This window comes from Aeromicrobium sp. (assembly GCF_047607065.1).
Taxonomy (GTDB): Bacteria; Actinomycetota; Actinomycetes; order Propionibacteriales; family Nocardioidaceae; genus Aeromicrobium.
On the sequence record NZ_JASGDU010000057.1, the window covers coordinates 1 to 57671 of the forward strand.

Here is a 57671-nt window from a genome sequence, read left to right on the forward strand (position 1 = left end):
CCGAATCGTTCGTCCGCGCGCTGATCGACCGGATGCTGGAGAACGACGGACTCGTCCAACAGGCCCGCGTGAACTCGGTGAAGCAGTTCGCCGAGAGCCCCGACTTCGACGAAGCCGTGGTCGACGCCGTCGCCGACAACCAGAACGCCCACAAACTGATAGCCGACTACTTCTGGTCCGACGCCCCCGGCCGCCCCACCCTGATCCTCGCCCTCGCCAAGGCCTTCCACGAACTCGCCACCGAGATTGATGTCGCAGGGCAGTCAGGGCCGGATGGCGTTGCTATCGGGGCAGCGCAGTAGTCTGAGGAAGCCAGTCGGACTCCACACGTGGAGTCGGGGAACCCGGTGCACATCCGGGACTGACGCCCAACGGCGTGGGCGGCGGGCGAGACAAGCCTTAGCGCAGCCACTGGGAAGGTGCCTCGTACCGGATGACCCCGAGTCCGAAGACCCACTGGTCCTCGCGGCAGCCGCCGCCAGTCACCATGAATCCCGCGCACGGATTCACGACCTCGAAGGCCTCGCAGTGACAGTCATCCGTGATCGGCAGGACCGGTGCCCCGGTGCTCTGCGGCCCTGGCCTGCGGGCGACGGGATGCTGGTGCGGCTCCGGCTCATCGGCGGGCGCGTCCAGGTGTCCCGCCTACGTCGCCTGATCGAGGTTGCGGAGCGATTCGGCGACGGGAGGGTTCATGTCACCTCGCGAGCCAATCTCCAGGTCCGGGGGTTTCCAGGTCGTGACGGCCTGCTCGACGAGGCGGCGCTGAGCGCCCTGGAGCACACCGGCCTGCTGCCGACCCGGACGCACGAACTGGTACGCAACGTGATGCTGTCCCCGCAAAGCGGCCTTGCCGGCGGGAAGGCGGACCTTCGAGACGTTGCGGACGAACTGGACCGACTGCTGTGCGCCGACCCTGCGCTGGGGACGCTGCCGGGCCGCTTTCTGTTCGTGCTCGACGACGGTCGCGGCGACGTGGCCCACCGTTCCTGTGACCTCGGCCTGGTCGCCCTCGACGAGCAGATCGGCCAGCTGCGAATCGGCGAAGGCTGGGGCGAGACAGTCCCGCTCGGCGCGGCCGCTGGCCGGCTGGCGGACCTCGCCTCGGCCTTCCTGCGAGCCAGAGGCGCAGGCGACAGCGCGGCGTGGCATGTCAACGAACTGGCCGAACCGCTAGCCGAGCCGCTCGACGCCGACCCCCGCATTCCGCCGCGCGCCGAGCCGTTGCCGTTCGGCGAGGTGCCGGGGGGGCGTCACGTCGCCACACCGGAGGCGGGAATCGACCGAGACGTCGTGGCATCGTTGGCGGCAGGGTCGAACGAACTCATCATCACGCCCTGGCGCGGCGTGCTTATCCCGAAAGCAGGAAGTCATGCCTGAGTTGAGTCGCCCGCCCCGGCGTTACGAGTACGTCGACCGCGGCCCTGCGATCTATGTCGACTCCTTTGCCACCATCCGCCGCGAGGCCGATCTCGCGGGCTTGCCGGCCGGTGCGGAGAAACTCGCCGTGCGCATGATTCACGGCAGCGGTCAAGTGGATCTCGCCGCCGACCTCAGTGTGCATCCGCAACTCGTCTCGGCCTCCCGTGAGGCCTTGGAAGCGGGCGCTCCGATCCTCTGCGACGCCACGATGGTGGCCACCGGGGTGACTCGCAGCCGGCTGCCCAAGGACAACGACGTCCTCTGTTTCCTCAACGACGCCCGTGTCCCCGCACTTGCGGAGGCATGGGCGACCACCCGCACGGCAGCGGCCGTCTCGCTCTGGGAACCTCACCTGGACGGTGCCGTCGTCGCCATCGGCAATGCGCCCACCGCACTGTTCCACCTGCTCGAGATGATCCTCGACGGCTCGCCGAGGCCGGCGGCGATCATCGGCTGTCCCGTGGGATTCATCGGAGCCGCCGAGTCCAAGCAAGCGCTCGTCGACTTCCACGCCGACCACGGCATCGACATCCCCTACGTCGCGGTGCGCGGACGCCGGGGCGGTTCGGCGATGACCTCCTCGGCCCTCAACGCGCTGGCTCAGGAACAAGAGTGACCGGGCGTTTCACCGTGGTCGGAGTGGGGCCGGGCGACCCCGAACTCCTCACGATCAAGGCCGCGCGAGTCATCGGCGAGGCAGCGGTAGTCGCCTACCACGCCGGGGTGAAGAAGCAGTCGCACGCGCGCCGTATCGCCGCCGAGTTCGTGCCCGCGAACGCTGTCGAAGAAGAACTTCGCTACCCGGTCACCACCGGAACCACCGACCATCCGGGCGGCTACGTCGGCGCGCTGGCCGAGTTCTACGAATCCTGCGCCCGACGGCTCTCGATGCATCTCGAAGCGGGTCGGCATGTCGTTCTGCTCGCGGAGGGCGACCCGCTTTTCTACGGCTCCTCGATGTACCTTCACGACCGGTTCAAGGATACGTACACGACGACGGTGATTCCGGGCGTACCGGCCTTCTCCGCCGCCACGGCCGCCATCTCCACGCCGCTCGTCCGCCAGAACGACGTCCTTACCGTCCTGCCCGGAACCTTGCCGGAACCCGAGATGGCCCGGCGACTGGCCGACACCGACGGTGCCGTCATTATGAAGCTCGGTCGCACCTTCGCGGCCGTTCGCTCGGCGTTGGAGCAGGCCGGTCGCCTCGACGGCGCGTGGTACGTCGAACGGGCTTCCCAGCAGGACGAGCGATGGTTGCCGGTGCGCGACGTTGATCCGGCCTCGGTGCCGTATTTCTCGCTCATCGTCGTCCCGGGCGACTCCGCGCATCGCCCGACGGCGACCCGATTGCGCTCCGGCGTCGAGCCGGTCGAGGTTCGTCCGGCGAGGCCCTCAGCGGAGTTGCTGGTGGTCGGTCTCGGGCCAGGGCCGCAGGACTGGCTCACGCCCGAGGTCGCGGGCGCGCTGGCCCAGGTGGAGCACGTGGTCGGCTATGCCCCCTACGTCGCGAGGGTTCCCCAGCGCGCCGGGCTGACCCGCCACGCCTCGGGTAACACCGTCGAGATCGACCGTGCCCGGCACGCGCTTCATCTGGCCGCATCAGGCGAGCGGGTGGCCGTCGTGTCCGGCGGCGATGCGGGCGTGTTCGGCATGGCTGCCGCTGTCTTCGAGGCCGCAGAAGACCCGTCCTTCGCCGACGTGACGATCCGGGTCCTGCCGGGGGTCAGTGCGGTCCAGGCTGTTGCCGCGCGCGCGGGCGCCCCCATCGGTGCCGACTTCGCCGTCCTGTCTCTCTCGGACCGGCTCAAGCCGTGGGAGGTGGTCGAGCGACGCCTGAAGGCCGTGGCCACCGCCGATCTCGTTCTGGCGATCTACAACCCCGCCTCCCGGTCACGAACCGAGCAGGTGGCGGTGGCCCGGCGGGTGCTGCTGGAGCACCGCAAACCCGACACCGTGGTGATCGTCGGCCGCGACATCGGGCGTGCCGAGGAGTCGCTCACGGTGACGACGCTGGGCGATCTCGACCCGTCGGCCATCGACATGAAGTGCCTCCTCATCGTCGGCGCATCCTCGACCAGGGTGAGCCGAGCCGGAGTGTGGACGCCTCGGTTCGTGGACGAGGCAGACCGTGAGGAACAGCCCGGATGACCGTTCACTTCGTCGGCGCGGGGCCGGGAGCGGCGGACCTGCTCACCGTGCGCGCCACGCGACTGCTGGCCGGTGCCGACGTGGTGCTGTACCCCGGCACCTATCTCGACCCGGAGGTGCTCTCGCACGTCAGCCGGTCTGCGGAGTTGGTCGACACCCAGCATCTCGACCTCGACGCGATCACCGCACGCCTCATCGACGCTCATCGCGCAGGCAAAGAGGTCGTACGTCTAGCCTCCGGTGATCTGTCCGTCTACTCGGCCCTTGCCGAGCAGACGCGCCGTCTGGACGCGGCCGACGTGCCGTGGGACGTGACCCCCGGCGTTCCTGCCTACGCGGCCGCTGCGGCGATTGTCGGCCGGGAACTCACCGTCCCGCTGATAAGCCAGTCCGTCGTCTTGACCCGCACCCAGGCGCGCTCGACGGCGATGCCCGAGACCGAATCGCTGGCCGCCTTTGCCGCCACCAGATCGACACTGGTCCTGCACCTCGCGATCACCAGGATCCGCGACCTGATGGCCCAGATCGCGCCCTACTACGGCACCGACTGCCCGGTGGTGGTCGTCTATCGAGCGAGTCAACCGGACGAACAGGTGCTGCGCGGCACGCTAGGGAGCATCGCCGATGCCGTAGAAAGCGCGGACCTCAGGCAAGCCGCAGTGATTCTCGTCGGCCGTGCTTTGGACCCGACGACGGGCGGCGAGTCGTACCTGTACGACACGGGCCGAGATCGTTCCGTCAAGCGTCGCGGGTAAAGGCCCACTGGGTCACGGTTCGTGAGGGCTTCCACCCGGTATACGAGCCGATGGGCGCGGCGCTCTCGACGGCGATTCGCGTCAACTCTCCACCGTGCTCGCTGTGGAGGTCGGCGAGAAGCCGTTCGGTCTCGAACGTGACACCGTGGACGACCAAGCGGCCTGCCATCGGGAGCGCTTCCAGGCAGCGATCCATGACGCCCGGAGCGGTCGCCCCGCCGCCGACGAAGATCGCCGACGGCGGCGGGAGGTCGCGGAGGGCTTCAGGGGCGGCACCCGTCACCACGCGCAGCCCAGGCACCCCCAGCGTCGCGGCATTGCGGACGATGCGCGCGGCGCGCTCGGGGTCGGCCTCGACGGCCGTGGCCGAACAGGTCGGGTGCGCTCGCATCCACTCGATGCCGATCGACCCCGCGCCCGCGCCGACATCCCAGAGATGCTCGCCGGGGGCGGGAGCCAGCCGCGCCAGCGCCGAGGCCCGAAGATCGCGTTTGGTGAGTTGGCCGTCGTGCTCGTAGGCGCTGTCGGGCAGGCCGGCCACCCAGCCGCCGAGGCGCGGCCCCGCCAGTTCGGCGGCGATGATGTTGAGGCGCGGAACGGTATGCGACCACGCTGCGGCGGTGCCTTCGATACGCGCCATGTCGTCGGTGCCGAGATTGCCCAACACGTACAGGCGACTCGCGCCGTACCCGGCCTGTGTGAGCAGGTCGGCCACCTGCTGCGGGGTGTTCTCATCGGATGACAGCAACAGCACACGCCGGCCGGGGGCGAGTTCCCGGAGAACCAGTGCAGGACTTCGGCCTACCAGGCTCACCACGGCACAGGACTCGGCCGACCAGCCCAGCTCGGCACGGGCCAGCGCGAGTGATGAGATCGCGGGGATGATGTCGACGTTCTCGGTCCCCAGCAACTCGACGAGAGTCGAGCCGATCCCCGACACGAGCGGGTCACCGGAAGCGAGCGCTACGACCGAGACGTCACCCAGGTCGGTCAGCAGGCCCGGCAGCCGCTCGCGTAGCGGCGTCGGCCACACGACGCGGCGCTGTCCGGCCGCCTCGGGGAGCGAATCGAGGTGGCGCCGGCCGCCCAACACCGCGTCCGCCCCTATGACGAGGTGGCGCAGATGTGCGGGAAGGTCCTGCCAGCCGCGCGCCGTCACACCCAGCACTGTGACGCGAGGAGGCGAGACGACGGGGCGATTCTGGTCCGGCACGAGTGCTCACGCTATCGTGAGCGGCAGGCACGAGGTGCCTCGGAGGCCCAGGCATCGGAACCGGTGAGGCAGGCCGACGAGGAGAATCTGGGAAGCCGGTGAGACCCCGGCACAGGCCCGCTGCGGTGAATCCGGCCCCCGACTGGGGGACCTGACAAGTCCGAAGACCGGCCTCATGTCTTGACCCTGACCCGTGGCCTCGTGCCACTTCGCGCATGAGCGGGAGCCTCAGATGCCGGTGCAGTACCCCTTTTCAGCCGTCCTCGGATGCGACACCACGGCATCCGGCGGTGCGGGACTGGACGACATGGGGCTTGCCCTCATCTTGACGACCATCGTGCCGGAGATCGGCGGCGTCCTCATCCGTGGCGAGAAGGGGACGGCCAAGTCCACGACCGTGCGGGCGCTGGCGGACGTCCTGCCGCCCATCGAGGTGTATGCAGCCGACCGCTTCTCCATCGACCCGGCCGATCCGTCGACGTCCTCGCCCGATGGTCCCTTCGACGCCGATGCCGAGACCCTCCGCAGGCCCGTCCGCCTGGTCGAGTTGCCCGTCGGGGCGACGGAGGACCGGGTTCTCGGCTCTCTGCACCTGGAGCGGGCGCTTGCCGAAGGAAAGGTCGAGTACGAGCCTGGCCTGCTGGCCAGGGCGCATCGCGGAATCCTCTACGTCGATGAGGTCAACCTGCTCCACGACCACCTCGTCGACCTCCTTTTGGATGCGTCCGCGATGGGACGGGCCACCATCGAGCGTGACGGCGTCTCGGTGGAGCACGCGGCGCGCTTCGTGCTGATCGGCACGATGAACCCCGAGGAAGGCGAGTTGCGGCCGCAGCTTCTCGACCGATTCGGCTTGACGGTGGAGGTTGCCGCCCCCCGCGACCCCGCGCTGCGGGCCGAGGTGGTGCGCCGCCGGATCGCCTACGACGAGAACCCCACGGCGTTCGTCGCCAAGTACCTCGCGGCCGACCGGGCTCTCACCGAGCGGATCGAGTCGGCACGGCAGCAGCTCGCCGAGGTCAGGCTCACCGGGCCTGCCTTGCTCAAGATCGCCGAGGTCTGCGCTGCTTTCGAGGTGGACGGGCTGCGGGCCGACATCGTGACGGCCCGCGCCGCCGTCGCCCATGCGGCCTGGAATGAGCGGGACGAGGTCACCAAGGCCGACATCCGCCGCGCCGCGCTGCTGGCGCTTCCGCACCGTCGGCGGCGCAACCCCTTCGACGCTCCCGGCCTCGACGAGGCGTTGCTCGATCAGATCCTCGGCGACGAGGAGTTGCCGCCCGAACCGCCGGAGGGGAATCCTGACGAACCCACCGGCCCCTCGGCGCAAGGATCAGACCTCGACGGCGGGGACCAGCCCTCCGAGCCGACCGACAGCGAGGCCGGAGAGTTGCCCGGCAACGACGCGCCGCCAACCCCGGAGGGAGCCGACTCGCCTGCATCCCAGGGAGCCGAGTCGGTGGTCTCTGCGGGGACGCCGTTTCGGCCCAAACTGCTCAGCGTGCGAGGGATCGGCGAAGGCGCAGCAGGGCGACGCAGCCGCGCCATCGCCACCAGCGGCCGTCGCGTCGGCGCGGTCCCCGGAGACTCCGGATCGCTGCACCTGGTCGAGACCCTGAAGGCCGCCGCGGCAAAGCAGCCGGCACGAGGCCGCCGCAGGCCAGGTGAGCGGGTCGACGTCCGAGGCGAAGACCTGCGCATCGCCCAGCGGGAGGGACGCGAGGCCAATCTGGTCCTCTTCTGCGTCGACGCCTCCGGCTCGATGGCCGCGCGCAAGCGCATGATGCAGGTCAAGACGGCGGTGCTCTCACTCCTGATGGACGCCTATCGCCGGCGCGACAAGGTCGGACTGATCGCCTTCCGAGGCCACGGTGCCGAGCTGGTGCTTCCGCCCACGCACAGCGTCGAGATCGCGGCCGCGCGACTGGACGCGATGCCTGCGGGCGGCCGGACCCCACTGGCCGAGGGCCTCCTCGAAGCGACCCGTGTGCTCCAGCGTGAACGCCTCCGCGACCCTCGCCTGCGCCCCCTGCTCGTGGTCGTCACCGACGGCCGAGCCACCGGCGGGCCGGATGCCGTCGCTCGCTCCCGCACCGCTGCTGACCACCTGGCCGCGCTCGGCGTCACCACCGTCGTCGTCGACGGAGAGAGCGGGCCTCTTCGCCTCGGCCTGGCCCGCACGCTGGCTACTCATCTGATGGCCGAGCACCTGCCCGTCGATCAGGTCGATGCCGAGGCTCTCACCGGATCGGTACGACGACACACTCAGAACCTGAACGGAGCCGCCTGATGCCCCAAGGACAGCCTGCCGTCATCCCCAACGACGGCCTGACGACCAGGCAGCGTCGCAACCGGCCGCTGCTCGTGGTCCATACCGGCGAGGGTAAGGGCAAGTCGACGGCCGCCTTCGGTCTCGCGCTTCGCGGCTGGAACCAAGGATGGAAGATCGGTGTGTTCCAGTTCGTGAAGTCGGCCAAGTGGCGGGTCGGCGAGCAGACCGTCTTGGAACGGCTCGGCCAGCTCCACCGCGAGACGGGGGAGGGTGGCCCGGTCGAGTGGCATAAGATGGGTTCGGGCTGGTCCTGGAGTCGCAAGCAGGGCGACGCCGCAGACCACGAGGGGGCGGCGCGCGAAGGCTGGGAAGAGATCAAGCGGCGACTGGCCGATGAGACCTACGATCTTCTCGTCCTCGACGAGTTCACCTATGTGATCGCGTGGGGGTGGGTCGATATCGACGATGTTGTCAGTACGCTCGCCAGCCGCCCCGGCTACCAGCATGTCGTGATTACCGGCCGCAACGCCGATCCCCGGCTCATCGAGATCGCCGATCTGGTCACCGAGATGACCAAGGTCAAGCATCCGATGGATGCCGGCCAGAAGGGCCAGAAAGGCATCGAGTGGTGAGCCAGTGGTAGCCCTCCCGCGAGTGCTCATCGCGGCCCCGTCCACCGGACAGGGCAAGACCACGATTGCCACGGGGCTGATGTCGGCCCTTCGCCTGGCGGGTCACGAGGTGAGCGGTCACAAGGTCGGACCCGACTACATCGACCCCGGCTATCACGCCCTGGCCACCGGTCGGCCCGGACGCAACCTGGACCCTCACCTGGTCGGCGAGGACCGCATCGTCCCGCTGCTCCTGCACGGGGCGCGGGGCGGCGATGTCGCTGTCATCGAAGGGGTGATGGGACTCTACGACGGCCGATTGGGTACCGGCGGCTTCGCCTCGACGGCGCACCTGGCGACGGTGACGCGAACGCCGGTGGTGCTCGTGCTCGACGTCTCCCGGATGTCACGGACGGCGGCGGCCATCGCTGCGGGCATGGTGTCCTTCGACGAGAGCCTGGACATCGCCGGGGTGGTCCTCAACCGTACGGGTTCGGCCCGCAACGACGCCGAGATCGTGGCCGCGATGGAGAAGGCGGGCCTGCCTGTTCTGGGTCTGCTGCCGCGCGACGACGACCTTGCCACGCCCTCTCGGCACCTCGGGCTGGTGCCTGCGGCAGAACGCGACGGATCGGTCGCCATGCTCCGCCGGCTCGGTGAACAGATCACCAAACATCTCGATCTGAAGGCCATTCTCGACATCGCGCACAGCGCACCGGCGCTGGACGGCCCCGCCTGGAACCCCGCCGACGAGGTTCGGGCGTCAAGCCCAGGCCGCCCTGTCGTCGCTGTGGCCGGTGGTCGAGCCTTCACCTTCCGCTATGCCGAGACTGAGGAGTTGCTCCGTGCGGCCGGCTGCGAGGTGGTCGACTTCGACCCCTTGGCGGACTCTTGCCTGCCTGAAGGCACCCGAGGTATTTACCTCGGTGGCGGCTTCCCCGAGGTCTACGCATCCGAACTGGCAGCCAATCGAGCGCTGATCGACGACCTTCGCGCTGCGCTCGATGCGGGCATTCCTACGGTGGCCGAGTGCGCGGGCCTGCTGTACCTGGCGCAGTCCCTGGACGGCGCGCCGATGGTCGGGGCGGTGGCCGCTGCTGCCGCGATGAGCGAGCGCCTCACGCTGCGCTATCCGGTCGCCACGGCAGCCGGTGACTCGCTCCTCACCCGCGCGGGCGAGGAGGTCACCGGCCACGAGTTCCACCGAACCCAGACCGTGCCGGCCTGCGGAGACAACGGCGCTTGGCTCATCGACGGCGTTGCGACCGGCTTCGCCAGCCCGACCTGGCACGCCTCCTATCTTCACGTCCACTGGGCTGGATATCCCCATCTCGCGCAGCGCTTCGCGGACGCCGTCCACCAGGCGCCCGCCCACCGAAGCGGGCCGCTCGTCGGTGACCTCGGTCACCTGGTTGCCCGGCCCGCCGGCCCCGTCGGTGACCCGTTGCGGCATCACGGTGACGCCGAGACGGGTGAGGGCCTGCTCGACTTCGCCGTCAACGTCTACGACGGTCCGCGTCCGGTATGGCTCGACATGGCGCTCCAGAACTCGCTGTCCGACTCTGGTGCCTACCCCGACGCCTCCGTCGCGGCCGCTGCCATTGCGCAACGGCACGGCCGGAAGACCGAAGACGTCCTGCCCACCGCCGGTGCCGCCGAAGCCTTCGCGCTCATGGCACGACTACGGCCCTGGCGTAAGCCCGTGGTGATCCATCCTCAGTTCACCGAACCCCACGCGGCGCTGGAGCACGCCGGCCACACGGTCACCTCCGTCCTGTGCGAGCCGGAGAACGGATTCGCGCTCGATCCGGACGCCGTTCCCGATGACGCGGACCTCGTCATCATCGGCAACCCGACCAACCCGACGGGGGTGCTCCACCAGGCCTCGGCCATCGTGAAGCTCCGGCGCGAGGGACGACTCCTCGTCGTCGACGAAGCCTTCATGGACGCCGTGCCTGGCGAGACCGAAACGCTCGTAGGGAAACGACTCCGCGACCTCGTGGTGCTCCGTAGCCTGACGAAGCACTGGTCCATCCCCGGCATTCGGGCCGGCTATGCCGTCGGACACCCCTCGGTCGTGCAGCGCATGGCCGCGCAGCAGACGCCCTGGTCGGTCTCCACGCCAGCCATTGCGGCCGTCATCGCCTGCTGTACACAGGACGCCGCCCTCGAATCACGGGAGCGGGCCGCCACGCTGGCCAGGTGGCGCGGGTTCCTCGAAGCAGGCCTGCGCGGACGAGGCTACGAGGTGGTCCCGTCGTCGGCCTCGTTCGTCCTCGCTCGGCTGGGCACGGGTGCCCATGCCGCGTTGCGCGAGCACGGCGTTGCCGTGCGCCGTGCCGACACCTTCCCCGGCCTCGACGACACCTGGGTCCGCATCGCGGCCAGACCGCCGGAAAAGACCGCCCAACTCTTCGCCATAATCGACCGTGTGCGGGCGCTGACGCTCGCCCACTGACAGGAGTTTTTCGTGCCACGAGTTTCAGAGCCGTCTGCTACCGCCCGTGAACAGGCCGCCCAGCGTCTCGCGGCGCTCGCGACCCCGCCGAATGCCCTCGGCCGGCTGGGCGAGTTGGGCGTGTGGCTCGCGGCGTGCCAAGGTCAGGTTCCCCCTCGCCCCATCGAGAACATTCGACTCGTCATCTTCGCCGGTGACCACGGTGTCGCGGCCCACGGCGTCTCTGCCTTCCCTCCGGCCATCACCGGGGCGATGGTCCGAACCTTCCTCGCGGGCAAGGCCGGTGTCAGCGCGCTGGCAGCGGCGCACGGGGTCAGCGTTCGAGTGCTCGACATCGGCGTCGATGAGGACTTCGCCGACCTCCCTGAGGACGTCCGAGCCGCGCTGACTGCCGTCAAGATTAGGCGGGGAAGCGGTGCGATCCACCGTGAGGATGCGCTGACCCGAGACGAGGCCCACGCGGCCATCGAGGCCGGAGCAGGCATCGCCCGCCAAGAGATCGAGGCTGGGGCGCAACTGCTCATCAGCGGCGATATGGGCATCGGCAACACCACCCCTGCGGCTGCCCTGGTGGCCGCAGGTCTCGGCCTGCCCGCGAGCGAGGTCGCCGGGCGAGGGACCGGTATCACCGACGAGACGCTGAGCCACAAGATCGACGTGATTCAGGCGGCCCTCGACCGGGCGGGGAGCCGGCGTGAGGACCCGATTGAGACGCTGGCCGCGTTGGGTAGCGCGGACCTCGCGGCAACAACCGGCTACCTGCTGGCGGCCGCCCAAGACGGCGTGCCCGTCCTCCTCGACGGGTTGATGAGCGTGGCCTGCGCGCTCACCGCTGATCGAATCGAGCCGGGTGCGGCCGCCTGGTTCGCCGCCGGCCATCGTTCCACCGAACCCGCGCAGTCCCTCGCCTTGTCGAAGCTCGGCCTGGAGCCGCTCCTCGACCTGTCGCTGCGGCTCGGGGAGGGTTCCGGTGCTGTCGCTGCGGTCCCGGTGGTGCGTAGCGCCATCGCCGTGTTGCGCGATGTGGCACTCCTCGAAGAGCTGGAAATCTGAGCTCCTCGCCGCGATGTTGACCGATGCCTGGCGGCTGGCCGTGGGCACGCTGACGACCGTGCCCGTGGCCGCTCCCGCCGTCGTTGACCGGCGGCGGGCGGGGGCCGCGATGCTGCTGGCCCCGCTCGCGGTGGTGCCGCTGGGGGCGGCGGTCGCCACTGTGGCGATGGCGGGTCATGTACTGGGTCTGTCGGCCCTCGTTACGGCGGTGCTCTGTGTCGCCTGCCTGGCTCTGGGCACTCGCGTCCTTCACCTCGACGGACTGGCCGATGTGACCGATGGACTGACGGCTTCCTACGACAAGGAGCGATCACTTGCGGTGATGAAGTCGGGGAGTTCTGGACCCGCAGGCGTCGTGGCCGTCGTCGTCGTTCTCGCGCTTCAAGTGTCAGCGTTGGCGTCGATCTTCGGCCTGCTCATCTGGTGGCGCGCGGCGATTCTCGCTGGCGTAGCGGTGTGCGCCTCGCGCGGCGTGCTGGTGATCTGCTGCGCCCGGCGCGTTCAGCCGGCCCGTCAAGATGGTTTGGGTTCGGCCTTTACCCAAAGTGTTGCGCCGGGGGCTGCGATGGCCTTGTGGGTGCTCATCACGGCGCTGCTCGCCGCCGTCGGCGGGTGGGCCGGAGCCGATGGGCGACTGGGCTTGGCTGCGGCGGTGGCGGCCGTGCTGGTGACGGTCGTCGTCGTGCGCCACGCCACCGGCCGTTTCGGGGGCGTCACGGGGGACGTTTTCGGTGCCTGTATCGAACTCGCGTTGGCGTCGATCCTCATCGTCTTATCGAGTGGGGTTTTCGCATGAGGGCGGTCCTGTGATGACGAGCCGGGCCGCAGGAATCCTGCTCGGGTATGCGGTTGATCGCCTGCTCGGGGACCCGGCCCGCTTTCACCCCGTGGCCGGATTCGGGCAGGGGAGCCAGCGGATCGAAAACCTGATCTACCGTGACTCTCGGCTCAGGGGCGTGGCGCATACGGCCGGACTCGTCGGTGCCGTCTTCGTCGTCGGCCTTGCTGCCGAGCGATCCGCCCCGAGGGGCGTCGCTCGTACCCTCCTGACCGCCACGGCGACCTGGATCGTCTTGGGGGGGAGAACACTCGAACGCGAAGCCCTCGCCGTGCATCGCTACCTCGACGCAGGGGACCTTCCGCGCGCCAGAACGCAGGTCAAGCGTTTGGTGGGCCGCGATACCGACTCATTGGACGCTTCCGAAATATCGCGCGCCGTCGTGGAATCGGTGGCCGAGAACACCTCGGACGCCGTGGTTGCTCCTTTCGTCTGGGGGGCGCTTCTGGGAGTTCCGGGCTTGCTGGGATACCGGGCCGCCAACACTCTGGATGCGATGGTGGGGCATCACAACGCACGGTACGAAAACTTCGGTTGGGCATCGGCTCGATTCGACGACCTGCTCAACCTTCCCGGCGCGCGATTGGCAGCGTTGCTCACGTTGGTCTCGGCACCGCGCGCTGCCGGGGGCGGGTGGCGGGTCTGGCGGCGCGACGCGCGCCTGCATCCGAGTCCGAATGCAGGAGTTATCGAAGCCGCATTCGCAGGTGTGATGGGAGTCCGCCTCGGTGGGACGAACCGCTACTACGGCGACCGTATCGAGCACCGGGCTGTCATGGGCGACGGCAGGGCGGCACAGCCGGCCGACATCCCTGTTGCCACCGCCCTGGCGCGGCGAGTGGGCATCGGTGCCGCAGCGTGTGCCGCCGCCATCGCGGTAGGCCTGGCTCGGGGTCCAATACCGGGGTAGGCAAGAACCCGGTCCCTGAGGTGCGTAGGCCGCTTGCGGCCGGAGCCTCGAAGGGCGAAGCCTGCGGCGTGGGTCATTTCGAGGCTACGCTCGTTCCTCGCTCCGCACCTCAATGACTGGTTCCGCATCTCTGCACCATCCCTCAGCGCGGCTGAAGGATGCACTCGCCGCAGTAGTCGGCACCGGGCACGCGGTAATAGAGGCAGCACGAGTTGCGGACGAACTCCACGTCAACCGGCGAGATGAGGGTGCCCGCGCCCGCCAAGGGGCCGTCCAACAGGGCCATCGCCAGGTCGAGAGCGTCTCGGGCGAACCCGGGCCGAGCGCGACCGATCAGGCGAGCGGCGCTGAAGACCGCAGAGGTGATGTTGCCGGTGAGCACGTGGAGGGAAAGCGAATACCGCCTCGACAGGACCTCGGCCAGAGGGAGAACGACCTCGTGCAACCCTGCCTCGGGCGAAGGCTCGGTTTCCGGGCCGGTCAGGGCAAGCGGCCAGGGTCCGGTGTTGACCGGTTGCCAGAGAGTCGAGTCCCAGTCCAATGCGGGCAGCCGGTATCCGAGAGCCGCCGCCCCCATGAGAGGCGACAAGAGGCGAGCGAACAGCGCGAATGACATGGTGGAGGCGGCAATCCGCCGCTCGACCGGAGCACCCGCACGTTCGCTCAAGAATCGGACGGCATAGTCGACGCGGTCGTCGAGGACCGGGGTATCCCGCAATTCACGCAGTGGGCACCATGTGCCCGCTCTCATCGCGTCGGAAAGAGCGAAGAACGGCCCGAGCGTTGAGAGCCGCTCTGTCGTTTCAGTCATCGGTGCCTCGTAGAGAAGGCCCGCCGACCGGGCCGCAGCACACCATACGCCTGTTCGAGCATGACGACATTCCCACAGCCTGTTGCAGTGGAGGCACTCGCACCCGCATCACCGCCAGGCGTGGCACTTCGGGGGCGTGGAGTCCGCTAGAGTCGGGGCAAGCAGGTATAAGGAAGCCGGTGAGAGTCCGGCGCAGTCGCGCTACTGTGACACCCCTTCGCGCGAGCGGCTGGTGGTGGAGCCAGACCCGAATGCCTGTTCAAACCCATCAACCGGGGGCGCACGCACCCCCGAAGGAGGACATATGTCGCAGTCTGCTGAGTTGCCGGTTTCCGGCGACGTTTCCCTTCCCACCATCCCGGTCCGCGAGTTCGCTCCGTGGACGCTGTTCTTCAGCCTGCTCGCGGTGCTGGTGATCTTCTTCGTGAGCGCCGACCAGGGTGCCATCTCGATCCCGTCGGGCAACGCGATCCACGAGTGGGTCCACGACGGTCGTCACCTTCTCGGCTACCCCTGCCACTGAGAGGGGCGACGACATGAATGCACGAGCATTTCTCATTCGTGGCCTGATCGCGGGCCTTCTCGCGGGCCTGGCCGCCTTCTTCGTCGGTTACACGGTCGGGGAGCCGCATGTCGACACGGCCATCGCCCTGGAGGAGGCCGGCGCTGCCGCCGAGGACACCGTGGCCGAAGACGGACACACTCATTCACATGCGGACGAGGAGGCGGGCACCGAGGTCTCCCGCACCAACCAGGCGACCTGGGGCCTGCTGACCGGCACGGTCACCGTCGGCCTTGCCCTAGGCGGTCTCATCGCGCTCATCGCCGCCGCGACGCTAGGACGCATCGGCCGCCTGCTTCCGGGCCAGTCGACGGCGTTGGTCACCGTGATCGGCTTCGTCTCGTTCGCGCTGGTGCCCTTCCTGAAGTACCCGGCCACGCCGCCTGCGGTCGGCAGCGGCGAGACCATCGGTGCGCGGACGGCCCTCTACTTCGGCTTCGTCCTGGTCTCGGTCATCGCTGCGGTTGCCGCGAGTTACGGTGCGCTCAAACTCCGCGAGCGGTTCGGCACCTATGTCGGTGTGGTCGCCGGTATCGCGGGTTACCTGCTGGTGGTCGGGGTCGCCGCGCAGATCTTCGAGACGGTCAATGAGGTCGGTGACTTCCCGGCCGACACGCTGTGGTTCTTCCGTCGGGCCTCGCTGTTCACCATTGCGACCCTGTGGGGGGTCATCGGTGTGGTGCTGACCGGCCTCATCGGGCGTCTCTATGCCGCCGAGACGACCGAGGCCGAGCGTCGGCAGTTGGCGGCCGCCCTCTGAGGTGCGAGGCCGCTCGCGGCCGAGCCTCGAAGGGTGACGCCCGCCTTGATAGATCCCTTCGAGGCTCGCAAGCTCGCACCTCAGGGACCGGATCCTCCTATCTGCGGAATCTCTACATCAGCGGATCCTGAGGATTCAGAGCACGAGCACGCGGCCTGCGACGACCAGATGGACCTCGTCGCAGGCCGCTGCTATCTGCTGATTGACTGAGCCGAGAAGGTCGCGAAACAGGCGTCCGGAGCGGTGGCTCGGCACCACGCCCAGTCCCACTTCATTCGTCACCCACACAACGTCGTCGCGGGCCGAGAGCGCCTCGGTCACGTCGTCGAGCAGCCTGCCGATCACGGAGACCGTCTCGCTGCCGGGGGAGTCCCACAGCGCGTTTTCGTCCAGCACGGCCGTCAGCCAGGTACCGAGACAGTCGACGATGACCGGTGCGGGCACCGCCAGAGCGCGCGGCAGATCATGGGTCTCCAGCGTGGTCCAGGAAGCCGGCCGCCGGGACCGGTGCGCCTCGATCCGCGCGGTCCACTCAGGATCGGACTCGTCTTCGACGGCCGGGCCGGGCGCGACGTAGGTGACCGCTCGATCTGCCGGCAGGAGGGATTCGGCGTGGCGCGACTTGCCCGAGCGGACCCCGCCGGTCACGAGAATGCGCATGACTGCTCCTTGACCCAGCCGAGGGCCGCCTCGACCGTGTTCACGACCCGGACGGCGTCCGGTGCCGCAGGACGCCGGATCACGACGACCGGGACGTCCAGCGATGCTGCCGCTTCCATCTTCGGCCAGGTGTACGTGCCGCCTGAATCCTTGGTGACGAGCACGTCGCTTCGGTGTTCTCGCATCAGGAGTGTCTCGCCGGCAAGGGTGTAGGGACCCCGGCTGGTGACCAACTCCCACGTCTCGGGCATGGCCAGTTCGGGAGCCTGGACGACCCGGGCGAGCACAGCGTGACGCCGGAGGGACGGAAGGAATCGGGCGAGTTCTTGCCGCCCGACGGTCAGGAACGGCCGGTTCCCGAGTCGGCCGGCGAGGGCCGCTGCTTCCTCATGCGAGTCGGCGTAGTGCCAGGTCTCGTCCGGCTCCCAGCCGGGCCGTTCCAGCCGGAGCAGCGGCACCCCCGTGGCGGCGCATGCCGCCACGGCGTTGGCGCTCATGCCCAGCGCGAAGGGATGCGTGGCATCCACGACGGCGTCATAGCCGGCCAACGCAGAACGCAGGCCGGTCACCCCTCCGAACCCGCCGATACGGACCTTGCCGACGGGAAGGCGCGGCTCGGCGACGCGCCCCGCGAGCGAACTCGTCACGTCGACCCGGCCCGCGACGAGATGTGCGGCAAGGTCGCGGGCCTCGCTGGTTCCGCCGAGCAGCAGCAGCCTCATAACGTGCCTCCCGGCGGAACGACAGGCAGGCCGGACGGTGCGCCCTCACGGGCCAAGGTGAGCAAGGCATCGACGTCGAGGTGAGCCTCGACGAGGTCGCCCAGCAGGTCGAGCCGTCGCTCCCGAGCCGCCTCGAACGAGACCGACGACGCCGCGAGTCCCAGAGTCTCGGCGAGGAACGCCCGGCGCAGGGCGTCGCCCTCCAGGCTGCCGTGCCACATGGTCCCGAAGACGTTGCCGTGCCGTGCGCCGCCGAGGAACGGCTCATCTGCGCCGAGTGTGATACGACCGTGGTGGATCTCGTAGCCGCAGGCAGGTACCCCGAGGGCTTCGCCGGTGGGAAGGTCGAGACGCTTGTCAGTCAGGAAGTCGGTGCGGATGTCGAGCAGACCGAGGCCCCGAACTTCGGCACCGGGGCTGCCTTCGATGCCGAGCGGGTCGCAGATCAGGCGTCCGAGCATCTGGAAGCCGCCGCAGATACCGAGCACGGGACGACCGCTGGCGGCATGGGCCACGATGGCGGTGTCCAGGCCGCGTGAGCGGAGCCATGCGAGGTCGGAGATAGTCGAGCGGGTCCCGGGGAGCACGATCAGATCGGCGTCGGCGAGGTCACGGGGGTTAGCAGCGAAGACGACATCCAGACTGGACTCCACACCGAGCGCGTCGACGTCGGTGAAGTTGCTGATCCGAGGGAGCCGGACGACGGCTACCTTGTGACCCGTCGCCGACGCGGCACGCCGGCCTTCAAGGTCGAGGGCATCTTCGGAGTCGAGCCACAGGTGCGGGTCCCAGGGAAGGGTGCCGAAGACCCGTCGGCCGGTGAGTTGCTCCAACGACTCGATCCCGGGGGCCAGCAATGCGGCGTCGCCCCGGAACTTGTTGACGACGAAGCCGGCGACGAGCGCCTGATCGGACGCATCGAGCAGCGCCACCGTGCCGTACATCGCCGCGAAAACACCGCCACGGTCGATGTCGCCGACAACCACGGTGGGGAGTCCGGCATGTCTGGCCAGGCCCATGTTCACGTAATCGCCGGAGCGCAAGTTGATCTCGGCGGGGCTGCCGGCCCCCTCGGCGACGATGACCTCGAAGCGGGCGGCAAGATCGTCGTAGGCCGCGTGCGCGGCCACAGCGAGATGCCGCCGACCGTGCTCCCAGTCCGAGGACGAGACCTCACCGCCGGGCTGGCCCATGAGCATGACATGGCTGCGCCGGTCACCTCCCGGCTTGAGCAGCACCGGGTTCATCGCCGGCTCGGGGGTGACTCGCGCGGCGAGCGCCTGCACCCACTGAGCGCGGCCGATCTCCGCGGTGCTCCCGTCCGCCCCGGCGCACACCATCGAGTTATTGGACATGTTCTGTGCCTTGTAGGGCGCGACCGGTATGCCACGGCGCGCTAGAGCACGGCATAGCCCTGTCGTCACGACGCTCTTGCCGGCGTCGGAGGTGGTGCCGGCGATGAGCAGGCCGCTCATCGCTCACTCCGGGCGGCAGGCGCTCTCAGCAGATAGACGTCCATCACCCACCCGGCTTCGGCCTTGGCCTGGGCGCGGGCGCGGCGCAGTTCGGGCCACACGTCGCCGACCTGTCCGGCGACCAGCCGCTCCGAGGCGGTCCCGAGATTGGCTCCCCACCAGATCGACCAGTCGTCGAGTCCGGTGAGATCGAGGTTACCGGTGAGCATGACGCACAGGTTCCTCTGTCCCGCAGCAATGTCCTCTCGAAGGCGGCGGGCCGTGGTGATGTGGACCGGATCGCCAACCGGGTGCAACACGATCCGGTGGCGTGCGGCCAGCATGTGCGGCGCGCTGATGCCGGGGAACACGTCAAACTCCGCTGACAGGCGTGCAGCGAGTTGTTCGACGATGCGGATCGTGGAGTCGTAGAGGGCGGGGTCGCCCCAGACTAAGAACGCCGCCGTGCCGCCACGGTCGCGCAGTACGGTCTCGTAGGCGGCGACTCTGGCCGTATGCCAGTCGGTCACGACCTTTCCGTAGTCCGCCGGGTTGTCGCGGTCGCGTTCCGGGTCCGGCACCGCGATCATCTCGATGCCGTGGGTGGCGGCAATCTCCCGTCGCACGGCCAGAAGCCCGTCGCTGCCGGCCTTCTCGGCCGCAATGACATAGTCGCTCGACCGGAGCGCGTCCGCGACTTCAGGCGTGACGTGCTGTGGCCCCATACCGATGCCGAGGACGCGAATCTTCACGCTTCGATGCCGTCCTCCAGGTCGCCCTCGACATCGAGATAGACCTGCTGCAATGCCGCGAGGACTTCGCTGTCGGGTTCGGCCCACAGGCCGCGTTCGGCCGCCTCGTGCAACCGTTCGACGATGCCGCGCAACGCCCACGGGTTCGAGGAGCGCAAGAACTGCTGGTTGACCTCGTCCAGGACGTACTCCTGCGCGAGCTTCTCGTACATCCAATCGTGGACCACGCCCGCAGTGGCATCGAAGCCGTAGAGGTAGTCGACGGTGGCGGCCAGCTCGAAGGCGCCCTTGTAGCCGTGCTTTTGCATGGCAGCGATCCAGCGCGGGTTCACCACCCGAGCGCGGAAGACCCGCGCCGTCTCCTCGGTCAGGGTGCGTGTGCGGACGGCATCGGGCGAGGTCGAGTCGCCGACGTACGCCTTCGGGTCGGTGCCGGTCAGCGCACGGACGGTGGCCACCATGCCGCCGTGATACTGGAAGTAGTCGTCGGAGTCGGCGATGTCGTGCTCAGCCGAGTCCACGTTCTTCGCCGCGACCTTGATGCGCCGGTAGTTGGCCCGCATGTCGTCGGCGGCCGGAGCGCCGTCGAGGTCGCGTCCGTAGGCGAAACCTCCCCACGCGGTGTAGACCTCGGCGAGATCGTTGTCGTCTCGCCAAGTCCCCGATTCGATCACTTGAAGGATGCCCGCCCCGTAAGAGCCGGGCTTGGAGCCGAAGATGCGAGTGCGAGCGCGTCGCGCGTCGCCGTGTTCGGCCAGATCGGCCTGATAGTTGGCCCGCACGTAGTTGTTCTCGCTCGGCTCGTCGAGTTCGGCCACCATCTTCACGGCGTCATCGAGCATGGCGACCACGTGCGGGAAGGCGTCTCGGAAGAAACCGGAGATGCGCACCGTGACGTCGATGCGCGGGCGCCCGAGTTCGTCGAGGGGGATCACCTTCAGCGTGCTGACCCTGCGTGACTGCTCATCCCATTCAGGGCGCACGCCCAGGAGCGCGAGGACCTCGGCGACGTCGTCGCCGCTGGTGCGCATCGCGCTCGTGCCCCACACCGACAGCCCGACCGAGGTCGGGTAGTCCCCGGTCTCGTCGAGGTACTTCTGAATCAGCGAGTCGGCCATCGCCTGCCCGGTCTGCCAGGCCAGTCGTGACGGCACCGCGCGAGGATCGACCGTGTAGAAGTTGCGTCCGGTCGGCAGCACGTTCACCAGGCCGCGCAGCGGCGAGCCGGACGGGCCGGCCGGAACGAAACCCCCGTCCAAAGCATGCAACACCGCGTCGAGTTCGTCGGTGGTGCGGGCCAGGCGCGGCACGACCTGCTCGGCGGCGAAGGTGAGCACCTGCCGGACCTCGGGCGAGTCGTGCAGGTCCGGGATCGCGGAGATATCCCAGTCGGATGCCTCCAGGCGTTCGACCAGTTCCCTGGCCTGGGTCTCGATCTCGTCGGTCGCCTTGAGGTCCGCGCCGCCGGTGAGGCCGAGGGATGCGCGCAGGCCGGGAACCGCGTTACCGACTCCACCCCATACCTGCGCCGCCCGCAGGATCGACAGCACGAGATTCACCCGCGCCTCACCCGTGGGGGCAGCGCCGAGGATGTGTAGACCGTCACGGATCTGCGCATCCTTGATCTCGCACAGCCAGCCGTCGACGTGCAGCAGGAAGTCGTCGAACTCCTCGTCCTCCGGGCGCTCTTCGAGGCCCAGATCGCGATGCAACTGAGCGGCGTGCATGAGCTGCCAGATCTCGCCACGGATGGCAGGCAGCTTGGCCGGGTCCATCGCCGCGATCTTGTCGTACTCCTCCAGGAGTCCTTCCAGGCGTGCGATGTCGCCGTAGGACTCCGCGCGGGCCATCGGTGGCACGAGGTGATCGACGATGGTGGCATGCGCGCGGCGTTTAGCCTGGGCACCCTCGCCGGGGTCGTTGACCAGGAACGGATAGATCAGTGGCAAGTCGGCGATGGCGGCATCCGGCCCGCAGGAGGCCGAGAGGGCGGCGGTCTTTCCCGGAAGCCACTCCATCGAGCCGTGCTTGCCCAGGTGGACGACCGCGTCGGCCCCGAAGCCTCCCTCGGACCGAGCGGCTCCCAGCCAGCGGTAGGCACCGATGTAGTGGTGGGACGGCGGCAGGTCGGGGTCGTGGTAGATCGCGACCGGGTTCTCGCCGAATCCGCGCGGCGGCTGGATCAAGATGACCACGTTGCCTGCCTGCAAGGTGGCGAGCACCATCTCGCCGTCGTCGTTGACGAAGAGCGAGCCCGGCGACTCGCCCCACGCCCCGACCATGCTCTCGCGCAGATCGCCGGGCAGGTCCGCCGTCCAGGCGTCGTAGTCGGCCTTGGAGATGCGTACGTGCGCATCGGTGAGTTGCGCCGACGTCAGCCACTCCTCATCCTGGCCGCCTGCGGCGATGAGTGCGTGAATCAGGGCATCGCCGGCGGCGGTGTCGTCGTCGAGGTCGAGGAGGGGAAGCACCGGGTTGTCCGTGCCCAGGTCGTAGCCCGCCTCCCGGAGCCGGCGGAGAAGCCGAATCGCGGAGACCGGGGTGTCAAGGCCCACCGCGTTCCCGATGCGAGCGTGCTTCGTCGGGTAGGCCGACAGCACGAGCGCCAGACGCTTGTCCTCGTTGGAAATGTGGCGCAGGCGGGCATGGGAAACCGCGATCTTGGCCACTCGAGCGGCCCGCTCGGGATCGGCCACATAGGACGGCAGGCCCTGCTCGTCAATCTCCTTGAACGAGAACGGTGCGGTCGTGATGCGGCCGTCGAACTCGGGAATGGCGATCTGACTGGCATAGTCGAGCGGGCTGACACCCTCGTCTGACGACTCCCAATCGGCGCGGCTGTTGGTCAGGCTGAGTCCCTGGAGCACCGGGATGTCGAGGGCAGCCATGCGTTCGACATCCCATGCCTCGTCATCCCCGCCCGCGCTGGCAGTAGCCGGGACGGAGCCGCCGGCGGCGAGAACCGTGACGACGAGGGCGTCGAGCGTCCCTAGCGCGTCGTAGAGGTCATCGGGTGCCGAGCGGAGAGACCCGGTGTAGATCGGAACACCGACAGCCTGGCCGGTGGCATCGATGGCATCGGCGAGGGCATGGGCGAAGGCGTTGTTCCCGCTGGCCTCGTGCGCGCGGTAGTAGAGGATGCCCACCTGGGGGAGTGAGGTATCGGGCGCAGCGGGGCGGGCGGAGTAGCCCCAGGCCGGAATCTGGACCGGAGGCGCGAAGCCCTCGCCGGTGAGCAGGACGGTGTCGGAGAGGAAGGCGTGCAGTTGGGCGAGATTGGCCGGCCCGCCCTCGGCCAGGTATCGGTGCGCCTCGGCGGCGACACCGATGGGCACGGTCGACAACTCCATCAGTTCGGCATGGGGTTGTTGCTCACCGCCCAGGATCACCAGCGGCGTCCCGGCGCTTCGGATGGCGTCCACTCCGGACCACAAATCGTGGGGAGAGCCGAGGAGACGCACCACGACGAGATCGGCACCGGACACGGCGGCAGCGAGGTCGGCGTCGCTGCCGCGGCTCGGGTTCGCCCAGGTATAGGCAGCGCCGCTGGAGCGGGCCGACAGTAGATCGGTGTCGGATGTGGACAGGAGCGCGATGCGCACGGGCGTCTCGGCCATTGCCGGGTTCCTCCTCCGGGGTTCTCGCCCCGTTGTTCGGTCGGATAGGCCGTGAGCAGTGTCTGGCTGGCCTGATCGAGGAGGCTTCACAGTGGCGGAACCGCCCCGGACTTTCACCGGGTTCCTGGCTCACGGGCTTGTCCGAGCCTACGGGACAATGCCTGTCGTGGGACATCCGGTGTATCTCGTTCGGCACGGCCAGTCGGAGTGGAATCTCCTTCGCCTGACGCAGGGGCAGGCGAGCCATCCCCGGCTCACCGAGGTCGGGAGAAGGCAGGCGGTAGCGGCTGGCGAGTTGATCGCCAGCGACCTTCGGGGACGTGGGACGGGTGTGTCGCGCATCATCACCAGCGACCTCGCGCGCGCCGTCGAGAGCGCCGAGATTCTCTCGGCTCGTTTCGACGCCCCGGTCGCCCAGGACCCCCGGTTGCGCGAGCAGCACCTGGGTGAACTCGAAGGGCGTAGTTACGAGGAGACCTGGGCCGTCGCCGAACAGATCGACTGGACCGATCCGGCTGTCCCGGTCGCTGGCGGGGAGTCGCTCATGGAGGTCTACGACCGGATGGCCGAGGTGCTCGGAGAACTCGACGGTTCCGAGGTGACCATTCTGGTGTCGCATGGGGACTCGATCAGGGCGGCCGTCGCGCACCTGAGCGGCGTCAAGCCGCACGAGTCCGACTGGGTCGATGTGCCCAATGGGGCGGTGGCCCGGATCACCGAGACGATCACCTGGCTGGGACCGACCTCGCCGTTGTCGAGGAACGAGCGAGCCGCTCCCTGAGGTGCGTAGGCCGCCTGCGGCCCGCTAGGGATCCGCTGATTCATAAGGTCGGTGCCGCTCATTGAGGAGCGTAGCGAGGAACGAGCGGAGCCTCGAAATGAGCTGCGGTGTGAGTCCCTTCGAGGCTCGGCCGCAGGCGGCCTCGCACCTCAGGGACCGGATTCCGCCTATCTGCGGAACCTGCTACCTGTTCGTCGAGGCTCGTCGCCCGGTGCTCTCCCAGGGGAGTCGCGCCGGTGCGGGCAGCGTGGCGTTGATGCGGTCGATGAGCCGTGCGAAGCCGTCGAGCGTGGTCTCGGAGAGTTCGTCGACGAAGCGCGGGTTGCGCAGCAGCACCTGGGCGGGCTTGAAGTGGTCGAAACGCCCGTGCGCGGCAGTCAGCCTCTCGACGATACGGTCGCCGGGGCCGAGCACCAGCGGCGTGTAACTCATGCGGTGGGCCTCGTTGAACAGGCGCAGGTAGTCCTCGACGGAGAACAGATCCTCGATGTCGCCCGTCGGCAGGCGGGTCAGATCGGCGACGTGGATCAGGCGCTCTCGGCTCAGGCCGCCGGTGGCCAGCGCCTCCTCCAGTCGGTCGATCCTGGCAGTGCCGGAGTCGACGACCACGGTGACGTCGGCCTCGTGCCCCATGAGGTTGAGGAACGCCGCGATGCCGGCCGCGCCGCCGCCGGCGGGCAGCACCCGCCAGCGCGGATCGAGCGCGCTGTGCCCGAGGTCGGCGAGCCGGCGTCCGATGACGTCGAGGTAAACCAGGTCGGAGGGGCCTTCCACGAGCAGGTTGGTGGCCGACTCGAACAGGTGCCGGACCGCGTCGTATCCGAGGGCGGCGCGCACCGGGGCGACGCTGCCGGCCTGCGCCGTCAGCACGTCGCGCGCGGCGACGGCCCCGACCTCCGGGCCGCCGTCTTCGACGATGCGGACGCGATGCAGCCGGTCGGTCTCGACCATGAACGGCGAATGGGTCGTGTAGATGACCTGCACCGCGTGCGAGAGGCGGTCGTTGATGAAGCGTAGGAAGTCGCCCTGCGCGCGCCCGTGCAGTCGCAGGCCCGGCTCGTCGAGGAGCACCACGATGTTGTCGTGGCGCGTCTCGAACTCGGTGAAGGCCGCCAGGAAGGAAAAGAACCAGCGAAAGCCCGACGAGCGCTGGTCGAAGTTCGTGGTGAATGCGTGGCGCGGGTCCTCCACACGGATGTCGACATAGGTCTCGACGGTCTCGGCGCCGTGGCTGCCGGTGGGCGTCGCCAGACGCCGGTCGATGTCGAACTGCACCCGCAGGTCGGGGTTCTGCTGCCAGTAGGCGAACACCTGCCGTGTCAGGTCGTGCCCGACGGCCTCCAACTCGGCCCGCCGCTCCTCGTAGTCGTCGGCGGTGAGCGCCTCGGGGGTGGTACCGGCGAGCGCCAGCAGCGCCCGGGCGGTCTGCTGGGGGGAGGAACCGGTCTCCTCGGAGGTCGCCGCCAACTCCTCGATGTCGATGCGTCCCTGCAGCAGGGCGTAGTCGGCGAAGTAGAAGAACCGGGGCAAGCGGGGGCGTAGGAGCGAGATCTGCGCGCGCCCGGTGGTCGTTCCGGGCAACTCTGCCAGAACCTCGCGGATGCGCTCGATCTCCTCGCCCAGTTCGGCGTCGGCACCGGCGGCCAGCCGGGAGCACACCGGCTCGATGCCGTCGAGGTCGCCGACGGCATCGAAGTGATGTGCCGTCTCGGCCCGGACGTCGGCCTTGACCAGGACGTTGGTGATGGCGGCGCGCTTGTCCTTGTCGAGGGTCCACAGCGCTTCGCCGTCGTACTTGCGGGTGACCGTGACGGTGTCGGATCGCAGCGTGCCCTCGCCCAGGGCACCGGCGATCACGGCCTGGTCGTCGTCATCGAGACCGAAGACGGCCTCGATGGCCACGGTGCTCTCCAGGTTGCCGGCGCGCCGGTCGGCGACGAGCTTCCACCGCGGGTAGTCGCGCTGGAGGTCGAAGGTCATGCCGTCGACCGGGTTCAGCCGGTGCAGGGCTTGCAGGAGGCTGGTCTTGCCGGACTCGTTCATGCCCACCAGGCAGGTGACCAACTCGTCGACGGCGATGGGACCGCTGTCGACGATGTTTCGGAAGTTGGTGACACGAAACTCGGTCAACTGCATGATGACTCTTCCCTCGGGGCGGCGGAACCGAGGTCAGTTTAGGCGTTCGGACCCCTCAGATCGCGGCCAAACGCCGCGCCACCGGCAAGTCCGTCGGACCAGGCGGTAGGGTGCCCGGTCATCGAGACTCGCCCTTCGAGGTGTGCTGCGCTCGCACCTCAAGGAACGGATTCCGTCTATCCGCGCAACTTCTTACTCGCGTTCGGCGCTGTGTTGGTAGGCGTCGAGGAAGATGTGGGCGACGTGGTCGTCGGCGATGCGATAGAGGATCTGCCGGCCCTGGCGCTCGCCGTCGACCAACCCAGCGTGACGCAGCCGCCCGAGGTGTTGCGAGATGAGCGGTTGCGTCGCGCCGAGCAGGTTGACGAGTTCGGCGACGGTGTGGTCGCGCACGGTGAGCCGGTGGATGATCGCAGCACGCAGGGGTGAGGCGAGCGCGCCGAAGACCTCGCTCACCGGCCCGTACTGGCGGTCGATCACCCCGCGCGCGGCGGAGGGGGCGGGCGGCTGCTCGGCGGAGGAGGTCACCGCCCCATTGTGACGCCTCGGCTCGGCGTCAGTGCTCGTCGTAGTGGTCACCGTGTGCCGCGTGCCGGTGATCGCCGTGCACGTAGTCTACGTGGTCGCCGTGCGAGACGGCCTCGTGGCCGCAGTCGGGGCCGTGCTGGTGGGGATGCTCGGTGTGGACGTCGTGCGTGGCGGTGGTCATGGGTGCTCCTTCGAGTCGGTCGGCAAGATATAAATACATTAGCATGTCTTTATATCTTGCCGACCCGTCGCGCGGGGGTTCGACCCGCGCGATTTTCTAGGAATGGCTCTCGATATCGTTTTCCCGTGGAGCGACTGCCAGACGTGTTCGCGGACCGGATCGCGGTATCGCTCGGCGACGGACACGGGCGCCGAGCGGTGCTGATCTGCGCCGGCGGTGCTGATCTGTCGGCCGTCGCCGCAGCCTTGTCGCGGCAGGCGTGGGCGGTCGGTGTGTGCTGCCTCGACCCGGAGGCGGTCGAGCGCGGACAGGCCGCAACCGAGGCGGCCGGCCTGGTCGTCGACTGGCGAGCGGGTGCTGCGGAGGCGTTGCCGTGGCAGGATGGCCGGTGTGCCGCAGTGGTCTGCTGCGGTGTCAATCCCGCCGAGGCACCGGTCCGCTCGGAGATCGAGCGCATCCTGAAAGCCGGCGGCGTCGTCCTCGCCGAACCGGGCAGCGAGGTCGGGTAAGAAATTCCGCAGCCTTTGAGGCTCGACCACTTGCGGCCTACGCACCTCAGCCAGCGGACCTATTGGGCCGCTTGCCTCAGGCGGTGGTGATGGCGCGGGCGATCAGGGCGACAGCCTTCTCGGACTCCGGGAGTAGTTGCGCTCAGCGGTGGGCGGTGAGACGCCACGACGCGGCAGCCTCGCGCTGACGCCAGTAGTCGGCGAACCGGCCGCCGGCGGCCTGCAGCTCGGCGAAGGTGCCCCGTTCCACGATGCGCCCCGCCTCGAGGAAGCAGATCTCGTCGGCACCGGCGATGGTCGACAACCGGTGCGCGACCACGACAGTCGCCCGGTCGGCCGCGCCCTGGCCGAGGGCCGCGACCAGGGCGGTCTCGGTCTGCGCGTCGACCGCGCTGGTCGCCTCGTCGAGCAGCAGCAGCGGTGCCCGCTTCAGCAGCGCCCGCGCAACGCTGACCCGCTGGCGTTCGCCGCCGGAGAGCAGTCGCCCGCCCTCGCCGATCCGGGTTTTCCAGCCGTGCGGCAGGCGCGCGACAACCTCGTCGAGCTGCGCGGACGTCGCCGCCTCGGCGATTTCGGCATCGGTCGCGTCGCGGCGGGCCATGCGCAGGTTCTCACGGAGAGTGTCGTCAACCAGGTACACCTGCTGGAAGACTGCGGACACGCGCTCCATGAGCGCCGGCAGCGGCACCTCGCGCACGTCGCGTCCGTCGATGCGCACCGTCCCGGTGCGGGGGTCGGCGAACCTCGCCGCCAGCGCCAGCACGGTGCTCTTACCCGATCCGGACGGGCCGACGATGGCCAGCGTGCGTCCGCGCGCGACCGACAGGTCGATGCCGGTCAGGACGTCCGGACCCTGCGGGTAGGCGAAGGTCACGTTCTCCAACTGAAGGACGGCATCGCCGGCGGCCGGACTCTCCTCGGTCGGCGGCAGCGCCGGCAGGTCCAGCACCCGCTCGACACGTTCGAGGCCGCCTCGGGCCGATTCCACGGCCGGCGCGAGATCGGTGATCGTGAAGAACGGTTCCAGGAATCTCAGGGCCACCACGACCAGGGCCACCACCTCGGCGCTGCTCAGGTCGCCGCGGTCGGCCAGGACGACGGCCACGACCGCCACGCCGGCCAGAGCCAGCTGGGAGACGACCGAGAACAGGATCGTGCCCGGAACGGTCGCCACGACCAGCCTCAGCGAGGCGCTGCGGAAGGTGTCGAGGGCGCGAGCCAGTGCGGTGTCGCTGCCCGTGGCCTGACGGCTGGCGCGCAGCACGCGCTGGGCCTGGGCGAAGGCGACGATCTGCTCGCCGACGTCCTCCGATGCGACGCCGAAGGCGTCGTCGGCGTGCCGGACCAGGCGCCCGGAGACTGCGACAGACAGCGCCAGCAGTCCGGCGGCGACGAGGGCCGCGAGCGCCAGCCACGGGTTGATGAACAGCAGCCCGAAGCCGATGAGGACCGTGGACCACAGGCCCGCGCTGACCGGTGCCAGCACGTAGACGAACGCCGAGCACAGCTCGTAGCCGGCGTTCGACATGGCGCGCTGCGCGGCGTTCGAGACCGCAGGCGTGATGTGGGTCAGCGGGGCGGCCTCCAGGCGGGCGAGCACGTACTCCTCGACCGTCCCGCGCAGGTGGAAGCCGACCGCGAAACTGTCGCGGGCGAAGCGCTGGTCAACCCACCAACTCGCCAGGACCGAGGCTGCGAGGGCCGCCAGCCAGCCGAAGCCGTCGGCCGGGTCAGGCCCGAAGAACGCCGTCGCGGTCGGGAACAGCAGCATGACGACCGCCGCACGGACGATGGCGCTCGCGGCCCGCGAGATGAGGAAGTTGCGGCGCAGGGCCGGGTCGTCGACGAAAGCGAGAATGGCGTTGATCATGCCGTGACCTCCGAGGTGGCGGTGGCGGCGCTGAAGGCCTGCCACAGGTCGGCGTAGGGGCCGGGGCGAGAGGTGAGGTCGGCGTGCGTGCCGTCGGCGACGATGCGGCCCTCGTCGAGCACGATGATGCGGTCGACGTCGGTGATCGTGTTGAGGCGGTGGGCGATGACCAGCACGGTGCGCCCGCCGGTGAGGCTGGCGATGGCCTGCTGGATGGCGCCTTCGGATTCGGGGTCGGCCGATGCGGTGGCCTCGTCGAGCACGAGCACGGGCGGGTCGGTCAGCAGGGTCCGCGCGATGGCGAGGCGTTGCAACTCGCCGCCGGACAGCCAGGTCTCCTCGCCGAGGATCGCGTCATAGCCGCGCGGCTCGCGGGCGATGCGCTCGTGCAACTGGGCCGCGCGGGCGGCCTGTTCGACCTCGGCGCGCGTGGCCTCGGGCCGGCCGAGGGCGATGTTGTCGTGGACGCTCGCGCGCAGCGCCGTCGGATGCTGGAAGACGAACCCCACTCGCGCGTACAACTCCGGCTGCGGCAGCGCTCGCACGTCGGTCCCGCCGATGGTGACTCGGCCGGAGTCGACGTCCTGGAAGCGGGCCAGAAGCGTCGCCAGGGTCGACTTGCCCGCACCGCTGCGGCCCACGAGCGCCGTGACCGTGCCCGGTTCGAGGGTCAGGTTGATGTCGCGGACGACCGGATGCCCCGGCCGGTAGCCGAAGGTGACGTTCTCGAAGCAGACCGTGGTGTCGGCCGTCGCGGGGGCGCCGGCTGCCCCGGCGGGGGATTCGTCCAGTTCCGGCTCGGCGAGCACCAGGCCGATGCGTCCGGCGGCGTCCATGCTCTCCTTGAGCGCCGCCGCGCCGTAGGCGACCGCGAGGAGCTGGGCACCGAAGGTGACGCCGACCAGGAGGAAGGCGACCAGATCGTGCGGGGACATCCACCCCAGGGCCACGAAGGAGCCGCCGACGCCCATGATGAGCAGCAGCGAGGTCGTCGGCCGGGTCACGAGGTCGAGGGTCGTCTTGATGCCGACCAGCGGCCCCTGCCAGTTGTGCAGGAAGGTGGCCCGGTCGTCGAGCGAGCGGTGCAGCCGTCCGTCGGGGCCGAGGTCGTAGACCCGCGCGACCTCCGCGCCGTCGAGGAAGGCGATGGTCTCCTGGGCGATCTCGTCGCGGTGCCGCTCGAAGGTCTCGCGGCCGTCGCCTGCCATCGCGAACATGCGCAGGCCGATCACGTAGTAGACGATCAGCGGGATCAGCAGGACCGCCGCGAGGCCGGCGTGGACGACGAACAGGTAGACGAGCACCGTCAGCGGGGTGACGATGGCGGCCACGATGTCGAGGACAGCGTGGGTGACGTAGTAGTGCATGCCGGCGGCGTCGTCTTGGACGGCCGTGCGGACCTGGCCGGAGTTACGGGCGTCGAACCAGCCGAGCGGGAGCCGGCCGAGGTGATCGACCATGCGTCGCCGGACGCTGTGGCCGAAGCGGGCGTCGACCACGTGCAGCCAGACGATCAGCAGCAGCGCCAGCGTGCTGCCGGTGCCCATGAGTCCGAGCGCCCACCAGGCGAGGCCGGCGATGTCGTCGCGGCCGTCGAGCATGCGGCGGCACAGTTCGACGAGCACGACGTACGGGGCGAGGGTCAGCAGGCTGACGATGACCTGGATCGCCGCGGCGACGCGCAGGGTCGAGCGCAGCGGGGACATCAGTTCGCGGCGTGCCGCGGCGGCCCAGCCGGCGCGGGCGGCGGTCGCCTCGACGGGGATGATCGCGGGCTGTTCCGGGGAGGTAGCCGGTGCCGGTTGATCCTCGCCGCGGCTCTTGCCCATCTGCTTGCCGAGCGCCCAATAGGTCGCGGCTTTCATCGCCGAACTGGGGAAGCCCAGCTCCTTGAGGTGGGTGCGCACGGCTCGGACGGCGGTCTTCTCGCCGGCGACCCAGGCGTACCAGCCGGGCCAGCCGGCGACGGCAACGGGCGTGGCGTCGGCTCCGGTGCGGGTGGTGACGAGCGCGTTGCGCAGGGCCTGGGAGTCGGGGGTGCGGGGCACCCAGGTCACCCGGATGTCGGCGCGGTCGGTGACCGGGAGGGTGAGGTCCTCGTCGTGGGATTGTTCGAGGATGATCTCGACGGGCGCGTCGTGCGGCAGGCTCGCGGCGATGGCGCGGATCGCAGGCAGGGAGGCCGGGTCGCCGATGAGCAGGTAGCCGGCGGGCTTCGGGGTCGGCGGGCTGAAGGACTGGATGCCGAAGCGGGTGCCCTGCACGGTGGAGCCGACTTCGGCGGCCTGCGCCCACGCCGAGGCCGGTCCGGCCGGTTCGTGCAGCACGAACTCCAGCGTCATCTCCTCGGTTTCGGGGTCCGGGTCGACGATGGTGTAGCCGCGCTGGTGCTCGCGGTCGGGGTCGGTGGCGTCGGGCACCCACAGGCGCACGAAGGAGCCGGGGCCGAGGTCGATCTGCTGGTCGGTCGATCCGAGCGCGGCGAAGAATCCGGGCACCCGGACGCGCATGCGGCGGTAGTGCGGGGTCAGGTCGTCGATGGCGAGAACCTCGAAGGTCCACTCGCCGACGCCGGAGGCTCGCATCAGCGCGCCGTTGAAACCGCGACTCACTCAGGTCTCCTCGCTGTCGTTCCGGAGGCCTCGTCTGGCTAAGGCCAGCCTCACTATAGTCCTCCGGCCTTGACTGGGCGCTAACTATGACAGATGTCTCAGTTGGTGCTCGCAGGAGTCGACGAACCGGGTCATTGAGACGCGAGCGCAGCACACCTCGAAATAACCCGCCCGCCGCGGTCTTCGCCCTTCGAGGCTCGGCCGCAGGCGGCCTCACACCTCAGGACCCGGCTCGAGCTACCTGCGGACGTTCAGAACGGGGGCCAGGGGACGGCGGGGAGGTGGCCGAGGGGCGCGGGGAAGACCGGATCGGCCAGCAGCCGGTCACAGCGCTCGGCCAGCGCGGCGATCTCTGCGGCAGTGAGCAGAGCCTCGAGCCGGCCGGCCAGCGGGCCGTCGAGCGCATCGCGCACCCGTGCCGCCCCCGCGACCTCCTCTGCCGACAACGGCTTGCCGACCCACCCCCACAGCACGGTGCGCAGTTTGGGATCGACGTGGAACGTCAGGCCGTGGTCGATGCCGTAGCGATGCCCGCCCGGCATCTCCAACACGTGACCGCCCTTGCGGTCGGCATTGTTGACCACCAGGTCGAACACCGCGATCCGGCACAGCGCCGCCGACTCCTCATGGACGAGACTGACCACCCGGTCGGCCGCATCCAGCCCGTCGAACACGTGATGCCAGCCGTCGGGCACGGCCCCGCCCGGCACCACGGTCACCGCCTCCTGGTCCGGGTCCGGCTCGCACCACACCTGCACCATGCCCGGGCCGGCCGGGCCGTCGCGCAGCCAGGTCGGCGGGACGAGGTCCCAGCTGGTCGCCTCCGAGACGAGATACGCGGCGACCTCCCGGCCGGCGAGCGTTCCGTCGGGAAAATCCCACAGCGGCCGCTCCCCGGACACGGGCTTGTAAACCACCTCGACCGCGTCCTCGCCGTTACCGATACGGCCCGCGAGGGTGGCGTTCGACGCGGAGCGGATGCGCGCGGTCAGGTGCAGGTCGCCGCTCGCGGGCGGGCCGCTCATCGGAAGGTTTCGGGACGCTCGCAGCCGTGATCACCGGCCATCGGCTCGCCGCAGCGCGAACACGCAGGCCGCCCGGCCGCGACCATGTCCCGGGCACGCTTAGCGAAGGCACGGGCGCCGCCCACGGGGAGCCGCACGCGCAACACAGCCTCGGGGGTCACGTCGATGTCGTCCAAGGAGCCGGTGAACTCCTCGGCGTCGATCTCGACGATGGCGTAGGCCTCGATGACGATCTGCGCGGTGGCCGGGTCCCAGCCCAGGCTCATCGTGCCGGCGCGGAACAGGTCGTCGACCGGCTCGTCCAAGGGGTCGGCGTCGTCGAGTTCGCCGGGAGTCCCCACGGGGATGCTGTACCGGTTGCCGTTCTCGGCCATCAGCGAGTCGAGCACCTCGTCGATCCGCTCGGCCAGCGCCGCCGCCTGCTGTTTCTCCAGCGAGACGCTGAGCAGGTCGCGTCCGGCACGTACCTGAAGGAAGAAGGTCCGGCGGCCCGGCACGCCCACGGTGCCGACGACGAACCGGTCGGGCCAGTCGAAGTCGTACACCGTCGTCGCCATGTCGCCCAGACTAGGAGCCTGCCGATTGAGAACGTGCGCGGATAGGCGGAACTCGGTCATTGAGGTGCGCCCTTCGAGGCCGCTCGTTCCTCGCGGCACCTCAGGACCCGGCTCCGCTCGTTCCTCGCTCCGCGCCTCAATGAGCGGCATGAGCCTATTTACCAGCGCTTTGCCAGGATCCTGCCGCCTCGGCCGGACCGGAACCGCCGCCGACCGGGGCGTCGGCGCTCTGGGGCGTGCGAGCGAGCCAGGCCAGGTCGCCGGCATGAGTGTTGGTTCCGAGGATGCGCGGCTGGCTTCGCCCATAGCGGATGATGGTCGCCGAGGCCGGATCGACGTGGATGCGCTGGAACAGGTCCAGGTGCAGACCATAGGCGTCGGCGAGCACCGACTTGATGATGTCGCCATGACTGACCGCCACCCAGACCGCCTCCGGACCGTGCTCGGCGGTGATCGCGGCGTCACGCGAGCGGATCGCGGCGACGGCGCGCGCCTGCATCGCCGGCATCGACTCACCGCCGGGAAAGGCCACCGCCGACGGCTGGCGCTGCACGGTCTTCCACAAATCCTCGGCGAGGAGTTCGCTCAGGGGGCGGCCCTGCCACTGGCCGTAGTCGCATTCGGTGATCGCGTCGTCCACGATCACCGGCAGGTCGGCCCGCTGCCGTTCCAGGACGGCATCGGCGGTCTCACGGCAGCGTTCCAGCGGACTCGTCACCAGGGCCGCGAGAGGCAGCGGCGAGATCCGCTCGGACAGGGCGACGGCCTGGCTCCGGCCGGTGTCGTCGAGGTGGACGCCAGGGGAGCGCCCGGGGAGGAGTCCGCTGGCGTTGGCGGTAGTCCGGCCGTGGCGGACGAGGATCACGGTGGCCATGCCCCGAGGGTAGGCCGTCGCTCCGACGGAGGCTGAGGGGATCGTGGTCGTCCGGCCACCGCGATCCCTCAGATTGTGCCGAGCGGCTCAGGCCTCGACCGGCCGGATACGCGAGGCGGCCTCGGCGGCGCGGACGCGGGCCTCGTCGGTCGTGTCGCCGCCGGCCACCGCGACACCCATGCGTCGCCGGGCGAAGCTCTCCGGCTTGCCGAACAGGCGCAGGTCGCTCTCCGGCACGGCCAGCGCCGCAGCAACGCCCTCGAAGGCGATGCCGACCGCCGGGGTGCCGCCGTAGATGACCGCCGAGGCACCGGGCCGGCGCTGCGAGGTGTCGACCGGCAGCCCGAGGATCGCCCGCGCGTGCAGCTCGAACTCGCTCTGCCGCTGCGTGGCGAGGGTCACGAGTCCGGTGTCATGGGGGCGCGGGCTGACCTCCGAGAAGATCACCTTGTCGCCGCGCACGAACAGCTCCACGCCGAAGACGCCGCAGCCGCCCAGGGCCGACGTAATCCGTTCGGCCGCCTCCCGGGCACCGGTCAACGCCGCCTCGCTCATCGCCTGCGGCTGCCACGACTCGACGTAGTCGCCGTCGACCTGCCGGTGGCCGATCGGCTCGCAGAAGAACGTCTCGACCTCGCCGGAGGCCCCAACCGCGCGCACCGTCAGCTGGGTGATCTCGTAGTCGAAGTCGACGAAGCCCTCGACGATCACTCGCCCGGCATCGACCCGGCTGCCGGTCGCCGCGTACTCCCAGGCCGCAGCCACCTCTTCGGCCGAGTGCACCAGGCTCTGCCCTTTGCCCGACGACGATATGACCGGCTTGACGACGCACGGGAAGCCCACCTCTGCGGCACCCGCAGCAAGTTCTTCCGCCGACCCGGCGAAGCGATACGGCGACGTCGCCAGCCCTAGCTCCTCGGCCGCCAGCCGGCGGATGCCCTCGCGGTTCATCGTCAGCGAGGTCGCCCGCGCTGTGGGGATCACCGTGGCCAGGCCGTCGGCCTCGATCCCGAGCAGCGCGTCGGTCGCGATGGCCTCGATTTCCGGCACCACGAGATCGGGGCGCTCGGCCTCGACCACGGCGCGCACCGCCGCCGGGTCGGTCATGTCGATAACGCGGCCGCGATGGGCGACCTGCATGGCCGGAGCATCGGCGTACCGGTCGACCGCGATGGTCTCGACACCGAACCGCTGCAGCGCGATGACCACCTCCTTGCCGAGTTCGCCGGCACCGAGCAGCAGAACGCGGGCGGACGACGGACTCAAGGGCGTGCCGATTCTCACGCGGCCCATGATGACAGGGAACGACCCGGATACGGTGACGGTGTGAGTCAGCCGCGCATCGAGGTCGTCGCCGCGCTCGTGGTCGAGCCGGCCGGCCGCACCCTGCTGGTGCGCAAACGTGGGACCAGCTACCTGATGAACCCCGGCGGCAAGCCGGAGGCCGGCGAGCGCCGAACCGAGGCCCTCGCGCGTGAACTGCACGAAGAGATCGGGCTGCGGGTGCCCGAAGACGCCATGATGCTGTTGGGCACGATCCACACCCAGGCGGCCAACGAGCCGGGGCACGCGCTGATCGCGCACTGCTACCGGATCGACGTGCCGACCGCCGAGCACCGCATCGCTGCGGAGATCGTCGAGTCGGTCTGGGTCGATCCGGCCTCGCCCGGCCCGCTGCCCCTGGCACCGCTGGCCGCCGACCACCTGCTGCCGCTGCTCGCCGGTCAGGCCGGCTGACGGGAGGACCCATGACCACCACGCTGTATCAGGTCACGCGGGACGTGTTCTGCGTCCAGGGGACTGCAGTGAACTGGATCCTCGTGCGCGAAGGCCGCGACCTGACGCTCATCGACGCCGGATACCCCGGCGACACCGACGCGCTGGAGGCCTCAGTGCGTTCGCTCGGGCATCGCGTCGAGGACATCCGCGCGGTGCTCGTCACCCATGCCCACGTCGACCACATCGGCGCGCTCGGACGGCTCCACGAGCGCTACGGCATCGCGGCGCTCATGCACCCAGACGAGTTGCCCAACGCGCTCGGCCAGACGCACGAGAGCGCCACGCCGGCCGATGTCGCCCGGCGTGCCTGGCGCCCGTCGGTGCTGCGCTGGTCGCTGGCGATCACCCGTGCCGGTGCCACCGGACATCCGGTCGTACCGCACGCCCGTGCCTACCCGGACTCCGGCGCGCTCGACCTGCCGGGCCGCCCGCAGCCCCTGCACGTGGCCGGTCACACCTCGGGCAGCTCGGTCTATGTGCTGGATTCAGCCGGGGTGGTGGTCACCGGCGATGCGCTGGTCACCGGCCACCCGATCTCGGCGATCACCGGGCCGCAGCTGCTTCCGGATTTTTTCACCCTCGATCCCGGCCGGGCCGATGCGGCGCTCGACGTACTCGCCGGGGTCGAGGCCGACGTCCTCGTGCCCGGGCACGGCACCCCCTGGCGGGGTGAGATGGCCACGGCCGTCGAGCATGCTCGCCGTACCGCCCCGCGACGGCTGCGCTGAGCGCGTGAGGGATACGTCCGGGCGGCTGACAGACTGAGCCGGTGAGCGAATCAACCGGAGCCGCATCCCCTCGTGACTGGGCACCGCACGTCGCGGAGGCCCGGCCCTGGCGCCAGAGAACCCCCCAAGGCCCCAAGGCCGACCGGGAGTTGCGTGAGATCGTGGTGCGCCGTCCGCCGCGCATCACCTCTCTGGACTTCCCCGTCGACCGCCCTTTGCGCGTCACCATGAACAACGCCCTGGCTAATCTGGCTCAGCTGGACCAGACCCACGGCCGTAAGCTCGGGGCGCTCGATCAGTTGTTGTTGCGCACCGAATCGGTGTCGTCATCGAAGATCGAGAACATCGAGGCGAGTTTCGCCGACTACGAGCGGGCGTTGCATGGGATGCGCGCGAACGCTTCGGCACGTTCGATGGCCGCCTCGACACAGGCGCTGGCCGGGGTCATCGCCGACGCCGGCGAGTGCGGCCAGGTCCGACTGGAGGCGATGCTGCGCGCGCACTACCTGTTGTTTCGCCATCACCCGACGATGCACGAGAAGGCAGGCCACCTGCGGACCGTGCAGAACTGGATCGGTGGCAGCGACTATTCGCCGCGCGGCGCGTTGTTCGTGCCGCCACCGCCCGACACGGTTCCGGGGTACCTGGAGGACCTGTTCGCTTACGCGAACCGTGATGACGTGCCGGTGCTCGTGCAGGCGGCGGTAATGCACGCCCAGTTCGAGTCGATCCACCCTTTCACCGACGGCAACGGCCGCATCGGCCGTACCTTGATCCACGCGGTGCTGCGCCGCCGCCGGGCGACCCGCTACCTGTCAGTGCCGATTGCGTCCGGATTAGTGGCGCGCCGCGACCGCTACTTCGACGCGCTCGGGGAGTACCGCGAGGGGCGAGCACGCCCGCTGGTCGGTCTGATGACGCATGCGACGCTCATCGCCAGCCACGAGTCGCGGCGCACCGCCACGCGCCTGCACGAGGTCACCGTCGAATGGGAGGACCTGCTCGGCGGTCCGGTCCCCGGCAGCGCCGAGTACCGGCTGGCGCGGCTGCTGGTGTCCGAGCCGATCCTCACGGTCGATCTCGCGGCCCAGCGCACGGGGTACAGCGGTGTGCAACTCAAACTGGCGATGGAGCGATTGGAGGCGGCCGGGGTGCTCACGCGCAGCGGTCGTCGGGTACGTGAGCGGACGTGGTCGGCACAGGCGATCCTCGACGAACTCCAGGATCTGACGGTCCGCATCGAGACCGTCAGCCGCAGCGCGTAAGCGGTTGCGGGGATAGGCGGAACCCGGTCATTGAGGTGCGAGCTTGCGAGCCTCGAAATGACCCACCACCGCAAGCTTCGAGGCTCGCTCGTTCCTCGCTCGCACCTCAGCCAGCGGGACCTACTGGCGCATCCTCTAAGCGGCTGTGGAACCTCGACGACCGGGTCAGCAGGTCAACACGACGAGGCAGGTGTTCTTCGTCGGCTTCGGCGTCGGGCTGGGCGCGGGGGTAGCCGTCTCCGGCTTCGTGGTCGGCGCGGAGGTCGGGGTGACCTCGTCGCGGGAGGAATCCGACGAGGCCGCCGAGCTGTCGCCGCTCTGAGCGCTGCCGGGGTCCTGCGTCGCGGTCGCGTCCGGAGCGGGGGTGGGACTCGATCCGGTGGCGTCAGCATTCAGGCCGTCGGGTCCGGCGTCGGTAGTGCCGTCGCCGACGGAGATCGTCGGCGTGGCGTCGCGTCCTGCCCGGTCGTCGTGGGAGCCGCCGACCGCGTCGGAGGAGAACGCGAAGGTCACGGCGACGGCAGTGGCGACCGTCGCTACGACGGTGACCGCGATGATCCGGGAGAGCCGTGTCGTAAGGAGCATGACGGTGAAGAACCTCGGGAGATCGGGGGTGCTCCCTCCACCGTAGGGGCACCGGACGTGCCTGCGCAGGCTTTTGGCCGCAAGGTGACCCATCCCACGCCGAGGCCGACCAGGTGCGCGATCTGCCCTCTCGATAAGGCAGGATGCGGCGCATGTCCACCGGAGCATCGTCCACGGCCCAGACTGACGTCATCGTGGTGGGAGCAGGCCTGGCCGGCCTCGTCGCCACCGCCGAACTGGTCGAGGCGGGCCGCCGCGTCATCGTCGTCGATCAAGAAGGCGAGCAGGGGATCGGCGGCCAGGCGTACTGGTCATTCGGCGGCCTGTTCTTCGTCGATTCCCCGCAGCAGCGGCGCATGGGCATCAAGGACTCCGTCGAACTGGCCTGGCAGGACTGGCAGGGCAGCGCCCAGTTCGACCGCGACGACGATCTGTGGCCGCGCCGCTGGGCCGAGGCGTACGTGAACTTCGCTGCGGCCGAGAAGCAGGCATGGCTGCGCGAGAAGGGCCACCGGGTCTTCCCCGTGGTCGGCTGGGCCGAGCGCGGCGGCGCACTTGCAGGCGGGCACGGCAACTCGGTGCCGCGCTTCCACATCACCTGGGGAACCGGCCCGGGCATCGTCGAACCGTTCGAGAAGATCGTCCTCGCCGGGGTGGAACAGGGGCTGGTGCGTCTCGCGTTCCGTCATCGCGTCGATGAGTTGGTGGTCGAGTCCGGTGCGGTCACCGGAGTCCGCGGCGCGGTACTGGAGCCGACCGACGCGCCCCGGGCCGCGCCGACCTCGCGTGAGGCCGTCGGCGACTTCGCGTTCTCGGCACAGGCGGTGGTGGTGACGACCGGCGGCATCGGCGGCAATCACGACCTCGTGCGGGCCAACTGGCCCGAGCGGCTGGGCACCCCGCCGGCGCACATGATCTCCGGCGTGCCCGCGCACGTCGACGGGCGCATGCTCGGCATCGCCGAGGACGCCGGTGCGCGGCACATCAACCGTGACCGCATGTGGCATTACGTCGAGGGCATCACGAACTTCGATCCGATCTGGCCCAAGCACGGCATTCGCGTCCTGCCGGGGCCGTCGTCGTTGTGGTTCGACGGTGCGGGCAACCGGCTGCCGGTGCCGGCGCTGCCGGGCTTCGACACCCTCGGCACGCTCAAGATCCTGCGCGAGAGCGGCCACGACCACTCGTGGTTCGTGCTCACGCAGTCGATCATCGAGAAGGAGTTTGCGCTGTCGGGGCAGGAGCAGAACCCCGACCTGACGAACAAGAGCATCCGCGAGCTGCTGCGTCAGCGCCTTGCGAAGGGGGCGACCGAGCCGGTGGAGGCGTTCAAGCGCCAGGGGGAGGACTTCGTCGTCGCCGACACGCTGGAGGAGCTGGTCGCGGGCATGAACCGGGTGGCCGGTTCGGACCTGATCGATGCAGGCCATCTGCGCCGCCAGATCGAGGAGCGTGACCGCCAGCTCGACAACGCCTTCGCCAAGGACCTGCAGGTCGTGGCGATGCGGCAGGCGCGCGCGTACCGGGGCGACAAGCTGGTGCGGGTGGCCTCGCCGCACAAGATCCTCGATCCGGCCAAGGGGCCGCTCATCGCGGTGCGCCTGCATGTGCTGACCCGCAAGTCGCTCGGCGGGTTGGAGACGAACCTCGATTCTCAGGTGCTGCATTCCGGGGGCGAGCCGTTCGAGGGGCTGTACGCGGCCGGTGAGGTCGCCGGATTCGGCGGCGGCGGTGTCCACGGCTACAACTCACTGGAGGGCACGTTCCTCGGCGGCTGCCTGTTCTCCGGCCGCGCCGCCGGCCGCGCCCTCGCTGCCCAGCTGGGGTGAGGGGAGTAAGGGGGAGCGGACGACACGCCTCCCGAAACCGCCCCAGCGGCCACGCACAGAGGCTGCGGAGAAGCAGTCGGAGCCATGTCCGGTCCCTTGCTGGCGGCCGTCGCCGCTGACCACCGCCCGCTCAGGCACGAAAATGGCCCGTCGATCGGCGGCTGCCCCGGCGCTCTCGCCCCGGTGCCCGGCCAGCGCGCTTCTCAGTCGAGACGATCTGCAGCCCCGCGGGCGGCTTCGAGTAAAGCGAGTTCCCGTTCATTCCGTTCCTCGCTTGCTCATCCTCCCGACATACGCGGGTGTCCGGAGTGGAGAGACGAAGGAGTGTGGGCCTCGAACCAGCAGTTGCCTCTACCCTGGGAGGGATACCTTGTGAAGAAGGAGCGTGAGCAATGGGGTTCTTGCAGCCCACCTCGCCGGATGTGGACGCCGAGGCGTTCCTGAGCCGGCCGTTCCTGGAACGGATCAAGGTCCTCGCGCTGTTCTGGGCCGACCACGGTTTCGGCTCGCCGGTGGCGTTCCACCTCATCTACATCACGAAGGTCGTGGTGCTGTACTGCCTCGGCGGGCTGCTGGTGGTGTCGTGGACCAGCGACGTGGGCGGCTTGGGGGAGTTCACCTCGTGGTGGGACCAGGCGGTCGTCTACCAGAAGCTCGTGCTGTGGACCGTGCTGCTGGAGGCCATCGGCATTGCCGGCACGTGGGGTCCGCTGGCCGGTCACTTCAAGCCCATGACCGGCGGCGCGCGCTACTGGCTGCGCCCCGGGACGATCCGCATGGCACCGTGGGCGTCGAAGGTTCCCGGAACCGGCGGTGACACGCGCACCCCGTTCGACGTGGCGCTCTACGCGCTCTTCCTGGCCAGCCTCGTCGCGGCCCTGGTGATGCCGACCGGTGCCGACGGACTCGTGCGCACCCCGTGGTGGGTCGTCGTGGCGGTGCTGCTGGTGCTGCTCGGCCTGCGCGACAAGGTGATCTTCCTGGCCTCACGCGGTGAGCAGTACCTGCCCGCGATGATCTTCTCCGCGACGCTCACGGGCGCCGACCTCATCATCGCCTACAAGTTGCTCATCGTGACGGTGTGGATCGGCGCGGGCGTCTCGAAGTTCGGTCACCACTTCGTCAACGTGGTGCCGCCGATGCTGTCCAACGCGCCGACGACCCCCGCACGCTGGATCAAGCGCCTGCACTACCGCGACGTGGAGAACGAGGATCTGCTGCCGTCGAAGTTCTCCTGGTTCATGGCCCATGTCGGCGGCACGACGGTCGAGCTGGCGATCCCGCTGGTGCTGTTGTTCGCCACGAACCGCGAGGTGGCCGTCGTCGCGGCCTGCTTCATGGCCTTCTTCCACCTGTTCATCCTCACGGCCTTCCCGCTGGCGGTGCCGCTGGAGTGGAACGTGCTGTTCGGGTTCCTCGCGGTGTTCCTGTTCGTCGGCTATCCGAACGGGGAGGGGTACGGCGTCTTCGACTTCTCCGAGCCGTTCCTCCTGCCGCTGATCGTCGCCGGTCTGGTGTTCTTCCCGGTGCTGGGCAATCTGCGGCCCGATCTGGTGTCGTTCCTGCCGTCGATGCGTCAGTATGCAGGCAACTGGGCCTCCGCGACGTGGGTGCTCAAACCCGGCATCGAGCAGCGCTTCGACGAGATCGTCAAGCCCGCCGCCAATCAGATCGACCAGTTGCAGGCCTTCGGCTTCGATGCGCTCGAATCGGAGATGACGCTGCAGAAGACGCTGGCGTGGCGGGCCATGCACAGTCAGGGGCGCGGCCTGTACTCGCTGCTGCTGCGCCACGTGGACGACGTCGACGCCCGAACCATCCGCGAGGCGGAGTTCATGTGCAATCTCTTCCTCGGCTGGAACTTCGGCTGCGGGCACCTGCACGACGAGCGGCTGATCGCCGCGCTGCAGCGGCGGCTGCACCTGGAACCGGGGGACTTCCAGGTGATGTGGGTCGAGTCGCAGGCCATCGGTTCGCCGGTACAGCACTACCGAGTCATCGATGCGGCCCTCGGCGTGGTCGAGCGCGGCCACTGGTACGTCGCCGAGGCTGTCGCCGAGCAGCCGTGGCTCCCGAACGGGCCGATCAGCCTGCACGTCGACTGGACTCTCGACGGCTATGTGCCGGCCGGTGGAACATCGGAGCGTCCCGCAGTCTCCTAGGGCCGTGAACAACAGGATCAAGGCAGGGGTAGCCGCCGTCGCCCTCGTGGTCGCGGCCGGTTGCGGGGGCGGCACCGAGGGCGGCAGCACACTGCCGCGCAAGATCGATCCCGACTCGGCGCGGCACATCGAGAAGGTCATCGATCCGCTGCCGGGCGTCGTCTCGGTCGAGGCCGAGCGGACTGCCTACGACTCCGACTACTACGGCGTGGAGGCCACGGTGATCGTCGAAGACGACATCGAGGTCCCCGACCTGGAGGCGGTCCTGGAGGTCTTCGACGAGGCCAACAACCTGATCGACGAAGCCGCTGGCTTCAACGGCGAGGTCCGCTTCGAGCGTGATGAAGACGAGGACATCACCGCAGCCTCGCACATCCTGTCCGACGAGAGCCCGCTGTCTCCTGCGGAGCGCGCCAGCGCCTTCCTGACCGCCACGAGCGAGTTCCCCGAGGCCAAGGTCGTGTTCATGGGGCCGATGCTGGATCTGGGTCAGGTGCCCGCAGACGGACGACGGGTCTCCGAGATCGCCGCGTGGATCATGGCCGACGACGACCTCGGGCTGTTCCCCAGCATCGCGCTCAGTGTCAGCGACAGCGTCGAGGGCACCGGCCAGGCGAGGATCTGGGTCGACGGAGACGCCGACGACTTCGACTGGGGGCGGTGGCAGCAGTTCGTCGACACCGTCGCGTTGATCCCGGCCCAGGCGGCCCCCACCTTTTCATACATCCTGGTTCGTGACGACCGGATCGGTGCCATCGACCTCGGCCTCGGCGGTGACCTGCCGGAGGACGTGGTCCCGGACTTCACCACATGGCAACCGGTCCTCGAACCGTCGTTGCAGGCGATTTTTGCCATCGGCGCTGCCCAGGGTGACGATGACGGCTGGGGCCTGGATGTCAGCGGCGGCGACTCCTTCGTGGGCGTGTGGGTCAAGGGCGGGAGCGCGGAGGCCGACGGCTACGCCGACGACATGTGGAGCCAGTGGGCCGCTGACGTCGTCAACGCCGCGTAGCGCCGTAGCCGAGGCTGCCCCGTCGCCTGTGGTGGTGGGCCAATGACCGGATTCGATCTCGTGGCGTGCGCTCTACAGTCGGTGCATGCTCACTGCCGTCGTGGCCGGATTGCTGACCGGCCTGTCGCTGATCGTCGCCATCGGGGCGCAGAACGCCTTCGTCCTGCGTCAAGGGTTACGACGTGAGCGCGTCGGCGTTGTCGTGGCGATCTGTGCGGCCTCGGATGCATTGTTGATCGCCTTCGGCGTCGCCGGCCTGGGCGGATTGTTGTCGGCGGCACCCTGGCTGTCGACGGCCGCGCGATGGGCGGGGGCAGTGTTCCTGCTCGGCTACGCGGCGCTGGCCCTGTGGCGGGCGGCAGTCGGGGGAGCCGAGGGGTTGAACGGGGGAGCGGCCGGCGGGCGCGGTGGCCTCGGGGCGGTGGCCGGCACGACGCTGGCGCTGACCTGGCTCAATCCGCATGTCTATCTCGACACGGTCTTCCTCGTCGGCTCCATCGCCGCGACGCATGGCGAGGCGCGCTGGTGGTTCGCGGCCGGGGCCATGTCCGCAAGCGTCATGTGGTTCGGCGCACTGGGCTTCGGGGCGGGCCGCCTCGGCCGGTGGTTGCGGTCGTCGCGTGCCTGGCGCCTGCTCGATGCGGTGATCGCCCTGGCGATGATCGTCATCGCCGTCACCCTCCTCATCGAGTGAATCGAGACCTCGACAGCGTAGAGGTTCCGGGCATAGGCGGAACCCGGTCCCTGAGGTGCGAGGGCGCTCAGCGCCCGAGCCTCGAAGGGCGCACCTCAGCCAGCGGCCAAGGCAGGAGAGGTCGAACCGTTCTGAAACTCGGTGCCGCCCCGACCCGCCCGTAGATTGACATAATGTGCATTATCGGATGTCTGGCGAGGGGAGGCGGGAGCGCCTGGAGTCTCTGCGGATAGGCGCTGGCTGAGGTGCGTAGGTCGCTTGCGGCGGTAGGTCATTTCGAGGCTCGCAAGCTCGCACCTCAATGACCGGGTCCCTATCCGCGCACGTGCCTAGTCTTCGCTGATCTCGGGGTGTTCGAGAGCGGCCAGCCACACCGTCAGCAGCCGTTCGAGTTCGATGCGTTCTCGGGGCTTCAACGCCGCGACGAGTCGATGTTCGTGTGTCACGTGGGCGGTGAAGACCTCGTCGACGACCGAATGACCGGCCTGCGTCAGCCCGATGACCTGATCGCGCCGCGCGTCAGTCGGCCCCGACCACGCAACGAGTCCGGCCTCGACGAGCCGGTCGAGCAGCCGGCTCATCACGCCCATCGAGACCTGGGTGTGCCGGGCCAGCTCGCCGGGAGCCAGTTCGTAGGGATCGCCGGCGCGCCGCAGCGTCGCAAGGACGTCGAACTCGCCGTCATCGAGGCCGTGATGGACCTGCTCGGCGGAGAACTCGTCGCGGAGCCGGTCGGAGAGCAGACGCAGGCGCCCGATGATCCCGTGTGGTCCGACGTCGAGGTCGGGTCGCTCGATGCGCCATTGCGCGATGGCGCGTGCTACCCGGTCGTCCACGGAGGACAACCGTATCTTCCCTGGAAAATCAGCGCTATGCTGCCCCGAGGAACACCCGCAGTGCCGAGACGAAAGCCGCCGGCTGCTCGGAGTGGACCCAGTGCCCCGCGCCCTTGATCGTCACCTCGCACGTGCGCGGGAAAAGCCGGCGCATCTCGGGTTCGTGCTCCGGCCGGATGTAGTCCGAACGCTCCCCGGCGACCCAGAGGACCGGATGGTCGAACGGCGGCTCGGACAGGTCGGGGAAACCGCCGATCACCGGAAGATCGCGGCGCAGCAGGTCGAGGTGAGCCTGCCAGGCGTAGCCGTGATCGCCCGCAGCCCGCAGGTTCTGCAGCAGGAACAGCCGCACCGCCGGGTCCGGGATGGATTCGCGCAGCCGTTCGTCGGCATCACCACGGCGCCGGAGGGTGGTCAGGTCCAGCGAGGCCAACGCGCCCAAAAGCTGCTCGAACTGCCCCGATCCCTCGCTGAAGGCCGGAGCGATGTCGACGATCACCAGCCGGTCGATCAGCTCCGGATGGCGCAGGGCGAGGACCATCGCCACTTTGCCGCCCATCGAGTGTCCGACGAGATGCACCGGACCGCTCACGGCGAACCCGTCGCGTAGGAAGGCCGCGACGGCATCGGCCATCCGGACGTAGTCGACGCCGTCGGTCCACGCCGAGCGGCCGTGGTCGGGCAGGTCGACCAGCAGTGAGCCGAACTCCGGTTGCAGGGCCTTGGCGATCTGGGTGAAGTTCTTCCCCTGCCCGAACAGGCCGTGCAAGAAGACGACCCGCCGGTCGCCGTCCCCAACCTCGGCAGCGTGGATCGCCGGCGGCGCTTCACTCATCGTCGAATCCCGCAGGGCGCGGGCCGGTGTAGTCCGGGCCGTAGGCGCCGGGCGCGGGACGCCGGGTTTTGGCGAGCGCCCGTTGACCGGGGGCCATGCGCCGGGCCGTGACGAGATAGGCGGTGTGCGAACCGGCTCCGTGTGCCGGGCGGACGGCCAAGCCCTCGGCGTGCCAGTCCCGCTCCAGCGTCTCCCAGGCGCGCGGCTCGGTGAACTCGCCGTGCTCGCGCAGCGTCTCGACGAACCGGGACAGCTGCGTCGTCGTGGCGACGTAACCGCAGATAATGCCGCCGGCGACGAGCCGTTCGGCGGCCAGCGGCACACATGTCCACGGATCGACCATGTCGAGGATCAGCCGGTCGATCTCGGCCTCGGCGACGACCTCGCGCACGTCTCCGACCGTGAGCGTCCAGGCCGGATGCTCCCCCACGATCTGGGTGACGTTCTTGCGCGCGATCTCGGCGAAGTCCTCGCGGATCTCGTAGGAGCCGACATGACCCTGCGGCCCGACCGCGCGCAGCAGCCACGACGTCAGGCTGCCCGATCCGGCACCGGCTTCGACCACGCGGGCACCGGGAAAGATGTCGGCCCATGCGAGGATCTGCGCGGCATCCTTGGGGTAGATGATCGCCGCGCCGCGCGGCATCGAGACGACGTACTCGCTCAACAACGGACGGAACACCTGGTACTCGCCGCCGAGGGACGCCTCGACGACGATGCCCTCGGGACGGTCGAGGATGTCGTCGTGGCGGATCTGGCCCTTCTTGGTCGAGAACTCCTTGCCGCGCACGAGCTGGATGTTGTGCTTGCGGCCCTTCGCGTCGCTCAGGCGCACCCACTCCCCCTCGGCGAAGGGGCCGCGATGGCTCCAGATGGCGGCGGACGGGGATGTCGTCATCGTCGGACTCCGGTTCGATAGGCGCGGTTGACAGTACGAGTGCGCAGGCTACCGACCACCTCGCCGGTCTCGTCGTCGACGACCGCGTAGACGTCGGCGGGCGCATGGGTCATGGCGCGCAGCAGGTCGCCGCCGTGCAGCGACAACGGCAGCCGCGGGCAGTCAGCCTCGGGTACGGAAGAATCGACGAGACGGCTCACCCGCAGGTTCTCGATGCGCCGGGCGCGATGGGCGAGGCGCAGCGACTGCGAGGAGCCGCGCCACATGAACACGCCGACCAGCGCGCACAGCAGGAAGTCCAGCCAGCCGGTGCGGCCGCCGCGCGTACACAGCCAGACGCCCACAACGAAACTCGCCGCAGCCGCGAGCTGGCCGAACCGCCCGGCAATGACGACGCCGATCCGCTCATTACCGGTGAGCGCCCAGCCGGCGGCGCGCACCATGCGCCCGCCGTCCAGGGGCAGCGCCGGAAGGACGTTCACCGCCGCGACCAGGAGGTTGATCGTGCCGAGGGCACCGGCGACCTTCGCCGGGTGGCCGTTGCCGAGGGCGGCTGCGGCAAGCATGCCGGCGAGGGCGAGGGCCAAGGAGGCGAGCGGCCCGGAGGCCGAACTGACGAACTCTTCACGGGCACTGCGGCTCTCGGAAGCGATCAGGGTCTCGCCGCCCAGCAGGTGCAGCGTCACCGACTGCACGAGCCGGTGATCGGCGCGAGCGGCGGCCACATGGGCGATCTCGTGGACGAGCACCGAGGCATACAACGACACAACGCCGCATGCGGCGACCAGCCAGGGCGATCCGTAGCCTGCGGTCGACAGCCGGGGCGCGAACAAGATCACCAGGAGCACGCCCATGAACAGCGCACCAGGGCGGATGAAGACCGGGACGGACCAGATGCGCCCCAGACGCACAGACCCCGGTGACGACATGGCGTCAACCTATCGCGGCACTTGCGGTGCTCGTTGCTGTCACCGGGGCTGGGTACCGTGCTGTCATGGACTCCGAGGTCGTGGTGCGCAGCAGGCTCAGCCCCAGCAGGGCGTCGGACTTCATCACCTGTCCCCTGCTGTTCCGCTATCGCACCGTCGACAAACTGCCCGAGCCGCCTGCGCCGGCCGCGATCCGCGGCACGCTCGTTCATGCGGTCCTGGAGGATCTGTTCGACCTGCCTGCCGCAGAACGCCACCCGGACCGGGCCGCCGAGCTGATCGCACCGGCCTGGGATCGCGTGGTCGGTGAGGATGCCCGTGCAGCGGAGTTCTCCGGTTCGGAGGACTTCGACGCCGCCGCCTGGCTGGATTCCGCGCTGCCGCTGGTGGAGTCCTATTTCGCTTTGGAGAATCCGCAGACGCTGGAACCGGCGGCCCGCGAGGTGTGGGTCGAACACCGCTCGGACGACCTGACGCTCGGCGGGATCGTCGACCGCCTCGACATCGCTCCCGACGGCCGTATCCGGGTCGTGGACTACAAGACCGGCAAGGCACCCTCGGAGCATTTCGAGGGCAAGGCGCTGTTCCAGATGCGGTTCTACGCGCTGTTGCTGTGGCGTACGCGAGGCATCGTCCCGACGCTGCTGCAGTTGATGTATCTCGGCGACCGCCAGATCCTGCGGCACGGGCCTGGTGAGGCTGAACTGGTGGCGACCGAGCGCAAGGTGCGGGCGATCTGGACGGCCATCATGCGTGCCCTCGACCAGGGGGCCTTCTCCCCCAGCCCGAACGGCCTATGTCGCTTTTGCGCCTTCCACGACCACTGCCCCGCCCAAGGCGGAACCCTGCTGCCGATGCCGACCGTCCGCATCGAGCCACCGGGGTCATAGTGGGACTGGCCCGGCTCAGGTGGTGAAGAGCGCGGTGATCGCTGCCGGAGTCAACCCGGCCAGGGATCCGGCCCGGCGGCGGTTCGGATGGTCGGGCACGGCCACCACGTGCGGGACGGCCAGGACCCGGCAGCCGGCGGCATTGGCCGATGCGGCACCTGTCGGGGAATCCTCGATGGCCAGACAGTCAGCGGCCTCGACCCCCAGCGCCTCGGCCGCCAGAAGGTACGGCTCAGGGTGCGGCTTGCCGTAGGTGACCCGATCGCCGCTGACGACTGCGGCGAAGGGGAGCTGTGCCGCGACGGGGTCGGCAATGACGCTGTACGACATCGTCACGAGCGCCTGAGGCACTCCCGCCTGCTCGAAGGCCTCGACCAGCTCACGAACACCGGGCCGCCAGGGCGTGCCACCGGCCAGGCCGCGACTCACCCGTGTCACGAGGAAGTCCACGATGTCGTCGACCGGCATGCTCGTACCGAAGTGACCTTGCAGGTGGCGGCCGGCGTCACGCAGGTCCGAGCCGATCAGGCCCGCAGCATCGGCCTCGCTCCAGGTCCCGCCGAGTTCGGCGGCCAGCTCCCGCTCGGCCGACATCCACAGCGGCTCGGTATCGACAAGCGTCCCGTCGAGGTCCCATAGGGCCCCGACGGGACGCCAGTGCGATGGTGTCGCGGAGATCAGCACTCGTCGGCGAGGAAGCTCTCCAGGTCGCTCGCGGCCTGCGAGGACTCGAGGTACTCATCCCCCCAGATCGCGTCCGGATCCTCCTCGATGGCATCGGCGAAGGACAAGAAGATGTCGACCCACTCGGCGACCTCCTCGTTGTCGTAGTCCTCGAACTCCTCGATCGTCTCGACCGCGTCGGTCAGGACACTCTCCTCGTCCAAGTCGGGGATGTACATGTTGAGGTCGTCTGCGGCATCGGCGACATCTTCGAGACCGTCGCAGTCGAGTTCGTCCGAGTCCTTCTCGTCGTCATCGTCGTCCGACTTCTTCTCGTCGTCATCGTCGTTCGAGGACTTCTTGTCCTCGCCGTCAGTGCTGGCCTGCTGAGAATCGTCGTCCTTGGTCAACGCCCACACCCCAACGCCGACGCCGCTGCCGATCAGCAGGAACGCGACGATGCCGAGGGTGATCCACAGGCCCTTCTTGGAGCCGCCCGAACCGCCCTGCGGGGCACCGGGGGCCGGGAAGCCGGCCGGGGGCACGGCCGCACCACCGGGAGGGGGCAGCGCGCCGCCCGGAGGCGGGAACGCTGCTCCGGGCGGGGGCGTCATCGGTGCGGCCGGGGTCGGCGGCGCGGCCGGCGGCAGGACCGCAGTCGGCTCGGCCGCCGCAGCACCGTTACCGCGACCAGCGATGGCGGCCTTGACGTCGTTGCCGCCGTTCTCGCCAAGCCAGGTCAGGAGGCCGGGGTAAGCGTTCGGGTGAGCCGCGATCAGCGGCCACAACTCTGGGTCACTCGTCAACTCCTGGAGCCGAGCCGGCGCAGTCGCCGGATTCGATGCCTCGGCGCGAGTCTCATCGGTAGCCATCAAAAATCCCCTCACATCATGCGGGCAGTCGCAATATAAGAAATCACCGTGAGCCTAATGCACTCACCGCTGCCGCCGACACCCCCGACACGTCTCGGGCGGCGACCGGCCGTTCCCGGCCGTTATGCCCGCTAAGAGGAACCCCGTGCGAGAAATGTTCCCCGGCCGGGGCGGCGTGACACAATGGGCGGGTACGACCTCAACGCCCACGCGAGCCCGCTGCCGGCTGGAGGTTCCCCGTCCATCGTTCTGGATCCGAGGAATCGCGTGACCGACAAGCTCACCACCGACGGCATTCGAGCCGCCTGGCGCCCCGACGCCACCGACGCTCTGACGCGGATCATGCGCGAGCGCCTGCTCGTCATCGACGGCGCGATGGGCACGGCGATCCAGCGCGACCGCCCCGATGAGGCGGGCTACCGAGGCGCACGGTTCGCGGACTGGCCCAGTGACGTCCAGGGCAACAACGACCTGCTCAGTCTCACCCAGCCGCACATCATCGACAGCATCCACCGCGAGTACCTGGCCGCCGGTGCCGACCTGGTGGAGACCAACACCTTCAACGCCCAGCGCATCTCGCTGGCCGACTACGGCATGGAGAAGTTCGCCTACGAGTTCAACGTCGCCTCGGCGCGGCTGGCCCGCGAGGCGTGTGACGAGTTCGCCACGGCGGACCGCCCGCGTTTCGTCGCCGGGGCCATCGGCCCGCTGAACCGCACCGGCTCCATCTCCCCCGACGTCAACGACCCGGCGGCGCGCAATGTCACCTTCGTCGAGATGGTCGAGGCCTACGACGAGCAGATCCGCGGCCTCGTCGACGGCGGTGCCGATGTGCTCATGGTCGAGACGATCTTCGACACGCTCAACGCCAAGGCGGCGATCTTCGCCATCGAGACCTTCTTCGAGGAGGTCGGCCGCCGTTGGCCCGTGGTCATCTCCGGCACGATCACCGACGCCTCGGGACGCACGCTCACCGGTCAGGTGACCGAGGCGTTCTGGAACTCGATCCGTCACGTCCGCCCGCTCATGGTCGGCCTGAACTGCGCGCTCGGCGGGCGCGAGCTACGTCCGTACATCGCCGAGCTGTCGCGAGTGGCCGACTGCTTCGTCCACGCCTACCCGAACGCCGGCCTGCCGAACTCCTTCGGCGAATACGACGAGGAGCCGTCGACCACTGCGGAGATCCTCGCCGAGTTCGCCTCGGCCGGACTCATCAACGCCGCCGGCGGCTGCTGCGGCACCACCCCGGCCCATATCGCGGCCATCGCAGGCGCGGTCGCCGACGCGACACCTCGGGTCCCCCCGGTGCTCGAACCAGCCATGCGGCTGTCGGGCCTGGAGCCATTCACCATCACCGAGGATTCTCTGTTCGTCAACGTCGGCGAGCGGACCAACATCACCGGCTCGGCGCGCTTCCGCAACCTCATCCGCGACGGCGACTACTCCACGGCGTTGTCGGTCGCGCGCCAGCAGGTCGAGAACGGCGCGCAGATCATCGACGTCAACATGGACGAGGGCATGATCGACGGCGTCGCCGCGATGCAGCGCTTCTTGCGCCTCATCTCGGGCGAACCGGACATCTGCAAGGTCCCGATCATGGTCGACTCCTCCAAGTGGGAGGTCATCGAGGAGGGCCTGCGCAACGTCCAGGGCAAGTGCGTCGTCAACTCGATCTCCATGAAGGAGGGCGAGGAGAGATTCGTCGAGCAGGCCCGGCTCTGCCGCAAGTACGGTGCGGCCGTCGTCGTCATGGCCTTCGACGAGGAGGGGCAGGCCGACAACCTGGAGCGGCGCAAGGAGATCTGCGCGCGGGCCTACCGCATCCTCACCGAGGAGGTTGGCTTCCCGGCCGAGGACATCATCTTCGACCCGAACATCTTCGCCGTCGCCACGGGCATCGAGGAGCACGCCTCCTACGGCATCGACTTCATCGAGGGCACCCGCTGGATCAAGCAGAACCTGCCGGGCGTCAAGGTCTCCGGCGGCGTCTCGAACGTCTCGTTCTCGTTCCGGGGCAACAACGCCGTGCGTGAGGCGATCCATTCGGTGTTCCTCTACCACGCGACGCGGGCGGGCATGGACATGGGCATCGTCAACGCCGGCGCCCTGGTCGTCTACGACGACGTCGACGTGAAGTTGCGCGAGCGCATCGAGGACGTCATCCTCAACCGCCGCCCCGATGCCGCCGACCGGCTGCTGGAGATCGCCGGCGACTACGCAGGCACCGGCCAGAAGGAGGAGGCCGCCGAGGCAGAGTGGCGCTCGCTCCCGGTGTCCGAGCGGATCACGCACGCGCTAGTCAAGGGCATCGACGACTACGCCGAGTCGGACACCGAGGAACTGCGCCTGGAGATCGCCGCGCGCGGCGGACGACCGCTAGAGGTCATCGAAGGTCCGCTCATGGACGGCATGAGCGTCGTCGGCGACCTGTTCGGCGCGGGCAAGATGTTCCTGCCGCAGGTCGTGAAGTCGGCGCGGGTGATGAAGAAGGCCGTCGCCTACCTCATTCCGTTCATCGAGGCCGAGAAGCAGCCCGGCGACGCCGAGCGCAGCAACGGTACGGTCGTCATGGCCACGGTCAAAGGCGACGTCCACGACATCGGCAAGAACATCGTCGGCGTGGTGCTGCAGTGCAACAACTACGACGTCATCGACCTGGGCGTCATGGTGCCGGCGCAGACGATCCTCGATGCGGCCAAGGAGCACAACGCCGACGTCATCGGCTTGTCGGGCCTCATCACGCCCTCGCTGGACGAGATGGTCAACTTCGCCGCCGAGATGGAGCGACAGGGCTTCGACATCCCGCTGCTCATCGGCGGTGCCACGACATCACGCGCCCACACGGCGGTCAAGATCGACCAGCGCTACCACGGCCCGGTGGTCTGGGTGAAGGACGCCTCCCGCTCGGTGCCGGTCGTGGCCTCGCTGCTGTCCGACGACCGCCGTCCGGCGCTGCTGTCGGACCTGCAGGCCGACTACGACTCGCTGCGGGAACGGCATGCGGCGCGCCAGGACTCGCGGCCGCTGCTGACGCTGGAGCAGGCGCGAGCCGACCGTACGCCAATCGACTGGAGCGGTTACACCCCGCCGGTTCCGCCCGCATTGGACGCCGACGGCACCTTCGTCCGGACGTTCACCGACTATGCGCTCGAGGAGCTGGTCGAGTATTTCGACTGGCAGCCGTTCTTCAGCTCCTGGGAACTCAAAGGCAAGTTCCCCGACATCCTCAACAACCCGGCCTCCGGCGAGGCCGCCCGCAAGCTCTACGACGACGCGCAGGCGATGCTGGAGCGGATGATCGCCGAGAAGTGGATCAGCGCGAACGGGGTCATCGGCCTGTTCCCGGCCAACCAGGTCGGCGGTGACGACATCGAGGTGTACGCCGACCACCACCGCGACCAGGTGCGCACGACACTGCATCACCTGCGCCAGCAGACCGAGCACCGCGAAGGGGTCCCGCACAAGTCGCTGACGGACTTCGTCGCGCCCAAGGAGACCGGGCTAGCCGACTATGTCGGTGCCTTCGCGGTGACCTGCGGGATCGGTGTCTCCGAGAAAGTCATCGAGTTCAAGGCAGCCCTCGACGACTACAGCGCGATCCTCCTGGAGTCGCTGGCGGACCGTTTCGCCGAGGCGTTCGCCGAGCGCATGCACGAGCGCGTGCGCAGGGAGTTCTGGGGTTATCAGCCCGCCGAGACACTCGACAACGAGGCGCTGATCGCCGAGAAGTACGTCGGCATCCGCCCCGCGCCCGGCTATCCGGCCTGCCCGGACCACACCGAGAAGCGGCTACTGTGGGACCTGCTCGACGTCAAGGCCAACGCAGGTATCGAACTGACCGATTCGATGGCGATGTGGCCGGGCGCTTCGGTCAGCGGCTGGTACTTCTCGCATCCGCAGTCCCAGTACACGGTGGTCGGGCGCATCGGCCGCGACCAGGTGGCCGAGTACGCCGAACGCAAGGGCTGGACGATGGACGAGGCCGAGCGCTGGCTGTCGCCCAATCTCGGCTACCGCACCGACGACGAGTAGACACGACGCCGGGACCGGTCATGGCGACGGGACCACCGGCGGCCTCGCCTTTGGGTCCATCGCCGATAATGGAAGGCCTATGAACCCCGACAAGGTCGACAAGATCCGCAAGCTTCTCGCGCTGGCGGAGGATTCGGCCGCCACCGCTGCGGAGGCCGAGACCTTTACCGCCAAGGCCATGGCGCTCATGGCCGAGTACGGGATCGACGAGGCTCTGCTGAGCGCCGCGCCCGGACAGGAGGCGGGGGTCAGCGACCGGCTGCTGCGCTTTGACGCACCGTTCGTGCGGGATAAATGCCTGCTGGCCTGTGTGGTGGCGCTGGCCATGCGCTGCAAGCCGATCATCCTCGGCACCGAACCGGCGATGTCGGTCCATGTCTTCGGGCTGGAAGCCGATGTCGAGAGCGTCGAGCTGTTGATGCGCAGCCTCATGGTGCAGGCGGCCCACGAGCTGATCCGGGCAGAGGTACCCAGGGGCGAGGACCTGGTGGCGTTCAAGCGCTCCTGGTGGGCCGGCTACGGCGCAGCCGTCGACACCCGGCTGCGTGAGATCGCCGAGACCACGATCCAGGAGGCCGAGGAACGCCACAGAGACGGTCCGTCGGTCGCGCTGGCGCTCGCGGACAGTTCCCACGCCATCGCCGACACGGTCGACCACCACTATCCGCACCGCGGCACGGTCACCAAGCCCGAGGTCTCCGGGCCGGGTGCCTACGAGGGCTACGTCTCGGGCCACCAGGCCGACCTCACCGGACTGTCTCCCGTCCTCGACCGCTGAGGAGGCCCGCCACCTAGGGAAGTGCTGATTTATAGGTCGGTGCCGCTCATTGAGGTGCGGAGCGAGGAACGAGCGGAGCCTCGAAATGAGCTGCGGTGGGGGTCCCTTCGAGGCTCGCAAGCTCGCACCTCAGGGACCGGTCAGCGGCGCACAACCCCAATAAGTCAGCGGATCCCTATGCTGGGGGCGTGAGCACTCCCGACATCCCCTCGCTACGCGATCCCTGGCTGATCGCCGCCTTCGAGGGATGGAACGACGCCGCCGATGCCGCGACCGGCGTCGTGGACCACCTCATCGAGGAGTGGGACGCCGAGGTGCTGATCCAGCTCGACCCGGAGGACTACTACGACTTCCAGGTCCACCGGCCGGTGCTGCGCAGCGGGCCGGACGAGACCGGATCGCGGCTGCGCTGGCCGCAGCCGACGATCTACTACGCCCGTCCGGCCGGTGCCGTACGCGATGTGCTGCTGGTGAGCGCCCCCGAGCCGAACTACCGGTGGCGCTCCTTCTGCGAGGCGATCCTCGGGGTCGCTGCGGCGGCGGGCGTCTCGGAGGTGCTGACGCTGGGCGCGCTGCTGGCCGATTCGCCGCATACCCGTCCGGTGCCGATCAGCGGTTCGTCCAACGAACTGTCGGACCGGTTGATCCCCGGTGTCGACGCCTCGCGGTACACCGGCCCGGTCGGCATCACCACAGCGCTGACCGAGGCGGCGACGCAGGCGGGTCTGCCCGCGCTGTCGCTGTGGGCGGCGGTGCCTCACTACCTGGCCGAACCGCCGTGTCCCAAGGCGACGCTGGCGCTGCTGGGCGCGGTCGAGGACGCCTTCGCGCTGGCGCTCCCCCAAGGCGTCCTCGACGAACTCAGCGAAGCCTGGCAGCGCGGTGCCGAGGATGCCCTCGACGGGGACGAGGAGATCACCGAGTACGTCCGGGCGCTGGAGTCCGAGCGCGACGAGAGCGAACTGCCGCAGGCCTCCGGAGACGCCATCGCCCGCGAGTTCGAGCGCTACCTGCGCCGTCGCCAATCTGGCGACGGACTCTAGAGAAGTGATGATTTTATTTCGGGTTGGGTGCCGTACCCAGTCCCTGAGGTGCGAGCGCAGCACACCTCGAAGGGACTCAAACCGCAGGCTTCGAGGCTCCGGCCGCAAGCGGCCTACGCACCTCAGCCAGCGCCTACCGACGCATGCTCTGAAGCGCTACCTCCCTGGAGCGCCGCGCTTTCAGGCGGTGGGGCCGGCCTGCCAGGCGCTAGCGAACATCTCGGCGACCGAATAGCGGACCTTCCAGTCCAGATCGCGGGCGGCCCGCTCTCCCGAGGCCACGATGCGCGCCGGATCGCCGGGGCGTCGCGGACCGATCTCCGGGGTGAAGTCGATGCCGGACACCTCTGCGGCGGCATCCATGATCTGCCGGACCGAGACCCCGTCGCCGCAGCCGAGGTTGTAGACGCGCTCCAGGTCGCGGCCCTCCAGCAGGGCCTGGGCCGCGACGACGTGCGCGTCGGCCAGGTCGGCCACGTGGATGTAGTCGCGGACGCAGGTGCCGTCGGGGGTGGCGTAGTCCTCGCCGTTGATGCGCGGCGTGCGGCCTTCGCGCAGCGCCTTGATGACCAGCGGGAACAGGTTGTGCGGGCTGGTGTCGTACAGGTGCGGCACCGCCGAACCGACGACGTTGAAGTAGCGCAGCGAGGTGTGCCGCATGCCCCAGGCGCGCTCGGCGTCGCGCATGAGCCATTCGCCGATCAGCTTGCTCTCGCCGTACGGCGACTCCGGCGAGGTGGGGGTGTCCTCGGTGACGAGGTCCACGTCGGGGGTGCCGTAGGTGGCGGCGCTGGAGGAGAACACGATGGCGTCGACGCCGCTGCGCTCCATCGCGGTGAGCAGGCTGACGGTGCCCTGCACGTTCTGCTCGTAGGTGTGCATCGGCCGCTCGACCGAGACACCGGCGTACTTGAAGCCGGCCAGGTGGACCACGGCCTGCACGTCGTGATCGCTCATCACCTGCTCCAACGCCGCAGTGTCGAGGATCGACGCCTCAACGAACGGGACCTCGCCGGGGACGAACTCGCGGTGACCGCTGGACAGATCGTCCACAACGACGCAGTCCAGGCCCGCCAGTTGGAAGGACCGCACGATGTGCGACCCGATGTACCCGGCTCCGCCGGTGACCACGATGCTCATAAGCATCGAGTCTAGGAGGCGGCCTCGTCGAGGCGTCGCAATGCCCCGAGGATCGTCTCGCGGTCGGTCGTGCGCCACATCGGCGGGAGTGATGCTGTCAGGAAGGAGCCGTAGCGCGCGGTGACCAGACGCGAGTCCAGCACCGCCACGACACCGCGGTCGCTCACCCGGCGGATCAGCCGGCCCGCGCCCTGCGCGAGCAGGAGGGCGGCGTGGCTGGCGGCCACCGCCATGAAGCCGTTGCCGCCGGACTCGGCCACCCGGCGCTGCCGCGCCCCCATGAGCGGGTCGTCGGGGCGCGGGAACGGGATACGGTCGATGACGACGAGCTGGCAGGTCGGACCGGGCACGTCAAGGCCCTGCCACAGCCCGAGGGTGCCGAACAGGCAGGTGCGCTCCTCGCGGGTGAACTGCTCGGTGAGTTCGCTCAGGTGCGCATCGCCCTGACACAGGATCGTCGTGTCGGGCAGTCGTTCCCGGACCGCTTCGGCGGCGGCATCGGCACCGCGGCGCGAGGAAAACAGGCCGAGGGTGCGGCCGCCGGCGGCGTCGATCAGGGCGACCAGTTCGTCAACGGTCGCCGGAGCAGGGCCGTCGCGGCCGGGCG

The 57671-nt window shown here is 69.2% G+C and carries 51 protein-coding genes and 4 riboswitches (1 of these 55 running past the window's edge); of the genes, 26 read left to right on the forward strand and 25 right to left on the reverse strand.

Annotation, left to right across the window (positions count from 1 at the left end; translation table 11 throughout):
* The 5 genes from QM597_RS09215 to cobM form a co-directional block, all read left to right on the forward strand.
* A partial coding sequence (locus QM597_RS09215; protein WP_415004585.1) for a hypothetical protein occupies positions 1–302 on the forward strand: 302 nt, incomplete at its 5' end.
* A riboswitch (cobalamin riboswitch) is annotated at positions 297–476 on the forward strand. (Overlaps the previous gene by 6 nt.)
* A 52-nt stretch (positions 477–528) precedes the next feature.
* The gene (locus tag QM597_RS09220; RefSeq protein ID WP_415004586.1) at positions 529–1380 is read left to right on the forward strand and encodes a nitrite reductase; all 852 of its coding nucleotides are present in this window, start codon (positions 529–531) and stop codon (positions 1378–1380) included.
* On the forward strand, positions 1373–2038 hold the full coding sequence (locus QM597_RS09225) for a precorrin-8X methylmutase (protein ID WP_415004587.1): 666 nt from the start codon (positions 1373–1375) through the stop codon (positions 2036–2038). The genes QM597_RS09220 and QM597_RS09225 overlap by 8 nt, the downstream gene beginning before the upstream one ends.
* Positions 2035–3573: a precorrin-3B C(17)-methyltransferase gene (cobJ, locus tag QM597_RS09230; RefSeq protein ID WP_415004588.1), complete on the forward strand. Its 1539-nt coding sequence runs from the start codon at positions 2035–2037 to the stop codon at positions 3571–3573. Before QM597_RS09225 ends, cobJ begins: the two co-directional genes overlap by 4 nt.
* Complete coding sequence (cobM, locus tag QM597_RS09235) at positions 3570–4328, forward strand: precorrin-4 C(11)-methyltransferase (protein ID WP_415004589.1); 759 nt, start codon at positions 3570–3572, stop codon at positions 4326–4328. The genes cobJ and cobM overlap by 4 nt, the downstream gene beginning before the upstream one ends.
* Here cobM and cbiE read toward each other — a convergent pair.
* Entirely contained in the window at positions 4312–5541 is a 1230-nt protein-coding gene (gene cbiE, locus QM597_RS09240; protein WP_415004590.1) for a precorrin-6y C5,15-methyltransferase (decarboxylating) subunit CbiE, read from the reverse strand. The two genes, cobM and cbiE, sit on opposite strands and share 17 nt — an antisense overlap.
* A 49-nt stretch (positions 5542–5590) precedes the next feature.
* Positions 5591–5732, forward strand: a riboswitch (cobalamin riboswitch).
* A gap of 41 nt (positions 5733–5773) precedes the next feature.
* Between cbiE and QM597_RS09245 the strand changes: the two genes are divergently transcribed.
* Genes QM597_RS09245 through QM597_RS09270 form a run of 6 tightly spaced genes read left to right on the forward strand, consistent with a single transcriptional unit; the run spans position 5774 to position 13683 of the window.
* Positions 5774–7831, forward strand: a complete 2058-nt coding sequence (locus tag QM597_RS09245; protein ID WP_415004591.1) for a VWA domain-containing protein — start codon at positions 5774–5776, stop codon at positions 7829–7831.
* Positions 7831–8445 carry a cob(I)yrinic acid a,c-diamide adenosyltransferase gene (gene cobO / locus QM597_RS09250; protein WP_415004592.1) on the forward strand — a complete coding sequence of 205 codons (615 nt, stop codon included), beginning with the start codon at positions 7831–7833 and terminating at the stop codon, positions 8443–8445. Before QM597_RS09245 ends, cobO begins: the two co-directional genes overlap by 1 nt.
* A complete protein-coding gene (locus QM597_RS09255) occupies positions 8408–10882 on the forward strand; it encodes a cobyrinate a,c-diamide synthase (RefSeq protein WP_415004593.1) in 2475 nt (824 codons plus the stop codon). Before cobO ends, QM597_RS09255 begins: the two co-directional genes overlap by 38 nt.
* A 12-nt stretch (positions 10883–10894) precedes the next feature.
* Positions 10895–11935, forward strand: coding sequence for a nicotinate-nucleotide--dimethylbenzimidazole phosphoribosyltransferase (cobT, locus tag QM597_RS09260; protein ID WP_415004594.1), 1041 nt, complete (start codon positions 10895–10897; stop codon positions 11933–11935).
* Positions 11936–11948: 13 nt separating this feature from the next.
* Positions 11949–12731: an adenosylcobinamide-GDP ribazoletransferase gene (locus tag QM597_RS09265; RefSeq protein WP_415004595.1), complete on the forward strand. Its 783-nt coding sequence runs from the start codon at positions 11949–11951 to the stop codon at positions 12729–12731.
* Positions 12732–12744: 13 nt separating this feature from the next.
* Entirely contained in the window at positions 12745–13683 is a 939-nt protein-coding gene (locus tag QM597_RS09270) for a cobalamin biosynthesis protein (protein ID WP_415004596.1), read from the forward strand.
* A 142-nt stretch (positions 13684–13825) separates the two neighbouring features.
* Here the strand turns inward: QM597_RS09270 and QM597_RS09275 are convergent, their stop codons facing one another.
* Positions 13826–14494, reverse strand: a complete 669-nt coding sequence (locus QM597_RS09275) for a (2Fe-2S)-binding protein (protein ID WP_415004597.1) — start codon at positions 14492–14494, stop codon at positions 13826–13828.
* Positions 14495–14606: 112 nt separating this feature from the next.
* A riboswitch (cobalamin riboswitch) is annotated at positions 14607–14761 on the forward strand.
* A gap of 37 nt (positions 14762–14798) precedes the next feature.
* On the opposite strand from QM597_RS09275, the gene QM597_RS09280 reads away from it, so the two are divergent.
* Together QM597_RS09280 and QM597_RS09285 are read left to right on the forward strand one after the other, a co-directional pair.
* Entirely contained in the window at positions 14799–15017 is a 219-nt protein-coding gene (locus QM597_RS09280) for a CbtB domain-containing protein (protein ID WP_415004598.1), read from the forward strand.
* A 13-nt stretch (positions 15018–15030) separates the two neighbouring features.
* Positions 15031–15816 carry a CbtA family protein gene (locus QM597_RS09285; protein ID WP_415004599.1) on the forward strand — a complete coding sequence of 262 codons (786 nt, stop codon included), beginning with the start codon at positions 15031–15033 and terminating at the stop codon, positions 15814–15816.
* A 135-nt stretch (positions 15817–15951) separates the two neighbouring features.
* Here QM597_RS09285 and QM597_RS09290 read toward each other — a convergent pair whose 3' ends face one another.
* From QM597_RS09290 to QM597_RS09310, 5 genes are read right to left on the reverse strand one after another with little or no spacing between them, the layout of a single operon-like run.
* Positions 15952–16476, reverse strand: coding sequence for a bifunctional adenosylcobinamide kinase/adenosylcobinamide-phosphate guanylyltransferase (locus QM597_RS09290; RefSeq protein WP_415004600.1), 525 nt, complete (start codon positions 16474–16476; stop codon positions 15952–15954).
* Positions 16461–17198, reverse strand: coding sequence for a cobalt-precorrin-6A reductase (locus QM597_RS09295; RefSeq protein ID WP_415004601.1), 738 nt, complete (start codon positions 17196–17198; stop codon positions 16461–16463). Before QM597_RS09295 ends, QM597_RS09290 begins: the two co-directional genes overlap by 16 nt.
* Positions 17195–18673, reverse strand: coding sequence for a cobyric acid synthase (locus QM597_RS09300; RefSeq protein ID WP_415004602.1), 1479 nt, complete (start codon positions 18671–18673; stop codon positions 17195–17197). The genes QM597_RS09295 and QM597_RS09300 overlap by 4 nt, the downstream gene beginning before the upstream one ends.
* Positions 18670–19404, reverse strand: coding sequence for a precorrin-6A synthase (deacetylating) (gene cobF, locus QM597_RS09305; RefSeq protein WP_415004603.1), 735 nt, complete (start codon positions 19402–19404; stop codon positions 18670–18672). The genes QM597_RS09300 and cobF overlap by 4 nt, the downstream gene beginning before the upstream one ends.
* A complete protein-coding gene (locus QM597_RS09310; protein ID WP_415004604.1) occupies positions 19401–23021 on the reverse strand; it encodes a cobaltochelatase subunit CobN in 3621 nt (1206 codons plus the stop codon). The genes cobF and QM597_RS09310 overlap by 4 nt, the downstream gene beginning before the upstream one ends.
* A 35-nt stretch (positions 23022–23056) precedes the next feature.
* Positions 23057–23188, reverse strand: a riboswitch (cobalamin riboswitch).
* Between QM597_RS09310 and QM597_RS09315 the strand changes: the two genes are divergently transcribed.
* Positions 23188–23802 carry a histidine phosphatase family protein gene (locus QM597_RS09315; protein ID WP_415004605.1) on the forward strand — a complete coding sequence of 205 codons (615 nt, stop codon included), beginning with the start codon at positions 23188–23190 and terminating at the stop codon, positions 23800–23802. Its footprint overlaps the riboswitch before it by 1 nt.
* A gap of 183 nt (positions 23803–23985) precedes the next feature.
* On the opposite strand, the gene QM597_RS09320 is transcribed toward QM597_RS09315, so the two are convergent.
* From QM597_RS09320 to QM597_RS09330, 3 genes are all read right to left on the reverse strand, one after another.
* The gene (locus tag QM597_RS09320) at positions 23986–25938 is read right to left on the reverse strand and encodes an AAA family ATPase (RefSeq protein WP_415004606.1); all 1953 of its coding nucleotides are present in this window, start codon (positions 25936–25938) and stop codon (positions 23986–23988) included.
* Between the two features lie 192 nt (positions 25939–26130).
* Positions 26131–26466: an ArsR/SmtB family transcription factor gene (locus tag QM597_RS09325; protein ID WP_415004607.1), complete on the reverse strand. Its 336-nt coding sequence runs from the start codon at positions 26464–26466 to the stop codon at positions 26131–26133.
* A gap of 28 nt (positions 26467–26494) precedes the next feature.
* Positions 26495–26647 carry a zinc transporter permease gene (locus QM597_RS09330; protein WP_415004608.1) on the reverse strand — a complete coding sequence of 51 codons (153 nt, stop codon included), beginning with the start codon at positions 26645–26647 and terminating at the stop codon, positions 26495–26497.
* Positions 26648–26772: 125 nt separating this feature from the next.
* Between QM597_RS09330 and QM597_RS09335 the strand changes: the two genes are divergently transcribed.
* Positions 26773–27156 (forward strand): class I SAM-dependent methyltransferase, encoded by a 384-nt coding sequence (locus QM597_RS09335; protein ID WP_415004609.1) that lies wholly within the window; start codon positions 26773–26775, stop codon positions 27154–27156.
* Between the two features lie 142 nt (positions 27157–27298).
* Here QM597_RS09335 and QM597_RS09340 read toward each other — a convergent pair whose 3' ends face one another.
* From QM597_RS09340 to purT, 6 genes are all read right to left on the reverse strand, one after another.
* Positions 27299–29026: an ABC transporter ATP-binding protein gene (locus QM597_RS09340; protein ID WP_415004610.1), complete on the reverse strand. Its 1728-nt coding sequence runs from the start codon at positions 29024–29026 to the stop codon at positions 27299–27301.
* Positions 29023–31638 carry an ABC transporter ATP-binding protein/permease gene (locus QM597_RS09345; RefSeq protein ID WP_415004611.1) on the reverse strand — a complete coding sequence of 872 codons (2616 nt, stop codon included), beginning with the start codon at positions 31636–31638 and terminating at the stop codon, positions 29023–29025. Before QM597_RS09345 ends, QM597_RS09340 begins: the two co-directional genes overlap by 4 nt.
* Positions 31639–31889: 251 nt before the next feature.
* Positions 31890–32663 (reverse strand): SCO1664 family protein, encoded by a 774-nt coding sequence (locus QM597_RS09350; RefSeq protein ID WP_415004612.1) that lies wholly within the window; start codon positions 32661–32663, stop codon positions 31890–31892.
* Positions 32660–33220 (reverse strand): DUF3090 domain-containing protein, encoded by a 561-nt coding sequence (locus tag QM597_RS09355; protein WP_415004613.1) that lies wholly within the window; start codon positions 33218–33220, stop codon positions 32660–32662. The genes QM597_RS09350 and QM597_RS09355 overlap by 4 nt, the downstream gene beginning before the upstream one ends.
* A 154-nt stretch (positions 33221–33374) precedes the next feature.
* A complete protein-coding gene (locus tag QM597_RS09360) occupies positions 33375–34094 on the reverse strand; it encodes a histidine phosphatase family protein (protein ID WP_415004614.1) in 720 nt (239 codons plus the stop codon).
* An 87-nt stretch (positions 34095–34181) separates the two neighbouring features.
* Entirely contained in the window at positions 34182–35387 is a 1206-nt protein-coding gene (gene purT / locus QM597_RS09365) for a formate-dependent phosphoribosylglycinamide formyltransferase (protein WP_415004615.1), read from the reverse strand.
* 33 nt (positions 35388–35420) lie between these two features.
* Here purT and QM597_RS09370 point away from each other — a divergent pair, with 33 nt between their 5' ends.
* Genes QM597_RS09370 through QM597_RS09380 form a run of 3 tightly spaced genes read left to right on the forward strand, consistent with a single transcriptional unit; the run spans position 35421 to position 37866 of the window.
* Positions 35421–35831 (forward strand): NUDIX hydrolase, encoded by a 411-nt coding sequence (locus QM597_RS09370; RefSeq protein ID WP_415004616.1) that lies wholly within the window; start codon positions 35421–35423, stop codon positions 35829–35831.
* A gap of 11 nt (positions 35832–35842) precedes the next feature.
* On the forward strand, positions 35843–36601 hold the full coding sequence (locus tag QM597_RS09375) for an MBL fold metallo-hydrolase (protein ID WP_415004617.1): 759 nt from the start codon (positions 35843–35845) through the stop codon (positions 36599–36601).
* Between the two features lie 41 nt (positions 36602–36642).
* Entirely contained in the window at positions 36643–37866 is a 1224-nt protein-coding gene (locus tag QM597_RS09380; RefSeq protein WP_415004618.1) for a Fic family protein, read from the forward strand.
* Between the two features lie 165 nt (positions 37867–38031).
* Here QM597_RS09380 and QM597_RS09385 read toward each other — a convergent pair whose 3' ends face one another.
* Entirely contained in the window at positions 38032–38451 is a 420-nt protein-coding gene (locus QM597_RS09385) for a hypothetical protein (protein ID WP_415004619.1), read from the reverse strand.
* A 152-nt stretch (positions 38452–38603) separates the two neighbouring features.
* On the opposite strand from QM597_RS09385, the gene QM597_RS09390 reads away from it, so the two are divergent.
* From QM597_RS09390 to QM597_RS09405, 4 genes are all read left to right on the forward strand, one after another.
* Positions 38604–40280 (forward strand): FAD-binding dehydrogenase, encoded by a 1677-nt coding sequence (locus tag QM597_RS09390; RefSeq protein WP_415004620.1) that lies wholly within the window; start codon positions 38604–38606, stop codon positions 40278–40280.
* Positions 40281–40672: 392 nt separating this feature from the next.
* Complete coding sequence (locus QM597_RS09395; RefSeq protein ID WP_415004621.1) at positions 40673–42442, forward strand: DUF3556 domain-containing protein; 1770 nt, start codon at positions 40673–40675, stop codon at positions 42440–42442.
* 4 nt (positions 42443–42446) lie between these two features.
* On the forward strand, positions 42447–43454 hold the full coding sequence (locus QM597_RS09400) for a hypothetical protein (RefSeq protein ID WP_415004622.1): 1008 nt from the start codon (positions 42447–42449) through the stop codon (positions 43452–43454).
* Positions 43455–43539: 85 nt separating this feature from the next.
* Complete coding sequence (locus tag QM597_RS09405; protein WP_415004623.1) at positions 43540–44148, forward strand: LysE/ArgO family amino acid transporter; 609 nt, start codon at positions 43540–43542, stop codon at positions 44146–44148.
* A gap of 329 nt (positions 44149–44477) precedes the next feature.
* On the opposite strand, the gene QM597_RS09410 is transcribed toward QM597_RS09405, so the two are convergent.
* From QM597_RS09410 to QM597_RS09425, 4 genes are read right to left on the reverse strand one after another with little or no spacing between them, the layout of a single operon-like run.
* Complete coding sequence (locus QM597_RS09410; RefSeq protein ID WP_415004624.1) at positions 44478–44984, reverse strand: MarR family winged helix-turn-helix transcriptional regulator; 507 nt, start codon at positions 44982–44984, stop codon at positions 44478–44480.
* Positions 44985–45018: 34 nt separating this feature from the next.
* A complete protein-coding gene (locus QM597_RS09415; RefSeq protein WP_415004625.1) occupies positions 45019–45819 on the reverse strand; it encodes an alpha/beta fold hydrolase in 801 nt (266 codons plus the stop codon).
* Positions 45812–46717, reverse strand: a complete 906-nt coding sequence (locus QM597_RS09420; protein ID WP_415004626.1) for a tRNA (adenine-N1)-methyltransferase — start codon at positions 46715–46717, stop codon at positions 45812–45814. Before QM597_RS09420 ends, QM597_RS09415 begins: the two co-directional genes overlap by 8 nt.
* Positions 46714–47646 carry a site-2 protease family protein gene (locus tag QM597_RS09425; RefSeq protein ID WP_415004627.1) on the reverse strand — a complete coding sequence of 311 codons (933 nt, stop codon included), beginning with the start codon at positions 47644–47646 and terminating at the stop codon, positions 46714–46716. Before QM597_RS09425 ends, QM597_RS09420 begins: the two co-directional genes overlap by 4 nt.
* 65 nt (positions 47647–47711) lie before the next feature.
* On the opposite strand from QM597_RS09425, the gene QM597_RS09430 reads away from it, so the two are divergent.
* Positions 47712–48536 carry a PD-(D/E)XK nuclease family protein gene (locus QM597_RS09430; protein ID WP_415004628.1) on the forward strand — a complete coding sequence of 275 codons (825 nt, stop codon included), beginning with the start codon at positions 47712–47714 and terminating at the stop codon, positions 48534–48536.
* A gap of 15 nt (positions 48537–48551) precedes the next feature.
* Here QM597_RS09430 and QM597_RS09435 read toward each other — a convergent pair whose 3' ends face one another.
* Together QM597_RS09435 and QM597_RS09440 are read right to left on the reverse strand one after the other, a co-directional pair.
* Positions 48552–49220, reverse strand: a complete 669-nt coding sequence (locus tag QM597_RS09435; RefSeq protein ID WP_415004629.1) for an HAD family hydrolase — start codon at positions 49218–49220, stop codon at positions 48552–48554.
* Positions 49214–50071 (reverse strand): hypothetical protein, encoded by an 858-nt coding sequence (locus QM597_RS09440; RefSeq protein WP_415004630.1) that lies wholly within the window; start codon positions 50069–50071, stop codon positions 49214–49216. Before QM597_RS09440 ends, QM597_RS09435 begins: the two co-directional genes overlap by 7 nt.
* A gap of 267 nt (positions 50072–50338) precedes the next feature.
* Between QM597_RS09440 and metH the strand changes: the two genes are divergently transcribed.
* The 3 genes from metH to QM597_RS09455 all read left to right on the forward strand — a co-directional run bounded on the left by metH (position 50339) and on the right by QM597_RS09455 (position 55924).
* Positions 50339–54103 carry a methionine synthase gene (gene metH / locus QM597_RS09445; RefSeq protein WP_415004631.1) on the forward strand — a complete coding sequence of 1255 codons (3765 nt, stop codon included), beginning with the start codon at positions 50339–50341 and terminating at the stop codon, positions 54101–54103.
* A 79-nt stretch (positions 54104–54182) separates the two neighbouring features.
* Positions 54183–54881, forward strand: a complete 699-nt coding sequence (locus QM597_RS09450) for a DUF2786 domain-containing protein (RefSeq protein ID WP_415004632.1) — start codon at positions 54183–54185, stop codon at positions 54879–54881.
* A gap of 188 nt (positions 54882–55069) precedes the next feature.
* A complete protein-coding gene (locus tag QM597_RS09455; RefSeq protein WP_415004633.1) occupies positions 55070–55924 on the forward strand; it encodes a PAC2 family protein in 855 nt (284 codons plus the stop codon).
* 180 nt (positions 55925–56104) lie between these two features.
* Here the strand turns inward: QM597_RS09455 and galE are convergent, their stop codons facing one another.
* Positions 56105–57064 (reverse strand): UDP-glucose 4-epimerase GalE, encoded by a 960-nt coding sequence (gene galE, locus QM597_RS09460; RefSeq protein ID WP_415004634.1) that lies wholly within the window; start codon positions 57062–57064, stop codon positions 56105–56107.
* Positions 57065–57075: 11 nt separating this feature from the next.
* A protein-coding gene (locus QM597_RS09465; protein ID WP_415004635.1) for an ATP-dependent DNA helicase crosses the window boundary here: on the reverse strand, positions 57076–57671 show its final stretch. 1351 nt of this gene lie beyond the right edge of the window; only the last 596 of its 1947 coding nucleotides appear in the window; its start codon lies off the right edge, out of view; the stop codon is at positions 57076–57078.

Bases quoted from the DNA above. Each gene is read 5' to 3' on its own strand.
- QM597_RS09225 (WP_415004587.1), top strand. From the start codon at position 1,373: ATGCCTGAGTTGAGTCGCCCGCCCCGGCGTTACGAGTACGTCGACCGC.
- cobM (WP_415004589.1), top strand. From the start codon at position 3,570: ATGACCGTTCACTTCGTCGGCGCGGGGCCGGGAGCGGCGGACCTGCTC.
- QM597_RS09245 (WP_415004591.1), top strand. From the start codon at position 5,774: ATGCCGGTGCAGTACCCCTTTTCAGCCGTCCTCGGATGCGACACCACG.
- cobO (WP_415004592.1), top strand. From the start codon at position 7,831: ATGCCCCAAGGACAGCCTGCCGTCATCCCCAACGACGGCCTGACGACC.
- QM597_RS09255 (WP_415004593.1), top strand. From the start codon at position 8,408: ATGCCGGCCAGAAGGGCCAGAAAGGCATCGAGTGGTGAGCCAGTGGTA.
- QM597_RS09265 (WP_415004595.1), top strand. From the start codon at position 11,949: ATGTTGACCGATGCCTGGCGGCTGGCCGTGGGCACGCTGACGACCGTG.
- QM597_RS09270 (WP_415004596.1), top strand. From the start codon at position 12,745: ATGACGAGCCGGGCCGCAGGAATCCTGCTCGGGTATGCGGTTGATCGC.
- QM597_RS09275 (WP_415004597.1), bottom strand. From the start codon at position 14,494: ATGACTGAAACGACAGAGCGGCTCTCAACGCTCGGGCCGTTCTTCGCT.
- QM597_RS09280 (WP_415004598.1), top strand. From the start codon at position 14,799: ATGTCGCAGTCTGCTGAGTTGCCGGTTTCCGGCGACGTTTCCCTTCCC.
- QM597_RS09285 (WP_415004599.1), top strand. From the start codon at position 15,031: ATGAATGCACGAGCATTTCTCATTCGTGGCCTGATCGCGGGCCTTCTC.
- QM597_RS09290 (WP_415004600.1), bottom strand. From the start codon at position 16,476: ATGCGCATTCTCGTGACCGGCGGGGTCCGCTCGGGCAAGTCGCGCCAC.
- QM597_RS09295 (WP_415004601.1), bottom strand. From the start codon at position 17,198: ATGAGGCTGCTGCTGCTCGGCGGAACCAGCGAGGCCCGCGACCTTGCC.
- QM597_RS09300 (WP_415004602.1), bottom strand. From the start codon at position 18,673: ATGAGCGGCCTGCTCATCGCCGGCACCACCTCCGACGCCGGCAAGAGC.
- QM597_RS09310 (WP_415004604.1), bottom strand. From the start codon at position 23,021: ATGGCCGAGACGCCCGTGCGCATCGCGCTCCTGTCCACATCCGACACC.
- QM597_RS09320 (WP_415004606.1), bottom strand. From the start codon at position 25,938: ATGCAGTTGACCGAGTTTCGTGTCACCAACTTCCGAAACATCGTCGAC.
- QM597_RS09330 (WP_415004608.1), bottom strand. From the start codon at position 26,647: ATGACCACCGCCACGCACGACGTCCACACCGAGCATCCCCACCAGCAC.
- QM597_RS09340 (WP_415004610.1), bottom strand. From the start codon at position 29,026: ATGATCAACGCCATTCTCGCTTTCGTCGACGACCCGGCCCTGCGCCGC.
- QM597_RS09350 (WP_415004612.1), bottom strand. From the start codon at position 32,663: ATGAGCGGCCCGCCCGCGAGCGGCGACCTGCACCTGACCGCGCGCATC.
- QM597_RS09355 (WP_415004613.1), bottom strand. From the start codon at position 33,220: ATGGCGACGACGGTGTACGACTTCGACTGGCCCGACCGGTTCGTCGTC.
- QM597_RS09360 (WP_415004614.1), bottom strand. From the start codon at position 34,094: ATGGCCACCGTGATCCTCGTCCGCCACGGCCGGACTACCGCCAACGCC.
- purT (WP_415004615.1), bottom strand. From the start codon at position 35,387: ATGGGCCGCGTGAGAATCGGCACGCCCTTGAGTCCGTCGTCCGCCCGC.
- QM597_RS09375 (WP_415004617.1), top strand. From the start codon at position 35,843: ATGACCACCACGCTGTATCAGGTCACGCGGGACGTGTTCTGCGTCCAG.
- QM597_RS09385 (WP_415004619.1), bottom strand. From the start codon at position 38,451: ATGCTCCTTACGACACGGCTCTCCCGGATCATCGCGGTCACCGTCGTA.
- QM597_RS09390 (WP_415004620.1), top strand. From the start codon at position 38,604: ATGTCCACCGGAGCATCGTCCACGGCCCAGACTGACGTCATCGTGGTG.
- QM597_RS09395 (WP_415004621.1), top strand. From the start codon at position 40,673: ATGGGGTTCTTGCAGCCCACCTCGCCGGATGTGGACGCCGAGGCGTTC.
- QM597_RS09405 (WP_415004623.1), top strand. From the start codon at position 43,540: ATGCTCACTGCCGTCGTGGCCGGATTGCTGACCGGCCTGTCGCTGATC.
- QM597_RS09415 (WP_415004625.1), bottom strand. From the start codon at position 45,819: ATGAGTGAAGCGCCGCCGGCGATCCACGCTGCCGAGGTTGGGGACGGC.
- QM597_RS09420 (WP_415004626.1), bottom strand. From the start codon at position 46,717: ATGACGACATCCCCGTCCGCCGCCATCTGGAGCCATCGCGGCCCCTTC.
- QM597_RS09425 (WP_415004627.1), bottom strand. From the start codon at position 47,646: ATGTCGTCACCGGGGTCTGTGCGTCTGGGGCGCATCTGGTCCGTCCCG.
- QM597_RS09430 (WP_415004628.1), top strand. From the start codon at position 47,712: ATGGACTCCGAGGTCGTGGTGCGCAGCAGGCTCAGCCCCAGCAGGGCG.
- QM597_RS09440 (WP_415004630.1), bottom strand. From the start codon at position 50,071: ATGGCTACCGATGAGACTCGCGCCGAGGCATCGAATCCGGCGACTGCG.
- QM597_RS09450 (WP_415004632.1), top strand. From the start codon at position 54,183: ATGAACCCCGACAAGGTCGACAAGATCCGCAAGCTTCTCGCGCTGGCG.
- galE (WP_415004634.1), bottom strand. From the start codon at position 57,064: ATGAGCATCGTGGTCACCGGCGGAGCCGGGTACATCGGGTCGCACATC.